Raw genomic sequence first — 54,927 nt, 5'->3', positions numbered from 1 at the left:
CCGCACCCGGACCGGCCGCCCCGGAGCAGTCGGCGAACTCCGGCGCCCGCTCCACCGCCTCCACCCGCGCCAGCAGATACAGCCGCACCGGGGCGATCGACCACCGCCGCGGATCGCGCCCCTGCACATCCGGCTCACCGAGCAGATCCCGCACCATCGCGTCCGTCCACCCGCGCCTGCGCAGCCCGGCGTGCGTCACATACGTCATACGGTCCGACACGATTCCCCCAGTCGTCGTCACGGAGAGTGATGAATTCAGTGAAGCGCACGCCACTGACAATCCGCCGATCGCCCATTCGAGCCAAGAACCCGCGCCACGCCCTTCCACCCCGCCACACCCCCATACGCTCCCGGCGTGACCCGTACCACTGCCCTGAACACCGGACGCGACGACTTCCTCAGCTGGGCGGAGACGGAACAGGGCGCCACCCTGCCGCCGCGCCCCACCGACGCCGTCCTCACCCTGCTGGCCCTGCGCGGCGCCGACCGCCGCGCGGGCGTACCCGAGCCGACGCCGCAGCTCGTGCGCCGCGTCCTGCACGAGGACCTCCCCTTGCTGCTCCACGCGACCCCGGACGAACTGGCCGCGCTGCCCGGCGTGCTCACCGCTCTGGCCGACCGGGTCCGGGCGGTGAACCGGCTGAACGCCAAACGCCACGCCCGCCTGCTCGACGCCGTCCGGGAGGCCATGCCGGAGTGCGAGCGCGCCATGCGCGACACCTGGAACCTGACGTGGCCCCGCTGGTACGCCTCGCTGCTGACCGAGGACGGCGTCGACACCGGCGATCCCGAAGCCGTACGGCACTGGCTGGCCGCCTACGCGCGCACCCCGCACGCCGACCGGCGCCCGCTGCCGCCGGGGGTGACGCGCGCCGACCTCGCCGCCCGCACCTTCGCCGCCCGGGCACTGATCACCGAAGCGCTCCTCGCGGCCTCCACCCACGACGCCGAGGCGGCCTCGCCCGCCGGCCCCCTCCTGCCCGGGCGACCTCTCGAAACCACCGGTCCCGACGAACTGGAACGCCTCGCCGCCGAGCTGACCGACCGCTGGACCGCCACCGGTCTCAGCGAGGCGCTGGCCGGTCCGTACGCCGAGCTCGCACCCGGCCCGGAGTCCCTCCCGCACGTCGCCCTCGCGGACCGCCTGCTGAGCGAGCACCTCGACTACTACGGCGACTCCTCCATCCCCCTGCCCCCACCGCCCTCGCTGCCGGCCCCGGACGAGATCCGCGACCTGCTCCACGCCGCCCCGCTCCCCGCCGAGCTCGCCGCCGGCGCCGGGGACGATCTGCGCGAACTGGCCGAGCGGTGCGGGTTCCCCGGTCCCGCCACCACCATCTGGGCCGAGGGAACCCCGCAGGAGCTCACCGAGCTGGCCGCCGACATCCTGGCCGCCACGGTGGAACGCGTCGCCGCCGACGCCGCCCCGGCCGGTGAAGGGCAAGACGGTGGCGCGGGGTCCGGCGCCGACCGGGACGAGTACGCCCTCGACGCCGCCCACGTCCTGTACACGCTCTACGAACGAGGCGGCACCCCGGAATCCGTCGCGCGCAAGGCCTCCGACGTCGCGGGCTGGCCCTTCCCCCCGGAGCTGGAGGACGCCCCGGTCCTCGTCCCCGACACGGCACCGCCCGCGTACGAGACGCCCTCGCCGGAGGAACTGTCCTCCCTGCTCCTGCGCCCGGGCCTCACCGAAGCGGACCGCGAGGAACTGGACAGCCACGCCCGCGCCCTGGCCACCGTCGTCGACCGGCTGACAAGGACGGGCTGCGTCTTCCGCACGGGCGACGCCTACGGCCTCACCCCGCTCGGCGAGGCCGCCCTGCGTCACATGCTGACCGTGGCCCATGTCGCCGCCCCCGACCGGGACACCGCCCTCGCCTGGGACGCGCACGACGTCATCGACGCGGTCGAGCACTGGCCCCCGGCCATCGCCGCCGCGACCCTCACCTCCTGGACCGCCGAACGCGGCTCCACCGACGCGGCGTGGGGCGAGCTGCTCTCCGCCGTCTCCGCGGCCTCCCGCTCCACGGCCACCCTCTTCGCGCACCTCGCCCTCGCCGAAGTCCCCACGGCCCCGGTCCGCGCCGCCCTCACCGACCCCGTCATCGGCGGGTACGCCCACCGCCTCCTCCTCGAACGCGGCGAGGAACCACCACTGGACGCGGTCCCGCCGAACGCCCGCGCACTGCTGCTCATCGACGACCTGCGCCGTCACTGGCAGGCGGACATGCGGGTGTTGATCGACGCCGCGACCGAGGACCGCGACCCCGATCCCGCGCCCACCGCGCTCCTCGACGCCTTCGACGCCGCCGCCGGCACCTGGCCGGGCGGCCCCGCCGCGCTCATCGACGCCCTCGCCGCCGACGCGTACGCCGTGGTCATCCTGGACGATCTGCACGCCCGCCACCCGGACAGCCGTGTCGCCCGCCGGGCGGGCCGGGCGGCCAAGGCGGTACGCCGGACGTCCGTCAGCGGCGGAAGTCCGTCAGCGTGACCGCGTAGTCGTCCCGGCCCGGCCGGTACGCCATGCAGTAGCGGGTCGGGTACCAGCCCGGGGTGCGCCAGGTCCGGGGCTGGGGGACGGGGGCGCAGGAGCGGTGGCCGGGTGTGTGGCGCTGCCGTTCCAGGAAGGACTTCGTGAGCATGGGTTCCATGAAGATGAGGTCGCCCGCGAAGGCGCCGTAGATGAAGGTGTGGTCCGACAGGGTGCCGACGGTCGGGGGGCGGCTGTCGAGGTGGGCGCCCATCGCGCCTTCCGCCGTCTCCGGGCTGGAGGCCGGGTAACCGGGCGGCAGGTGGGCGGCGGGCACCGGCCGGGCGGCGGTCCACAGCTGGCCGCAGTCGATCAGCAGGGCACAGCGGCCGACGCGGATGCTCTCGCGCGCCTCGGGCGGTACGAGGTAGAAGTGCACGTCGAAGTGGGGGACGTCGTACCGGCCGTGCGGGCTGTGACCCTCCGGGTTCCAGTTGAACAGCACCCACCGGAAGGGAAGCCCGGGCCCCGAGGGGGCGCCCGGGAGGGGCAGCTCCAGGCCGTGGCCGCCGACGCACTCGTGGGACGGATGGACGCGTCCGTCGCCGTCGGCGTCCACGCAGTGCTTCCCGTCCGTGGGCGCGGTGGGCAGTCCGGTGAGGGCGGACGCGGTCAGGGCGACGCCGAGGGCGCGGGGCCGGTCGCCCGCGTACTGGGTGAAGACGCGGATCCGGCCGTGCCCGAGCCGCGCCGCCGGGCCGTACCGGGTGGTCTGGCCGGCCGCCGCCCTGTCCGGGCCGTACCGGGGGTCGGTGCCCGCGCGGGACGGTGCTCCGGCCGTCGGGAGCAGCGCGAGGAGCAGCAGGGCGGCCGACGTCAGCCCGACGGAGTGGACCAGGCGCATGCGGATACCGTTCGTCCCGGGACGCTCCAGGAGGAGCGTGCGTTGAGGCCCGCCGCGTCCACGCCCGTGACCTTGCGGGTGCAGGCCCTGATGTCGGCCAGCTTGTGGTCGGGCAGGACGTCGCGAATGTCGGAGAAGCCGTCCGGGGCAAGCATCTCCACCTGATGGAGCAGCGGGTCCGGCTCCAGCCGCCGGTGCGCGGTCAGCAGTCGTGCGGTCTCCGGGCGCCGGAGCCGGTCGTACCGGGTCAGTGCCTCGTCCACGTCGTGGTGGGCGAGCTGGTGGGCCAGGACGCGCGCGTCCACGATGGCCTGCGAGGCGCCGTTGGAACCGGTCGGGTACAGGGGGTGGGCGGCGTCGCCGAGCAGGACGGCCCGCCCGGCGACCCAGGCGGGCAGGGGGTCGCGGTCGATCATCGGGTACCGCAGCACGCGCGGTGCCGCCGCGATGGTGGCGTGCAGGTCGAGGAAGGGTATGCGCCAGCCGGCCAGGTGCGGGAGGACGTTCCCGGGCCCCACGGCGCAGTCCCAGTCGGCGGGCGGAACCGTGGAACGGCCGGCGGCCGACCGGGTCTCCACCACCCAGTTCAGGGTGCACCTGCCGGACTCGTCCGGCGGGGACACCGGGTAGACCACGGCCTTCACGCGGGAGTTGCAGCCCACGATGACCATGGTCCGCCCGTCCAGGAACGGCGGCGCGTGGCTCAGCCCGCGCCACATGCAGATGCCGTTCCAGATCGGCGGCCCCTCCCGCGGGTACATGACCGCGCGCACGACGGAGTTGATGCCGTCGGCTCCGATGAGCAGGTCGCAGGTGTACGGGGCCGGGTCACCGGCCACGTACGCCCGTACGGATCGCCGCCCGCCGGCGCGGTGCTGCTCGTACCCGGTGAGGCGGCGGCCGGTGATGAGGGCGTCCGGGCCCAGACGCCGGGTCACCTCCCGCAGCAGGATTCGCTGGAGGCGCGCCCGGTGCACCGAGTACTGGGGCCAGCGGTAGCCGGCCCGCCGGCCCCGCGGCTCCGCCCAGATCAGTCCGCCGTGGCGGTGGTGGTACTCCAGCCGGGCCGTGGCCACCGCCTGTGCGGCGAGTTCCTCGCCCAGCCCCAGCTCGGTCAGCTCCCGCACGGCGGCGGGCTGGAGGTTGAGGCCCGCGCCGACGGCGCGCAGCCGTGGGCAGGCCTCGATGAGCACGACGTTGTCCAGGCCCGCGGCATGGAGGCTGAGCGCGGTTGTCAGCCCGCCGATACCGGCGCCCGCGATCAGAATCCGGAGAGAATTCTTTCCGCTGTGTGGCGTCATTTTCAGCAGCCTTCCGGAACGGGTCCCTCATCAAAAATGCAGGGAGAAGCGAAAAGCCACAAACGCTGGCGACGCAAACGCCCGATACTGCCCCGCAGGTCCGGCACGAATCACCCGAACGGCCTAAGAGGGGGTGCCGCCTAACGTGTGACGTGCTTTTAATTGGTCGTCGGCAACAGAAAGGCTGCGACATGAATCACGTGGCATTCGACGCGTGCGACATCCAGCGCCTCCAGCATGCTGTTGACTACGCGCACCATGCGTCCAAGAGCTCCTTGGAAACGCTGCTTCCGTCCTGGATGCCCGGCGCGCTGAAACGGGAAATCAAGAGCCAGTGCATGGTGTCGCACTGTGCGACCCTCCTGTTTCCAACCTCCGAGCAATCAGCCATGGAGTACTTCCGGGAAAATGGCTGGCGCGCTGCGGACGTAATTCCCAGCGTTCTGGTCAAGCGCCGGCTCGTCGAGCGCCACGGTCTGCCGGACGACGTGCGAATACTTGTCACGCGACTGCGCGTGACAAAAAATACGGGGCCGCAGGTGGAGATATTCCTCTTTCCGCGGTCCAGTCCGGGATACCGCCCGGAGGTCGTCGACGAGGAACGCGCCCATGGGTTCGAGAACCATGTGGGGCTGTTCCTGGACCGGCCCCGGCCCGCCGCCCTCGCGTCGCTGGCGGACCGGATGGAGACGCTGGGCGGGATGGTGTACGAGGGCTCCGCGCACAACCCCCACGAGAACACCACCATGCTGTACTTCGCGCCCGGGGCGCGGGTCGCTCGGGTGCGCCGGCGGTTCCCCCGGTGGGAGCTGCAGTGCGCCGGTGACCTGACCGCGGTCGCCGACGCCCGCACCGTACGGGTCGAGGAAGTCCAGCGCGCCTACGCCGCGCTGAGGATGAACTCCACCTCGGCCGTCTTCACCGCGATCACGCCGGTCGCTCCGGTCACGCCGGTCGCCGCGACCGCACCGGTCACTCCGGTTGCTTCGATCACTCGCGTCTCCCCGGTCGCACCGGCCACCCCGTCGTCCACGGGCCCCCCGTCGAAGGCCCCGACCCCGACGGCCCCGACCTCGGCCTGAAGCCCGGCCCGGGTGACGGCGGGGGAGCGGGGAGGACGGGGGTCTTGAATGCCCCGGCCCAGGTGTGCCATATAGGTCTGGACCAAAGTCCCGGACCTGGAGGCATGACCGTGCGACGTCCCCCCACCCTCGCCGCCGCCGCGGTCTGCGCGGCCGTGCTCCTGCTCGGCGGGTGCACGGCCGCCGCCGACGACAAGGACACCCACCGTCCTTCGCCGCCCACCGGCGTGACGGCGCAGGCGGGCAGCGCCACCTCCGTCCATGTGATGTGGCAGCCCGCCACCGACGACAGGGCGGTCACCGCCTACGACGTCTTCGAGAGCGGCGCGAGGGTCAAGAGCCTTCCCGGCGGCAGGACCATGGTCGACATCGACCGGCTCACCCCCTCGACGGCGTACCGCTTCACCGTCCGCGCCCGCGACGCCGCGGGGAACCTCTCCGCGCCGAGCGCCACCGCCCCCGTCACCACCCCGGCCCCGACCCCGGACGACCGCACGGCGCCCTCCCGGCCGACGGCCCTGCGCGCCCGCGCCGACGGCGGCCGGGCCGCCACGCTCACCTGGGGGCGGGCCACGGACGACCAGGGGGTCACGGCGTACGACGTCTACCAGGAGGACTCACGCGTCCACAGCGTCAGCGGCACACAGACCACCGCCCGCCTCACCGGGCTGCGCCCCGGCACCGTCTACACCTTCACGGTCCGCGCCCGCGACGCCGCAGAGAACTCCTCGCCCGACAGCAACGCCGTCGACCTCACCACCGCTCCCGCGCCCGGCGCCGGCCCCGTCACCGCCCCCACGGACCTGAAGGCCACCGCGGGCAAGGGCCGCGTCACGCTGACCTGGACCCCGCCGCGGACCGGTGGCGGGCCGGTCAGGGAGCACCAGCTGTATCTGAACGGGAAGTTCGCCACGACGATCGTCTGGGGCGCCGAGCCGCCCGCCGGCACAGCGGCGTACACCTTCACCGTCACCGACAGGCCCGGCACCCGCTACAGCGTCAAGCTCCGCGCGAAGCTCCCGGACGGCACGTGGGGCGACTTCTCCGCCCAGCGCACCGTCGTGGTCGCCGCGCGCTGAGGCCTCCGCCCGCCGACGCCTCCGCCCCCTGGCGCTGTGCGATTGCCAGGGGGCGGAGCCGTGCCGCGAAGGGCCGCGAAGGGCCGAGGGAGGGCGGAGGAGGGCGGACGTCAGCCGACGAGCTGCTCGTACGCGGGGAGCGTGAGGAAGTCCGCGTAGTCCTCGTCGAGCGAGACCTTCAGCAGCAGGTCGTGCGCCTGCTGCCAGCGGCCGGAGGTGAAGGCCTCCTCGCCGATCTCCTCACGGATCGCGGCCAGTTCCTCGGCCGCGACCTCGCGCGCCAGTTCGGGCGTCGCCGTCTCACCGTTCTCGAAGACGACACCGGCGTTGATCCACTGCCAGATCTGCGAGCGGGAGATCTCGGCGGTCGCCGCGTCCTCCATCAGGTTGAAGATGGCGACGGCGCCCAGGCCGCGCAGCCATGCCTCGATGTAACGGATGCCCACCTGGACGGCGTTGCGCAGGCCCTCGTACGTCGGCTGCGCGTCGAGCGAGTCGATGGCGATGAGGTCGCCGGGCGCCACCGAGACGTCCTCGCGCAGCCGGTCCTTCTGGTTGGGCTTGTCGCCCAGCACCGCGTCGAAGGAGGCCATGGCGATCGGGACCAGGTCGGGGTGGGCGACCCAGGAGCCGTCGAAGCCGTCGTTCGCCTCGCGGTCCTTGTCCGCCTTGACCTTCTCGAAGGCCACCTTGTTGACCTCGGGGTCCTTGCGGGACGGGATGAACGCCGCCATGCCGCCGATGGCGTGCGCGCCGCGCTTGTGGCAGGTCCGCACCAGCAGTTCGGTGTACGCGCGCATGAACGGGGCCGTCATCGTCACCGCGTTGCGGTCCGGGAGGACGAACTTCTGCCCGCCGTCACGGAAGTTCTTGACGATGGAGAAGAGGTAGTCCCAGCGGCCGGCGTTCAGGCCCGAGGCGTGGTCGCGCAGCTCGTAGAGGATCTCCTCCATCTCGTACGCCGCCGTGATCGTCTCGATCAGGACGGTCGCGCGGACGGTGCCCTGCGGGATGCCGACGTAGTCCTGGGCGAAGACGAAGATGTCGTTCCAGAGGCGGGCCTCCAGGTGCGACTCCGTCTTCGGCAGGTAGAAGTACGGTCCCTTGCCGAGGTCCAGCAGCCGCTGGGCGTTGTGGAAGAAGTACAGGCCGAAGTCGACCAGCGCGCCCGGGACCGGGCGGCCGTCGAACCGCAGGTGGCGCTCCTCCAGGTGCCAGCCGCGCGGGCGCATGACGACCGTCGCGAGCTCCTCGGCGGGCTTGAGGGCGTACGACTTGCCCGTCCCGGGGTCGGTGAAGTCGATCCTCCGCTCGTAGGCGTCGATCAGGTTGAGCTGGCCGAGGATCACGTTCTCCCAGGTGGGGGCGGACGCGTCCTCGAAGTCGGCGAGCCAGACCTTGGCGCCCGAGTTGAGGGCGTTGATGGTCATCTTGCGGTCGGTCGGGCCGGTGATCTCGACGCGTCGGTCGTTGAGCGCGGCCGGGGCCGGCGCGACCTTCCAGCTGTCGTCCTCCCGGAGCTGTGCGGTCTCCGGGAGGAAGTCCAGGGTGCTGGTGCGGGCGATCTCGGCGCGGCGCTCGGCGCGGCGGGCGAGGAGCTCGTCACGCCGGGGCGTGAAGCGCCGGTGCAACTCGGCCACGAAGGCCAGGGCCGCATCGGTCAGGACCTCGTCCTGTCGGGGCAGGGGCTCGGCTTCGACGATGGCCAGCGGAGACGGCGCTGGTGCGGACATGAGCGGTCACTTCCTTCGGCGGGGGCTTGGCGCGGCGCCGTGGAGCGGCCGCCGGGCATACGCGCGCGGCACTGAGTGCCGCGGGAGCCGAGATACGGTCACGGGCGCCTTCTGACGATCGGGTGCTTCTGATCAGTGGATACTAGTTTCCTCATAGTGGAAGTTCAATGGTCTGTTGATGTCGAGATTCTCCGAGTCGACACAACCTGGCTCGGGGTGCCACCCGGTACAGGCGCGCTCACTCCAGGTGCGCGAGATCCGCCGCCGTGTCGATGTCGTACGGCCGCGCCACGTCCTCGCACGCCACCAGAGTGATCTCCGGCTCGTGCGCCCTCAGATACGCGCGTGCCCCCCGGTCGCCCTCGGCACTCGCCGCGACGTCCGCCCACCGGTCCGCCCCCAGCAGCACCGGATGCCCCCGCTCCCCGTGGTACGCCGCCGCCACCAGCGCGTCCCGCGAGCGGTACGCCCCCACCACCCGGGCCACCGCCTCCGCGCCGATCCCCGGCTGGTCCACCAGCGCCACCAGCGCCGCGTCGGCACCCGACCCGGCCAGCGAGGCCAGTCCGGCGCGCAGTGACGAGCCCATGCCCTCCGCCCAGCCGGGGTTGTCGACCAGCACACAGCCGGGCAGCGACGCCCGCTCCCGTACGGCGTCGGCGGCGGCGCCCAGCACCACGTGCACCACCGCGCACCCGCCCTCGCGCAGCACCCGCACCGCGTGCTCCACCAGAGGCCGGCCACGGTGCTCCAGCAGCGCCTTCGGGCGGCCACCGAGCCTGCGCCCGCCACCCGCCGCGAGCAGCAGGCCGGCGATGAACGGCTCCTCGGGCGTGTTCTCCCGCGTGTCTTCCGGCGTCGTACGCGTCGTCGCATCCATGGGGAGTGCATACCTCATGGCGCGCCTTGGATAGGGTGCGGCTTTCGAGTGTTTGACGTGTGCAGTGCAAATCCTGTTCAGGAGACCTGGGTTGATGAGTGGTGGTCCGCGCGGGGGAACGGTCTTCCAGCCGCTTGAGGAGGATGATCCGCGGTCCGTGGCCGGCTACCGGCTGGCCGCCCGGCTCGGCGCCGGCGGCATGGGCAAGGTGTACCTGTCGTACACGCCGGGCGGCCGGCCCGTCGCCATCAAGGTGATCCGGCCCGACTTCGCCGAGGACGCCGAGTTCCGGCGCCGCTTCGCGCAGGAGGTGCAGTCCGCCCAGCGCGTCCAGGGCCTCTGCACCGCCCCCGTCATCGACGCCGACACCGACGCCCGCCGGCCCTGGCTCGCCACCGCGTACGTGCCCGGCCCCTCACTGGCCGACGCCGTACGGACCCACGGGCCGCTCCCCGTCGACACCGTCCTGCTGCTGGTCGCCGGGATCGCCGAGGCCCTCCAGGTCATCCACGCCGCCGGCATCGTCCACCGCGACCTCAAGCCCGCGAACGTCCTGCTCGCCGCGGACGGGCCGCGCGTCATCGACTTCGGCATCGCCCGCGCCGCCGACGCCACGTCGCTCACCGGCAGCGGGGTCACCATCGGCACCCCGTCCTTCATGTCGCCGGAACAGGCGGCCGGCCGCAAGGTCACCGCGGCCACCGACATCTTCGCGCTCGGCCAGGTCGCCGCGTACGCCGCGATGGGCAACCCCGCCTTCGGGGAGGGCACCTCCCACGGCGTGCTGTACCGCATCGTGCACGAGCAGCCCGACCTGACCGGGCTCCCCGAACGGCTGCGCGAGCTGGTGACCCGCTGCCTGACGAAGGACCCGGACGCCCGCCCCACCCTGGCCGGGATCCTCGCGCTGTGCCAGGCCGCGAGCGGGGAGACGGTGCTGCGCCGCCCCGAGGGGTGGCTGCCCGGCGCGGTCGCCGCGGACATCACCACCCGCACGGCCGCCCCCGCACCCGCCGCGGTCACCACCCCGCCGCCGCCCGCCACCCCACCGGCCACCCCGGCGCACCCGCCGACGGCACACGCGACCCCGTCCGCCCCGCCGCGGGGCTTCGGCCCGCCGCCGGCGCGCACTCCCGCCGCCCCGCCCGGCGGGCCCGTCCGGGCCCAGGCCTTCCAGCCCGGCCCCGCCCACACCCCGCCGCCCCACCCGTACGTCCACCCGGCCGCCCCGTACGGCCCGCGCCCCGTGTCCGCCCCCAAGCCGAAGTCCCCGGCCCGGACGGTCCTCACCGCCGTCGCCGCCGCGCTCGCGTTCACCGTCCTCGGCGGCGCCACCGCGTACGTCGTGCTCGCGGACGAGGGCGGCACCAAGGACGGTCAGGCCCGGCAGACCCCGGCCGGCCGGGGTGGCGCGGCGGCGGGCGACACGGCGACGGGCGGCGGCACCGGCTCCCCGGCGGACCGCGGGAGCCCCGAGGCGAGCAGACCCAAGGCGCCCGAGCCGGTCGACCACAAGGCGATCGACCTGCCGTACGGCTACGAACTCGCCCTCGCCGACGATCCGGTGAAGCCCAAGGACGACAGCACCGGCCACGACCTCGTATACGGCGCCGGCCTCTCCTCCGCCAACGGAGGCCGGCTCGTCCTGCTGCGCGACGGCCAGGAGTCGACCCTGCGGACGTGCACGACCGAGACACGGTTCACGACCTACATCTCGAAGAGCAAACTCTCCAAGGGATCCCGGCTCTGCCTGCAGACGGGCGCCGGAGACGTGGCCCTGCTCACCGTCCAGGGCTTCCCGCCCGAGTCCGACCCGAGCAACTACATCACCCTGGACCTGACGGTCTGGCACGGCGCGCTGGACGTCGAACAGATGAGCTGAGGTGCCTCCCCCCGTGTGGCGACCGCCGGTGCGCGGGCCGTTAACCTGGCCGCAGCCCCCCTGGCATGGACCAACGCCGCGGTGGGCTGCGAGACGGCACGACGGCGTGCGCACGAGGGGGGCACCGCGGTGCGAAGCGTGGGGCAGGCACGTGTGACCGGCACCGGACAGGACCCGCGAGTCACGGAGCTGAGCGCCGCGGTGGCCCGGCTCCGCCGCGAACTGGCGGCCTACCCCGCCGACTTCCTGGACCGGGGCATCGCCGAGGAGGAGCTGGCCGCGCTCGCCGCGATGGCGCGGGGCGGCATGCCCGAGGTGCGCCGGCTGCGCCGCTCGCTGCTGCTCGTCGCCGGGGCGATCGGCTCGGTGAGCGCGCTCGGCGCGGCGCTCACCGGCGTCCGCGAAGCGGTCGAGCTGTTCGGCGACCCGTCCGGGCTCAGCGACGGATGAGGCGGCGGGCCGTCGCCACCGCGACCGCCGCCGTGCGGGAGTCCACACCCAGCTTCGCGAACACGTGCACCAGGTGCGACTTCACCGTCGCCTGGCTCAGGAAGAGCCGCTTGCTGATCTGCTGGTTGGACAGGCCCTCACCGACCAGCCGCAACACCTCCAGCTCCCGCTTCGTCAGCGCCTGTGCCGGCGTCCGCATCCGGTCCATCAGGCGGTGCGCGACGGCCGGGGCGAGCGCGGACCGGCCGGCCGCCGCCGTGCGGACGGCCGCCGCCAGCTCCTCCGGCGGCGCGTCCTTGAGCAGATAGCCGCTCGCCCCCGCCTCGACGGCCGCCAGGATGTCGGCGTCCGCGTCGTACGTCGTCAGGACCAGCACCCGCGGGCCGCCGGTGCCGTGCCGGGCCGTGATCGCCGCGGTGGCCTCGGCGCCGTGCATCCCGGTGCCGAACTGCAGGTCCATCAGCACGACGTCCACACCTCCGTCCGCCGCCAGCTCGACGGCCCGCTCGGCCGTGGCGGCCTCGGCGACCACCTCGAAGTCCGGTTCGGTGGCGAGGACGGCGCGCAGCCCCGCCCGGACGACGGGATGGTCGTCGGCGAGCAGCAGACGGACGGTCATACGCGTACTCCTGCAGGCAGCGGAAGGGTGACGGCGACGGCGGTGCCCTGGCCGGGCGACGACTCCACGGTGAACGTCCCGCCGAGCGACTCCGTCCGCGACCGCATCGCCAGAAGCCCGAAACCGCCACCCTCCGACGGACTCCGGAAGAGCGGGTCGAAGCCCTGGCCGTCGTCCACGAAGTCCAGGATCACCGAGTCGTCCATGAAGGTCAGCGTGATCTCGGCGCGCTCCGCGCCCGCGTGCCGCACCGTGTTCGCCAGCGCCGACTGGGCGATCCGCAACAGCGCCACCTCGTACGGCGTCGGCAGGGCCACCGGCGTCCCGCTGACCGAACACCGCACCCGCGGGCCGGGCCCCGCCTCGCACAGCCGCTCCAGCGCCGCCACCAGCGAGCCGTGCTCCAGGCCGGGCGGCGCCAGCGCCCGTACGAACCGCCGCGCCTCCGCCAGGTTGTCCTGGGCCGCCTGCCGCGCCCGCTCGATGTGCCCGGCGGACGGGGAGCCGTCCGGCAGGAGGCGCCCGGCGGCCCGCAGCAGCAGCTGGATCGACGACAGGCCCTGCGCGAGCGTGTCGTGGATCTCGCGGGCCAGCCGCTCCCGCTCGGCCAGCGTGCCCGCGTGCCGCTCGGCGAGGGCCAGCTCGGCCCGGGTCGCGATCAACTCCTCGATCAGCCGCCGGCGCCGCTCGCTCTCCCGGTACAGCGCCTGATAGCCCAGGACGGTCGCCACGGCGACGGCCGCGCCCAGCAACGGCCCGATGAAGACCCCCGGGTTGAGCGGCGCGCCATGGCCGACGTACGACAGGATCGCCGCGCCCGCCGTGGCGGCGACCGCCGGCAGCGACCACCGCACCGGCAGCAGATGCAGCTGGAGGAAGTACAGCGGGAACGCCGCCCACAGCCCGTCCGGCGTCAGGGCCAGCAGCACCAGCCACGCCGCGCACAGCCCGCCCAGCCACAGGGCGGCGCCACGGGCGGAACCACGTACGCCCCGCAGGACTGGGCCCGCCGCGTACACCGCGCCCATCGCCACGGCCACCGCCACGACGGAAGGGTCCCGGGCCCGCAGCGCGGCGAGCGCCGGCAGGCCGCCCATCAGCAGATGCAGGAGGACGCGCGGCACGCGCGGGGCAGGGGTGAGCGAGCGAGAATCCATGGCCCGTCCAGCGTAGGCGCGCGGGACGCGCCCGCCCTCAACCGAAAGTTCGATGACGACCCCATCCACGGCGCGATGCCCCGGCAGCGGTCTCCGGGCCAGCCTGGTCGACATGTTCGTGGCATGGAGAGACCTGCGCTTCGCCAGAGGGCGGTTCGTGTTGATGGGCACGGTGATCGTCCTGATCACCCTGCTGGTGGGCCTGTTGTCCGGGCTGACGGCCGGGCTCGCACGGGAGAACGTCTCGGCGATCACCGGCCTGCCCGCCGACCGGCTCGCCTTCGCCGCCCCGCCCGCCGGCCGGTCCGCGTCGTTCACCGACTCGACCGTGGAGGAGAGCGCGTGGCGGACCTGGGCACGCCGGCCGGGGGTCACGGCCGCCGCGCCCGTCGGCATCAGCACGGTGAACGCGAGCGCCGGTAGCCGTACGGCGGCGGTCTCGGTCTTCGGTACCGAGCCGGAGGCGTCCCTCGCCCCCGACGCGGCGCGACTCGGCCCCGGCCGGGCGGTCCTGTCGGGGCAGGCCGCCCGCGAACTGGGCGCCGGCGTCGGCGACCGGATCCGGCTCGGAGGCCGGGACCTCACGGTCGCGGCCGTCGCGGGTGACGCCTCGTACAGCCATACGCCGGTGGTGTTCACGGCCCTCGACGACTGGCGCGCCCTGGGGCACCGGGGAGCCACGGTCATCGCGCTGCGCACGTCCGGCGCCGACGTGGCGGCGGGCGACAAGGCCGCCGGTACGCGGACCCTGACCGTCGACGACGCGCTCACCGCCATAGGGTCCTACCAGGCGGAGAACGGCTCCCTCCAGCTCATGCGCGGCTTCCTCTTCGCGATCTCCGCACTGGTCATCGGGGCGTTCTTCACCGTGTGGACGATTCAGCGCGGTGGTGACGTGGCCGTCCTCAAGGCACTCGGCGCCTCCACCCCGTACCTCCTGAAGGACGCCCTGGGCCAGGCGGTGGTGATGCTGGGCGCCGGGACGCTGCTCGGGACGGGGCTCGCGGTGGGCGTCGGCGGGCTCGTCGGCCGCGCCGGGGTGCCCTTCGTCCTGCGACCGTCGACCGTGCTGGCTCCGGCCGCCGTGCTGATCGCCCTCGGGGTGCTCGGCGCCGCCCTGTCCATCCGGCGGATCACCGCCGTCGACCCCCTGGCCGCGCTCGGGAGCGCCCGATGAGCCTTGTCCTCGACGATGTGACCCTGACGTACCCCGACGGCGACGGGCGGCTGACGGCGCTCGACTCCGCCTGCCTCGACGTCCCCGCGGGCACTCTCACGGCGGTCGTCGGCCCGTCCGGCTCCGGCAAGTCCAGCCTGCTCGCGGTGGCCGCGACGCTGGTGACCCCGGACCGGGGACGGGTGGTGGTGGACGGGACCGACACCGGCCGGCTGGACCGGGCGGGGAAGGCGGCGCTGCGGCGGGAGCGGATCGGGATCGTCTTCCAGCAGCCGAACCTGCTGCCGTCGCTCACGGCCGCCGAGCAGCTCCAGGTGATGGCCCACCTGTCGGGCAGCCGAGACCGGGGTGCGGCCCGCGCCATGGCCCTCCTCGACGCGGTGGGCCTCGCCGAGCAGGCGGGGCGGCGCCCGCACCAGCTGTCCGGCGGTCAGCGCCAGCGCGTGAACATCGCCCGGGCGCTGATGAACGACCCGGCCGTGCTGCTGGTCGACGAGCCGACCAGCGCCCTGGACCACGAGCGGGGCGCGGCCGTCCTCGACCTGCTCGTCGCCCTGACCCGGGAGCGGGCCACGGCCACGGTGCTGGTGACGCACGACCGTGCTCACCTGGGCCGCGTGGACCGCACGGTGACCGTCCGGGACGGCCGCCTGTCACCACCGGCGCGGGGCTGAACTCCCGTATCCGTCCCCGCTCGCCGTGGCGGGCGGGGCGTCCCGGCATGGAAGGGAGGGGGCGCTGCGCGTGCCCCGCCCGAGGCATCATGACCACGCTGCACATCGAGCACGAGATCACGGACTTCGAGACCTGGAAGGCGGCGTTCGACCGCTTCGGGGAGTTCCGCAAGCAGGGAGGGGTACGCCACTACCGCATTCAGCGCCCGCTCGGTGACGCGCGGCACGTGGTGCTCGACGTCGACGCGGCGAAGCGGTTCGAGGAGGCCCTGCGGACCAGGGCGTGGTCCTCCACCAAGAACGCTCCGGCGCTCGTCGGGACGCCCTCGACGATGATTCTCGACACCGTCGAGGACGAGATGATCACCGGCTGAGCCCGGCGACCTCCGGGCCGAGTCCGGGGCCCGGGCCCGGCGGCCGCGGTCGCGTCCGGCGCCCGAGCCGTGGCCCGCAGTCGAGTCCGGGGCGGCGGCGGGGGTTCAGCCCTGCGCCGCCGCCGTGTTGGCCAGGGCGGTCGACAGGTCCCGCGCCACTTCCTGGAGTATCGGGACGATCTTCTCCGTCCTCGTCTCCGTCAGGCGCCCGGCCGGTCCGGAGATGGAGATGGCGGCGGCGGTGGGGGAGTCGGGCACGGAGACCGCGATGCAGCGCACGCCGATCTCCTGCTCGCTGTCGTCGAGGGCGTATCCGAGCTGCCGGGTCTGCTCCAGCGCGTCGAGGAAGCCGTCCGGCGTGGTGATCGTCTTCTCGGTCGCGGCCGGCATGCCGGTGCGGGCGAGCAGCGCCCGGACCTCCTCCGGCGGGGTGTGCGCGAGCAGCGCCTTGCCCACGCCCGTGGAGTGCGGCAGCACGCGCCGGCCGACCTCGGTGAACATGCGCATCGAGTGCTTGGAGGGCACCTGGGCCACGTACACGATCTCGTCGCCGTCGAGCAGCGCCATGTTCGCGGTCTCGCCGGTCTCCTCGACGAGGCGGGCCAGGTACGGGCGGGCCCAGGTGCCGAGGAGGCGGGCGGCGGACTCGCCGAGGCGGATCAGGCGGGGGCCGAGGGCGTAGCGCCGGTTGGGCTGCTGGCGTACGTAACCGCAGGCGACGAGCGTCCGCATCAGGCGGTGGATGGTGGGCAGCGGCAGTCCGCTGCTGGAGGAGAGTTCGCTCAGCCCGACTTCGCCCCCGGCGTCGGCCATCCGCTCCAGAAGGTCGAAGGCACGCTCGAGGGACTGGACGCCGCCGGTCGCGGGGGCGGGCTTGGCGGCGTCGGTGGTGCTGGCGCTGGACGTCGGCACGTCAACGGTCCTTTCGGGGCGGATGGGCAAGTCAGCAGCCTACCGGGCCATCCGGCCGGGCACATCGCCCTCGTGCGGCGTCTTTGCCGGTCAGGGCCTCTTTTGTCCGGGTGTTCGCGGTCACCGTGGCGGTGCGGTGGACCTCCCTCTGTGGGTAGCTACGTTCACCATTGCGAAATCAGGTTTCCACTTCATGGAAACATCCAAGCCGCTCCCGCGCCAGTGGGGCGGCCGGTGGGCGGCGGGTGGAGCCAGTGGCGGAACGACCGGCGGACCGGTCTTGACGGAGCCGGATCCTGCGGGAAGACTCCCTCGCAGCTTCAACAGTTCGTTGAAGTTTTGTGGATGCCGGTCGATGTGGATGGAGAACGACGGGAACGTGGACGTGAATCTGGTACTGCGCTCGACGCGCGTCATCACCCCCGAGGGGACGCGCGCCGCCTCGGTCGCCGTCGCCGGCGGCAGGATCGCGGCGGTGCTGCCGTACGACGCCGAGGTGCCCGCCGGCGCCCGGCTGGAGGACGTCGGCGACCACGTGGTCCTGCCCGGCCTCGTCGACACCCACGTCCATGTGAACGACCCGGGCCGCACCGAGTGGGAGGGCTTCTGGACCGCCACCCGCGCGGCGGCGGCCGGCGGCATCACCACCCTCATCGACATGCCGCTCAACTCCCTGCCGCCCACCACGACGGTCGACAACCTCCGCACCAAGCAGGAGGTGGCCCGCTCCAAGGCCCACATCGACGTCGGCTTCTGGGGCGGCGCGCTGCCCGACAACGTCAAGGACCTGCGTCCGCTGCACGACGCCGGGGTCTTCGGCTTCAAGTGCTTCCTGTCGCCGTCCGGCGTGGACGAGTTCCCCCAGCTCGACCAGGACCAGCTGGCCACGTCCCTCGCCGAGATCGCCGGCTTCGGCGGCCTGATGATCGTCCACGCCGAGGACCCGCACCACCTTGACTCCGCCCCGCAGAAGGGCGGCGCCAAGTACGCCGACTTCCTCGCCTCCCGGCCGCGCGACGCCGAGAACACCGCCATCCAGAACCTCATCGAGCAGGCCCGGCGGCTCGACGCACGCGTCCACGTGCTGCACCTCTCCTCCAGCGACGCGCTGCCGCTGATCGCCGCCGCCCGCCGCGAGGGCGTCAAGGTCACCGTCGAGACCTGCCCCCACTTCCTCACCCTCACGGCAGAGGAGATCCCGGACGGCGCCACCGAGTTCAAGTGCTGCCCGCCCATTCGCGAGGCGAGCAACCAGGACGCCCTGTGGGAAGGCCTGGCCGAAGGCACGATCGACTGCATCGTCTCCGACCACTCGCCCTCCACCGCCGACCTCAAGACCCCCGACTTCGCCACCGCCTGGGGCGGCATCTCCTCCCTCCAGCTCGGCCTGCCGGCCATCTGGACCGAGGCCCGCCGCCGCGGACGCACCCTGGAGGACGTCGCCACCTGGATGTCCACCGCGCCGGCGCGGCTCGCGGGCCTCGACCGCAAGGGGGCCATCGAGGCCGGGCGCGACGCGGACTTCGCGGTCCTCGCCCCCGACGAGACCTTCACCGTCGACCCCGCCGAGCTGCACCACCGCAACCGGGTCACGGCGTACGCGGGCAAGACCCTGCACGGCGTCGTGAAGTCCACCTGGCTGCGCGGCGTACGCATCGCGGACAACGGCACGCTCACCGAGCCGAGCGGCCTGCTCCTCGAAAGGAACAAGTGACACCCGTGACCGCCATCGAGAGCTTCACCGGCGACGCGAACCCGTACGGCGGCGGCGACCCGTACGCCGACTACCGCACCGCCGACTTCCCCTTCACCGACCTGGTCGACCTCGCCGACCGGCGGCTAGGCGCGGGCGTCATCGCGGCCAACGACGAGTTCTTCGCCGAGCGCGAGAACATGCTGAAGCCGGAGCCCGCCGAGTTCGACCCCGAGCACTTCGGGCACAAGGGCAAGATCATGGACGGCTGGGAGACGCGCCGCCGCCGCGGCGTCTCCGCCGCCGAACCGCACCCCACGGCCGACGACCACGACTGGGCGCTGATACGCCTCGGCGCGCCCGGCGTCATCCGCGGCGTCGTCGTCGACACCGCCCACTTCCGCGGCAACTACCCGCAGGCCGTCTCCGTCGAGGCGACCTCCGTCGCGGGCTCCCCGTCACCCGACGACCTGCTGGCCGACGACGTCGAGTGGACGACCCTCGTCCCGCGCACCGCCATCGGCGGCCACGCGGCGAACGGCTTCGCCGTCGACGTCGAGAGGCGCTTCACACACCTGCGCGTCAACCAGCACCCCGACGGCGGCATCGCCCGCCTGCGGGTGTACGGCGACGTCGCCCCGGACCCCGCCTGGCTCGGCGTCCTGGGCACCTTCGACGTCGTCGCGCTGGAGAACGGTGGGCGCGTCGAGGACGCGTCCGACCGCTTCTACTCGCCGGCGACCAACACGATCCAGCCGGGCCGCTCCCGCAAGATGGACGACGGCTGGGAGACCCGCCGCCGCCGCGACAAGGGCAACGACTGGATCCGCTACCAGCTCGTCGAGCAGTCCGAGATCCGCGCGGTCGAGATCGACACCGCCTACCTCAAGGGCAACAGCGCCGGCTGGGCGGCCCTGTCGGTGCGCGACGGCGCCGACGGCGACGACTGGACGGAGATCCTGCCCCGCACCCGCCTCCAGCCGGACACCAACCACCGGTTCGTCCTGCCGGAGCCGGCGGTGGGCACGCACGTCCGCGTCGACATCTACCCCGACGGCGGCATCTCCCGCCTGCGGCTGTTCGGCTCGCTGACGGACGAGGGCGCCAAGCGCCTCACGGTCCGCCACCAGGAGCTGAGCCAGTAGGACCCGGGCAGTACGACACCTGCCTGGATACGAGGGCGCACCGGCACGACAGCACCGGTGCGCCCTCGCGCTCTTCCGTGGGCACGGCCTACGCGGCGTGACCCCCGCCCACCGCGAACTCCGCGCCCGTCACGTACGCCGCCTCGCGTCCGCCGCGTCCGCGCGCAGGGCGAGGCCCCGGCCGCCGGTCGCCCCGATCTGCCGTACGACCTCCCGGGCCGCTTCCTCGTCCCGCACGAACGTGAGGGCGGCATCCGCGCCTGCTGGGCCGGCCGCAGCGCGGTCGCGGCGCCGTTCCCGCGCCTGCCGCCGGTGACCAGGGCTGTCCTGCTGTTCATGGGTTCCTCGGAAGTGGGTGCGCGCTCCATCACACCGGAGGAGGGCCGATCCCGCCGGCGGCAGACGAACACCGCGTCCGGCGCCCGCCGACCGACGAGTTCCGTACGAGGGCGGGGTCCGACCAGGTGACGGACGATGAAGAAACGCACCCCCCGCACCCGACGAGAAGGGCACCGGCCATGGCTCAGCTCACCCTCACCGCGTTCATGACACTCGACGGCGTCATGCAGGCCCCGGGCGGCCCCGAGGAGGACCGCAGCGACGGCTTCACGTACGGCGGCTGGAGCGTCCCGTTCGCGGACGAGGAGTTCGGCCGGTTCGTCGACGAGATGTTCGAGCGGGTGGACGCCTTCCTGCTCGGCCGGCGGACGTACGAGATCTTCGCCGCGTACTGGCCGAAGGTCACCGACGAGAACGACCCCGTCGCCGGCCGTCTGAACACCCTGCCCAAGTACGTCGTCACCAGGACCCTCGACCGGGCCGACTGGCACAACACCACCCTGGTCACGGGCGACCTCGTCGAGGAGGTCACCCGCCTCAAGCAGCGACCCGGCCGCGAGATCCAGGTCCACGGCAGCGCCCGGCTCGCCCAGAGCCTCATCCGGCACGGACTGCTCGACGAGCTCAACCTCCTCGTCCACCCGGTCTTCCTCGGCGCGGGCCGCCGCCTCTTCCCCGACGGGGGCACGCCCACCGCGTTCGCACTCACCGGCCACCGCACCACCTCCACCGGCATCACCATCCAGACCTACCGGCCCACCGGCCCGGCGCAGTTCGGCACGTTCGCCCTCGACCGGTGAGACCGCGCGGGCACGGTGATCGCTCCGCCTGCGAGCCGCCGGGGCCTCCACACCGCACCCACTGCCGAAGGCCGGCCCGCCGTCCCGTCGCCCGCCGCGTCCGCGCCCGCACCCCTGCCCGTCCGCCGGGTGTGGTTCACCGACCTTGCCCGTGCTGCTCGTCGCGGTCGTCTCGGGCGACGGCTACCTGGGGTCTGACCGAGATGCGGGTCAAAACGCCCGCCGACGAGGTCGCGCGGCGGCTGGCGATGGTCTTCACACGTGCCTTCAGCGGCGCAGGACGCTGACGACGCGTTCTCTGCCCGGGATCGGGCGTCCGCGCACCCTTCGGGGGTGACGGGTAGGGGCCGACCCACTCGCGGGTCCTCCGATTGCGACAACTCTCGGCGCCTCACCGGTGCGGTCAACTCAGGTTGACGATCGAGAGGGGGTCAACTAAGGTTGACTCATGACCGGAGTTGATATTTCGTCGATCACCGAGAACACCGATCCCGTCGAAGCACTGCGCGAGGCAGCCGCGCTGCGCCGCCGCCTGGAAGGACAGGAAGAGGTCCTCGTGCACCGGGCGCGGGTGGCAGGGGCAACGTGGACGCAGATCGCCGAGGCGCTGGGGGTCTCAAAGCAGGCCGTACACAAGAAGTACGGCGGCCGACGCCTGTTCGGCCGGACGGAGGTCTGATGATCATGACCTCGCTCCTCGATGATCTGGTACGACGAACGGCGGAGCGGCTCGGCGCCCGACAGCGTGGCGTCCTCGTGGTGGGTGCCGTCCGGGGCGGGCAGTCCGCACTGCACGGCGCAGACCCCGGCACGCTGTTCGAGATCGGTTCCGTCACCAAGACGTTCACCGCTCTGGCCCTGGCCCGGCTCGCCGTGCGTGGCGCCGTGGGGCTGGACCAACCGCTTCGCGACCTGTTACCCCGCGACATCACGGCTCCGGAACGCGGTGGTGAGGTCATCAAGCTGGCTCACCTGGCCTGCCACACTTCCGGCCTGCCCCGGTTGCCCAAAGGCCTCCTGCCGCGAGGCCTTTTCCGGTCGGACCCCTACGCCGGCTGCACGGGTGAGCTCCTGCTGGACGGATTGCGGCGCACCCGTTTGCGGTCGGTGCCCGGTACCCGCTTCCGCTACTCCAATTTGGGCGCCGGCCTGCTCGGGCTCGCGCTGGCACGCCACACCGGCACCGACTACGACACGCTTATTCAGGCCGAGATCTGCCGGCCCCTCGGCATGACCGACACTCACGTGGTTCTCGACCCCGGACGCACCGCACGACTGGCCGCCGGCCACTCCCGCACCGGCCGCCCACGCCCACCCTGGCACCTGGCCGCCCTCGCCGGCGCCGGCGGCCTGCACTCCACCGTGCCGGACCTGCTCACGCTGGCCCGCGCCCAGATCGGCCTCGGCCCCGCACCCGAAGAACTCGCCGAAGCCATCGCTCTCACCCACACCACCGCCCACCGCAGCAATGCCAGAACCGCCATCCATCCCGGCTGGATCTCGGCCAACCTGCCCCGCAGCCGGCACCGGATCCTGTTCCACACCGGCGGCACCGGCGGCTACCGCAGCCTGCTGGCCATAGCCCCCGAACACCGAGCCGCAGTCGTCATCCTCAACGCCAACACCCGACCCGTGGACCGTCCCGGCCTCAACCTGCTCGCACAGATCATCAACTCCGCCCCCGGTCCGGACCTCGTCCCCGCCGCCACCGGCGCCTGACCGGGGGCGGCCCACACCGACAGGTTTGACGCAGCCTCCGCTGGCGAACCCGCTGTTCGGACAGGTACGCGACTGGCTTGCCCCCGCACCTGCCTAGGCACGGGCCTGCACCTGCTGGTCGGCCGACACCCGCTTGTAGACCAGGTTGACCATCCCGCTCGTTCGTTCGTGTGGCGACAGGGCGGGAGGTGGCGGGCGGATCGGCGGAGGGATGCTGACCTGCCCAGCACCTGGGGCGGGGCGGTCGTTGTACTCAAGGGTCAGTACCGCCCGCCGCTGGAGGTCGCGCTGGAGTTCGCCGGCGGCGGCGAGGGTCTGCACCATGAACTTCACCGTGGACAGCAGTTCTCCGGTGCGCGGGTGACGGGCGGTGAGGTCCATCGCGGAGAACGCGCCGTCGTGGATGCGCAGGGCGACCTGGTCGCGGTGGAGGACGTCGAGCACGTCGAGGGTGTGCCCGGTGCCGCGTACGAGGCGGAACATCTCGGAGATGTGCACGGTGTCGCCCGGCCGCGCGCAGGTGAGGAGCTCGACGAACTTCGGGCGCTCAAGCGGGTGGAGGCGGCTGGAGGTGCCGTGTCCTCCTCGAACCTCACCGGGTCCTCGATCCCGGCCCCGTCCAGGACGAGGTTCTGCCGGGCGGTCGACGAACTCACCCACGACGGACTGGGCGTCGCCGAGGCCAAGGGCAGCAAGGGCGGGCGCCGCCCAGTCGTCACGGCCGGGAAGGCCGACGACGTGCGCGCCGCGTACCTGGACGGCCAGTCCATCGCAGGCCTCGCCCGCGAGCACCACGTCAGCCGCGGCGCCATCCGGCGACCTTGCCCGGCATGTCGAGGGTGACCGGCAGCTCCGGAGCCGGGGCGTCCTGGTACGACGACGGCGGTGTGTTCGGGCAGCAGGTCGGCGACGGGCGGTACTCGTCACCGTGCCCCTGTCGGGAACACCTGGGCGCGGCGGGCCCGGTGGGCGCGGCGCCGGTGCCGGCGGGCACGGCGTGGGGGAGGGCGGGCGGCAGCCGTGGACCCGCGGTGAGACCTCCACCGCGGGTCCACGGGCCGGCGGGTCAGCCGAAGTTCACGTCACTGCACAGGTAGTACGTCTGGTCCATGTGCGAGGCCTTCCAGATCGTGTAGACGATGTGGTGGCCGGTGTACCCGGAGGTACGGACGTCGATCGCGTAGTTCTGGCTGGGGGCGTAGCGGCCGGTCTGCGCGACGAGCTGCAGATCGCTCCAGCTGAGGCTCTGTGTGGCCGGGTTGAAGCCCTGGCGGGTGACGTAGACCTGGAAGTAGTCGGCGCCGTGGCTGGCCTGGTCGTAGAGCTTGACGGTGAAGTTGCCGCCGACGTTCGTCGTCTTCCACGGTCCCACGGCGTCCAGCGCGTTGTAGCGTCCGCCTTCGGTCCGGCCGCCGCTGCACAGCTGGCCGTTGGGGATCGCGGCCTGGTGGTTGCCGCCGACGCCGTTGCGGTAGAGGCCGTTCCAGTTCCACATGGCGTTCGGGTCGGCCCGCCACGCCTGCCAGCACATCGGGTCCTGCTGCTGCATGGCCGGGTTGAGGTGGTCGCTGCCCCAGCGTAACCAGCAGCCGTAGTTGCGGGAGGCCGGGTCGACGACCGACCCGTGCGCGGAGGCGGTGCCGGTCCAGGGGATCAGACCGAGCAGCGTGGCGAAGAGCAGGGTGAGCAGATGCGGCGCCCAGCGGCGCCGGGGGGTGCGGGCATGGCTGTTCACGTGGTGTGACATGTGCGGCTCCATCGTTCCGGTTGGGTTCGCCGGTGGTGGGAGCGCTCCCAGCAAGCGCTTTACCCCCACGGTGACGCCCCCAAACCGTCCGCCCCAAACCGTCCGCCCCCAAAAGTCCGCCCCTCAAGCCCGCCGAGCCGCCCCGGCCCCTCGATCCGGTGCTTCCGCGCTCGCGCGCCTTCGCCGCGCTCACCCGCCTCGCCGCGCTCGCCGACGCGAACGGGAGGTCGCCCCGACCGTCGGCCGGGGGCACTCCAACGCGGAGATCGCCGCGACCCTCTGCATGAGCGTGCCCACCGTCAAGGCCTGCGTCTCGCGCGTCCCCGCCGAGCCGGGCCTCGACAACCGCGGCCGAATCGCCCTTCTGGTGCACGACGCGGAACTCCTCCACGGCGAGGACGCTCCCTACACTGAGCCGATGATCACCGTGGATCTGCGCGAGTACGGCGAGGACTTCAACGCCAACCCCTACCCCTACTACGCGAAGCTGCGCGAGAGCGGTCCCGTCCACCATGTGCGCACGCGGTTCGACAACGAGATGTGGCTGATCGTCGGCCACGCCGAGGCCCGGGCCGCGCTCGCCGACGCCCGGCTCTCCAAGTCACCCGCCACGGCCGGCTTCAGGATGCTCGACGAGGGGGCCGTCGGCCCGCATCTGCTCGTCCTCGACCCGCCGGACCACACCCGGCTGCGCAAACTGGTGGCCCGCGAGTTCACCGGGCGGCGCGTGGAGGCCCTGCGCCCGCGCGTCCAGCGGATCACCGACGAACTCCTCGACGCCATGGACGGACCGGAGCGCAGGGCCGACCTGGTGGACGCGCTCGCCTTCCCGCTGCCCATCACCGTCATCTGCGAACTGCTGGGCGTCCCCGCCGGCGACCGCGACCGGTTCCGTGCCTGGTCCACCGAGATCGTCGCCCCGACCGACCCCGACCCCGCGGGCGGCGCCGTCCACGCCCTGGCCCGCTACCTCGACGAGCTGATCGAGGACAAGCGCCGCTCCCGCCCCACCGACGATCTGCTCTCCGCGTTGCTGCGCACCCGCGCGGAGGACGGCGACCGGCTGTCGGCCGCCGAACTGCGCGCCATGGCGTACCTGCTGCTGATCGCGGGCCACGAGACGACGGTCAACCTCATCTCCAACGGCGTGCGCGCCCTCCTCGACCATCCGGCGCAGCTCGCCGCTCTGCGGGCCGACTTCGGACTGCTCGACGGCGCGGTGGAGGAGATGCTGCGCTACGACGGGCCGGTGGAGACGGGCACGGTCCGCTTCGCCCGCGAACCGGTGGAGGTCGGCTCCACCGTCATCCCGGCGGGCGCGGCGGTGCTCGTCGGCATCGGGGCGGGGGACCGGGACCCGGCCCGGTTCGCCGGCCCCGACCGCTTCGACATCCACCGCGACACCGCCGGCCACCTGGCCTTCGGGCACGGCATCCACTACTGCCTGGGGGCCCCGCTGGCCCGTATGGAGGCCCGCATCGCACTGCGCGCCCTCCTGGAACGCTTCCCGTCCCTCGCCCTCGACCCGTCGGCCGGGCCGCTCGACTGGCTGCCCGGACTCCTCATGCGCGGCGTCCGCCGCCTGCCCGTCAGGTGGACCTCAGAGCGCTGACGGCACCTCCTCCAGCCGCACCGGACGGCGCTCGCGGCGTGACAGCTCGCATGCCTCGGCCACACGCAGCGCGTGGAGGGCCTCCAGCCCGTCGCAGGGGTTGTCGAGTTCACCCCGCGCCACATGGACGAACGCGTCCAGTTCGGCTTCGTAGGCCGGGGCGAACCGCTCCAGGAAGCCCGTCCACGGCTTGTCGGCCGGGGGAGGGCCGAGCGGCTCGGTGGAGGTGACGGGGGTGCGGTCGTCGAGGCCGACCGCGATCTGGTCACGCTCACCGGCCAGTTCCATGCGCACGTCGTACCCGGCGCCGTTGCAGCGCGTGGCCGTCGCCGTGGCGAGCGTGCCGTCGTCCAGGGTGAGGAGCGCGGCGGCCGTGTCCACGTCGCCCGCGTCCCGGAACATCGCGTGAGCGCCGTCCGAGCCCGCCGCGTACACCTCGGTGACCTCCCGGCCGGTGACCCAGCGCAGGATGTCGAAGTCGTGCACGAGGCAGTCGCGGTACAGCCCACCGGAGAGCGGGAGGTACGCGGCCGGCGGCGGCGCCGGGTCGGAGGTGATCGCCCGGACGGTGTGCAGCCGGCCGAGCCGCCCGGCCCGTACGGCCTCACGGGCGGCCCGGTAGCCGGCGTCGAAGCGGCGCATGAAGCCGAGCTGGAGCCGGGTGCCGCGGGCCTCGACCTCCCGGAGGGCGGCGAGGGTGCCGGGCAGGTCGAGCGCGATGGGCTTCTCGCAGAAGGTCGGCAGGCCGGCGCGGGCGGCACGGGCGATCAGTTCGGCGTGGGCGGAGGTGGCCGAGGTGATCACGACGGCGTCCACCCCGAAGGCGAAGACGTCGTCGACGGTCGGGGCCGCCGTGGCGCCGGTGAGGTGGGCGACCCGGGCCGCCCGTGACGAGTCGGGATCGGCGACGACCAGGGCCCCGACCTCGGGGTGGCGGCTGAGCACCCCCGCGTGGAAGGCCCCGATACGTCCCGTTCCGATGAGTCCGATGCGCATGGCCCCCAAGGTGGTGCAGGCCCTGTCGTCATGTCAAGCATTTGTCTGGACATCCGGACTTCACCCGGCGTCCGTCCTTTCCGCCGTCGCCGGGGGAGCCCATCGCCCTCACCCCCGATGGGCGGCCCGCATCCCCCCATGACCGATACTTGGCCGGTCGGGATGGGCCGGTATGCCCCCGGCCGCTCCCCGGAGCGACGCCGCACACAGCGCCGCTCCCCGGAGCGCCCCCGTAGGACAGCGAGGAGGGCACGGCGTCGTGGCAAGGGTTGGGACAGGAGTACGCGCGCTGGGCGCGCTGCTGGCGGCGGTGCTCGGAGCCTCCCTCGCGGGATGCAGCGCCACCGGCGGCAAGCGCGCCGAGGACGCCCGCAGGGCGGCCGCCGCCGAGGGGCGCGCCGCGGTGAACACCCCGAGGTGGACCTTCGCCATGGTCACCCACTCCGGGGACGGCGACACCTTCTGGGACATCGTCCAGAACGGGGCCAAGCAGGCCGCCGTCAAGGACAACATCAACTTCCTGTACGCCCACAGCGACGAAGGACAGCAGCAGGCCCAGCTCGTCGACTCCTACATCGACAAGAAGGTCGACGGCCTGATCGTCACCCTGGCCAAGCCCGACGCCATGAAGGCCGCCGTGGCCAAGGCCGTCAAGGCCGGCATTCCCGTGATCACCGTCAACTCGGGCTCCGAACAGTCCAAGGCCTTCGGCGCCCTCACCCACATCGGGCAGGACGAGTCGATCGCCGGTGAGGCGGTCGGCGACGAACTCGACCAGCGGGGACGCAAGAAGGCCCTGTGCGTCCTGCACGAGCAGGGCAACGTCGGTCACGAGCAGCGCTGCGCCGGCGTGAAGAAGACCTTCGGCGGTGACCTGCTGAACCTGTACGTCGACGGCACCAACATGCCCGACGTCCAGGCGTCCATCGAGGCCAGACTCCAGTCCGACCCGTCCGTCGACGCGGTCGTCACCCTCGGGGCGCCCTTCGCGGACGCCGCCGTCCAGGCGAAGAAGGCGGCCGGCTCCAAGGCCGAGGTCGACACCTTCGACCTCAACGCCAAGGTCGCCGCCGGACTGGCCGGCGGGGCACTGGGCTTCGCCGTCGACCAGCAGCCCTACCTCCAGGGCTACGAGGCCGTCGACCTGCTCTGGCTGCACCGCTACAACGCGGACGTACTCGGCGGCGGCAGGCCCGTCCTCACCGGACCGCAGATCATCACCGAGCGGGACGCCGCCGAGCTCGCGCAGTACACGGAGCGGGGAACCCGATGACAGCGACCGCACCGCCCAGGAAGGACAGCGCCCCCGGCGACGAGCGGCTGCTGCGCACCTCACCGCTGCGCACGCTGCTCGGCCGCCCCGAGCTCGGCTCGGTCGTCGGCGCCGCCGCGGTCTTCCTCTTCTTCGCGCTCGTCGCCGACAGCTTCCTGCGCGCCTCCAGCTTCGGCACCGTCCTGTACGCGGCCTCCACCATCGGCATCATGGCCGTGCCCGTCGCCCTGCTCATGATCGGCGGGGAGTTCGACCTGTCGGCCGGTGTGCTGGTGACCAGCGCGGCGCTCATCTCGTCGATGTTCAGCTACCAGCTGACCGCCAACGCCTGGGTCGGCGTCGGCGTCTCGCTGCTCGTCACCCTCGCCATCGGCGCCTTCAACGGCGTCATGCTGACCCGCACGAAGCTGCCGAGCTTCATCATCACCCTCGGTACGTTCCTGATGCTGACCGGCCTCAACCTCGGCCTCACCAAGCTGATCAGCGGCACGGTGTCCACCAAGACCATCGCCGACATGGAGGGCTTCACCTCCGCCCGGGCGCTCTTCGCCTCCCAGTTCTCCCTGGGCGGCGTCGACATCAAGGTCACCATCCTGTGGTGGTTCGCCCTGGTCGCCCTCGCCACCTGGATCCTGCTCCGCACCCGCTTCGGCAACTGGATCTTCGCGGTCGGCGGCGGCGCCGACGCCGCCCGCGCGGTCGGCGTCCCCGTCCACACCACCAAGATCGGCCTCTACATGGGCGTGGCCTTCTGCGCCTGGGTGTCCGGCCAGCACCTGCTCTTCTCGTTCGACGTCGTCCAGTCCGGCGAGGGCGTCGGCAACGAGCTGATCTACATCATCGCCGCCGTGATCGGCGGCTGCCTGATCACCGGCGGATACGGCTCCGCCATCGGCTCGGCGGTCGGCGCGTTCATCTTCGGCATGACCAGCAAGGGCATCGTGTACGCCGAGTGGAACCCGGACTGGTTCAAGTTCTTCCTCGGGGCGATGCTCCTTCTCGCGACCCTGCTCAACGCCTGGGTCCGCAAGCGCGCGGAGGCGACACGATGAGCACCCCTCTCGTCGAGCTGGACGACGTCAGCAAGTACTACGGCAACATCCGCGCCCTCGAAGGCGTCCGTCTCGAAGTGCGCGCGGGGGAGATCTCCTGCGTCCTCGGCGACAACGGCGCCGGCAAGTCCACCCTCATCAAGATCATCGCCGGTCTGCACACCCACGACGGCGGCACCTTGCGCGTCGACGGCGAGGAGACCACCCTCACCTCCCCGCGCGCGGCGCTGGACCGGGGCATCGCCACCGTCTACCAGGACCTGGCCGTCGTCCCGCTCATGCCGGTCTGGCGCAACTTCTTCCTCGGCTCCGAGCCGACGAGGGGCACAGGACCCTTCAAGCGCCTAGACGTCGACCTCATGCGCGAGACGACCCGCACCGAACTGCTGCGCATGGGTATCGACCTGCGCGACGTCGACCAGCCCATCGGCACCCTGTCGGGCGGCGAACGCCAGTGCGTGGCCATCGCCCGCGCCGTGTACTTCGGCGCCAAGGTCCTCGTCCTCGACGAGCCGACGGCCGCGCTCGGCGTCAAGCAGTCCGGCGTGGTCCTGAAGTACGTGGCAGCCGCGCGCGACGCGGGGCTGGGCGTGGTCCTCATCACGCACAACCCGCACCACGCGTATCTCGTCGGTGACCGTTTCGTCCTGCTCAAGCGCGGCGTGATGGCCGGCAGCCACACCAAGGACTCCATCACCCTGGACGAACTCACCCGCCAAATGGCGGGCGGCAGCGAGCTGGAGGACCTCCGCCACGAGCTGGAACGAGCACCGGCCCCCGACCGGGTCGGCGGCCACGACGTTCCCCCCGCGCGCTGAGCGGGTGCGGGCACCCGCACCCGGCCCCCGGTGCCCCCACCACGGCGTACCACCGCCCCTGTCCCCGTACCTGGCAGAATCGGGGGCGGCGGGCGCCGTCCGCCGCCGGACCCCCCACCTCCCGGCCCCCCACGCCCAGGGACGACAGGACACGTGAGCACGTACCGCGACCTCGCCCTCCCCCGAGCTCTCGGAGCTCGGACAGGGGGGACCCCCAGCGGCTCCGCCCGCGCCACCGTCCTGCGGACCGTCTCCGCCCGCGAGCGGCGCTCCCACCTGACCGCGCCCCGCGTCCCCACCGTCGGCATCGACATTGGCGGTACGAAGGTGATGGCGGGCGTCGTCGACGCCGACGGCCGGATCCTGGAGCAGATCAAGACCGAGACACCGGACAAGTCCAAGAGCGCCAAGGTCGTCGAGGACACCATCACCGAGCTCGTCCTCGACCTGTCCGACCGGCACGATGTGCACGCCGTCGGCATCGGCGCCGCCGGCTGGGTCGACGCCGACCGCAGCCGCGTCCTGTTCGCCCCTCACCTGGCCTGGCGCAACGAGCCCCTGCGCGACGCCCTCCAGGCCCGTCTCGCCGTCCCCGTCATGGTCGACAACGACGCCAACACCGCCGCCTGGGCGGAGTGGCGCTTCGGCGCGGGGCGCGGCGAGGACCACCTGGTGATGATCACGCTCGGCACCGGCATCGGCGGCGCCATCCTGGAGGACGGCCAGGTCAAGCGCGGCAAGTACGGCGTCGCCGGCGAGTTCGGCCATATGCAGGTCGTGCCCGGCGGCCACCGCTGCCCGTGCGGCAACCGCGGCTGCTGGGAGCAGTACAGCTCCGGCAACGCCCTCGTCCGGGAGGCCCGCGAGCTCGCCGCGGCCGACTCGCCGGTCGCGTACAACATCATCGAGCGTGTCAAGGGCTCCATCCCCGACATCACCGGACCGCTGATCACCGAGCTCGCCCGCGAGGGCGACGCCATGTGCGTCGAGTTGTTCCAGGACATCGGCCAGTGGCTCGGCGTCGGCATCGCCAACCTGGCCGCCGCCCTCGACCCCTCCTGCTTCGTCATCGGCGGCGGCGTCAGCGCCGCCGACGACCTGCTCATCGGCCCCGCCCGCGACGCCTTCCGCCGCAACCTCACCGGCCGCGGCTACCGCCCCGAGGCCCGGATCGCCAAGGCCCAGCTGGGTCCCGAGGCCGGCATGGTCGGTGCCGCCGACCTCGCGCGGCTCGTCGCGCGCCGTTTCCGCCGCGCCAACCGCCGCCGGGTGGAACGCCACGAGCGGTACGAGCGGTACGCCCAGGCCATCCGCACCACCCGCACTCCGCGCAGCACCCAGGAACCCACCCCATGAGCCGGCCCCACCCGACCGTCCCCGCCCCCGAGGACCGGCGGCACATGATCCGCCGCCGCTGGCTGACCGCGATCGTCATCGTCCTGCTGATCGGCATCCCCGCCGGCTATCTGGTGATCTCCGCCGAACAGAGCCGCGACAGCGGGCGCGACAAGGAGGCGGAGTCCTCCGCCACCGGCCTCCAGGACAGCTGGCCGTCCAAGATGAAACGCCGGGTCTTCGAGGTGCCGATCCCGGCCGACTCGACCGACGTCGCCTACTTCGAGACCAGCAACTGGAAGTCCAGTCGGCTGTACGTCCGGTTCACCACCGACGCGACCGGCCTCGACGACTTCCTGAGGGACGTCGGCAGCAGCCGCTCCCACCTGGAGGCGGACGACATCACCATCAGCGAGCGCGACGCCGCAACCGTCGGCTGGGAATTCCCGGAGGACCGGCACTGGGCCGGCACCACGCACCGCCGGCCCGATCCGCGCCCCACTCGCGACATCACCGTCGACCTCACCGATCCGGCGGCTCCGCGGGTGTTCGTCGTCTCCACCGCGACCCCCTGACGCGTACGGAGTACCGGAACGGGGAGAGCCGGAGCGCACGGCCCGCGCCGCGGGTGCCCGCCGTGGTAGCCCGGCGCGCACAGCAGCGAGCGGCGTCGCGGGCGACCGCGCCGACCCCGACCTAGGAAACAGTCCGCCGGCACGTCCAGGCATCGGCACGCCGCATGCTCGCCACCGAGCCGATCGACCCGGCCCCAAGGGGGCCGGCACCGCCGAGACGCAGGTGGGAAAGCTGATGGGGAATCTGGACGACATCAAGGAACCCGCGGTGCCGCAAGTGGTGGAGAGCCCCGCTCTGCGGGTGCAGCCGACGAGCGGGCTTGCCGGGTGGTTGTTGCACCACCGGGTGCAGCCGGTCCGGCCGGCGGCCGGTGAGGGGCACGCCGAGCCGCACGCCTGGTGGAAGGTGATGTGCCTGACCGGGGTGGACTACTTCTCCAGCCTCGCCTACGTGCCCGCGATCGCCGCACTGGCGGCCGGGGCGGTGGCGCCGCTGGCGACGTTGCTGATCGTCGCGCTCACATTGCTCGGAATGCTGCCGATGTACCGGCGGGTGGCCCGCACAGACGGGCCGTCGGTGGCTCCGTGACACCACGCCGGTAACCGGGCACGGGAACTAGCCGCCCTCGGGGTCGTCCTCACGCCGCACATAGAGCGGCTGGAGCCGTTCCCAGTACCGCTCCAGATGGGCGTCGGCCTGGCGCAGAGCCTGGTCGGTGGTGGGGTCGAGCATGGAGGCGTGAAGCCTCGCCAACGGGTTGTCCCTTCCCTCACGGGACGGGGAGGTCCGGTGGGCGGTGCGCCGCCAGGGGGCCCTGAAGGCGCCGGCCCTCCCGTACCGCCGACGGTGGCGGGACACCGACCACCAGCGCGCCGCCAGAACCGTGGCGGTCAGAGCCGCCGCGGTCAGAGCGTGCACATCACGGTGTGGGGCCACTGCTTCTTCCTCGGGTCTCACGTGGTCGGTGTGCGTCAGCCGGGCCCGTGCCGGCCGGGCGGTACGGGTGGCGGCGCCGGCCCGGTCGGCGGGGCGGGCTCGACGCCGGCGAAGGTCGCTCCCTGCGCGGCCGCGGCCGGCAGGGCTTCCTGCCGAGTCCGGCCCCGATCGGTGGGCATCGGGGCCGGACTCGTCGTGGTGGCCCGTGTCCAAGCGTGCTCGAACGCGGCTCCGGCGGGTCATGCCGCCGGCGGCTCCCAGGGCAGGACCAACGGGCGGGTGAGCGATGTCGGGCGCTTCACCGGCGGCCCCTGGTGCGGCGCTTCCTGACCAGCACCAGGAGCACGAGGGCGGCCACCGTCAGCAAGGGGCCGCGCCGCCGACGCGCGACATGCGTGACCTGCCTGGCCTTGTCGCTGAGGCCCTCCGGTGTCTTTTCCTGGAGCTTGCCCGCCAGCGTGGCCGCGGCCTGGGCGACCTGGTCCCTGGCCTGGGCGGCCTTCTCCGCCACCGGGTCGGGGAGCTTGTCCCGCGTCACCCGGGCGGCCTCGGCCGCCTTGTCCTTGACCTGCGCCGCCTTCTGCCGCACCTGCACTTTCGCCTCGGCCGTGCTCTGCTGCGCCGGTGCTTTCACATCCGCCTTGCCGGCCAGAGCCTCCACGGTCCGGCCGAGCTGGTCACGGGTCGCCTCCGCCTTCGCGCGCAGCTCCTCGGGCGTAGGGACCTCTTCCTGGGACTGCGGCTTGTCACTCATCGATGCGTCTTCTCCTTGATCTCGGCCACGTCGGCCTTGACACTGTCGATCGCCCCGCTCGGGCGCGGGCGGTGTCGCCGGGGCGACCTGCTTCTTTCCCCGTCGGCGGGTCACACCAGGCGACGAAGCCACAGCCGTGGGGCTTGGCGGATCAGCCAGGCGCCGGCCAGTCCGATGGCCGCGCCGGCTGCCACGTCGCTGGGGTAGTGGGCCCCCGAGTGCACCCGCTCGACCGCGACCGCCGCCATCGGGACGGCACACACGGCGCCCCACCCCGGGCAGACGGCGGTGACGGCGGCGGTGAAGCCGACGGCGGCAGCGGTGTGCCCGGAGGGAAAGGAAGAGCTGTCCGGCCGGTCGTGCACGTCCTCGTGCGGGATCAGCTCTTTCGGGGGTCTGCGCCGTTCGTAGAGCTGCTTGCACACCGCGTTGGACACCAATTCCGCCAGGCCCATGGCGGCCAGCCCCGTCAGTGCGGCTTTCCGCTCCCGGTAGCCGCCGGCGGCGGACATGACCGCCGCCGCGGCCCACCACAGTTTGGTGTGTTCCGCCGCCGACTCCACCGCGGGCAGCAGCTGTCGCGCGAGGGGCGATTTCCAGTGGGCCATGCGGCGGGTGAGCCGACGGTCGCTCTGTCTCAGATCAGCCAAGCCGGTCATGAGCGGCAGCTTCCCGCCCTCACGCTTCTCACACACGAATCGCTCTGTGTCGCTCGACGGGCCGGGTGGCTCGGCCCAGCGAGTCTTCGTCCCCCGCACCGCGGCGACCGGCGCCGCGGTGCGGGGGCGGCCGTTGTCTCAGTCGAGGCGGCGGTGGTCCTCCTCGGTCCATTTGGCGGTGTCGCGGGGCTCCACATAGGGCTCCTCGGTTTCGGGGTGGCCGCCGTCGATGGCCCGCTGGCGTGCCATCTCCGCGTCGAATTCCAGCCCGAGCAGGACCGCGAGGTTGGTGATCCACAGCCACACCAAGAAGATGATCACACCGGCCAGGGTGCCGTAGGTCTTGTTGTACGAGGCGAAGTTCGCCACGTACAGCGCGAAGCCGGCCGAGGCGATCATCCACAGCAGCAGTGCCAGGAAACTGCCGGGTGTCACCCATTTGAAACCGCGGCCACGCGCGTTGGGCGCGGCCCAGTAAAGGATCGCGATCATGATCGTGACCAGCAGAACGAGGACCGGCCACTTCGCGATCGACCAGACCGTCATGGCGGTGTCCCCGACACCGAGGGCGGAGCCCGCCCGCTGCGCCAGGGGTCCGGTGAACACCACCATCAGCGCGCTGACGACCGCCAGCACCATCAGGACCACGGTCAGGCCCAGGCGCAGTGGCAGCACCTTCCACACCGGGCGGCCTTCGGGCATGTCGTAGACGGCGTTGGAGGTGCGGATGAACGCCGCGATGTAGCCGGAGGCCGACCACACCGCCAGCACCAGACCGACGATCGCCATGAGCGATCCGGTGCCCCCGTTGCCCTGCAACTGCTGCACGGCGTTGGAGATGATCTCCCGTGCCGGACCGGGGGCGAGTTTTTGCAGGTTGTCCATCACCTGCTGGGTGGCCGACCGGCCCGCGATCCCCAGGAGGGAGACGAGCACCAGCAGGGCGGGGAAAAGCGAGAGGACGCCGTAGTAGGTCAGGGCGGCGGCCCGGTCGGCGAGCTCGTCGTCCTTGAACTCCTTCACCGTGCGCTTCAGTACCGCCAACCACGACCGCTTCGGCATGGAAGTCGGCTGATCGGGAGCATTGCGCTCCACTTCCGGATCGGGCCCGATGCTGTCGGCCCCCTGCCGGGTGCCGGGTTCGCCGTCCCTACGCTCCCGAGAGCGGTCGCCGCCTTCTTCGTGGCGGCCGAATTCGTTTCCATGCTGACCTGGTTCCGGTGTCCGTGCCATGCCGGATGGGTAACCGCGACCGGCGGGACGAAACGAATCCGTTGGATGCGGTTACGGATGTTTCGTCCCGGAGAGATGGGTGAGCCGGACGGGGAGTCCTGTACCCGAGGAGGCAGGAGGGTTGAGGTGACCCCCGGGAGCAGGTCCCCGCCGTGCTCGACCAACCGATCCACGCGAACATGAAAAGACGGTCCGTAACCACCCGAGGAGCGGAGCGAAACGGACGCGCCCGACCGCGACACCACCGGTGACCGCGACACCGAGCGATAACCGCCACACCTCACCCGTACGACTGTCAGGCGTAACGCGTAACGACGGCCCAGGTGCCCACGGGTTCCGGGCCCCGCCCCACACCACCTGTTGAACGAGGAGGACGCATGGCCAGGGTCAAGCAGCCGCTCACCGACGACAGCATCAAGGTTCGCCAGCTCAGCCACTACCAGTTCAGCTGGGTCGCCGGCGAACCCGGCATGCCCGGCACCTTCACCCTCCAGCTCGTCCTGGACGAAGGAGCCTGGGAAGAAGTGCTGACCGTCGACGCGAGTGACGCCGACGTTCTGCAGGACCTGCTGGTGAACACCGAGACCGTGCACTACGACGTCGCCCGCCGCACCCTGATGTTCGGCGTCACCCCCACTGGCCACTGACTCCCCGAAGCCCCGCCCCGCCGCCGACCGCTCCTCAGGAGGACGGCGAGCGGGGCGGCGGCACGTGTCGACCGTGCCGGCCCCCGCGACCGTGACCCGCCTTGGGTCTCGGCGGGCCTGAGGTGCTGGTCAGGTTCGCCGCTGCGGCCTGATGACACTTCCCGGGTCGGCCAGCGGCACCAGTTCGCCGGTGCAGTGTCCGCACCGGGTGGCCTGGGAGGGAACGGGGTTGAGACATGCGGGGCAGTCCCGTTTGTCTGCCTGGACGTCGTGGTGCGGCGCGAAGCGCTCGTGGAGTTTGTTGACCGGCAGGACGACGAGGAAGTACAGCGCGCAGGCGATCAGCACGAAGCTGATCGCGGCGTTGATGAAGCCGCCGTAAGGGAAGATGGTCCGGCCGACGGTGAAGGCCTTGCGGCTGAAGTCCCCTGTCGCGCCGGCGGCCAGGCCCACGACCGGGGTCAGAAATGCCTTGACGAACCCGTTGACGACGCCCGTGAAAGCGGCTCCGATGACGATGCCGACAGCCAGATCCACCACGTTTCCACGCAGGATGAAACTGCGAAACCCTTCCAGCAGAGCCTTCACCCGTCGCTCCTCTCGTGCCCCGTCGTCAGGGGTCTCTTCGGCGCTCGGCTCTCGTGTTGCCCCCTTCGCCCTCGGCACACCGCAGGTGCTCGGGGCGGACTGTCGCGGTCACGCTGTGGGACAGCTGGCGCTCCGCGCGGCGGCACGCCACCATCGCTCGGCCGTCGCCGTTCCCGTTTCCCTGCTGAAGGGGTACGTCAGGACGGGGCCGTTCGCGTTACCAGCCCGGCGTGACGTCGGCCGGCCGACCGGACCTGTTCTCGCGATCACCAGGGAACGAAGGCGTGCACGGTTTTCCCCCCGCCCTCCGGCACGGTGATGGTCTGTTCGGCGAGGGCGTTGATCAGATGCCACCCGACCCCGCCGCAGCCGGCGAAGTCGGCCGGACGCAGGTGCGGTGCCGCGGGGTTGGTATCGCTCAGGGAGACCTGCACGGTGTCGGCCACCACCCGTAGGCGGAGACTGAAAGGACCGGGTGCGAACGCGAACGCGTTGGAGACCAGCTCGGTAACCACCACGAGCACATCGTCGTGCGCGTCCGGCGAGGCGGGCGGCTGCATACGGGCCAGGCCGTAGAGGAAGACGGCCGCACCTTCCCGAGCCTCCGTCAGGTCGCTCAGTACGCCCTCGAAGTGCCAGGCCTGCTCCAGGCTCAGGGTGTGCAACAGGCCGGTGCTGTGCAGGGGGTTCGGTTCGGCTGCCATGCCACGCTCCTTTCGTTCCCGTGGAACTGGAGGGCTTATCGACTTCCCGGCCGCAAGGTGGACATGCCCGCGTTACCGCTTTCGTGTGGTTGGCGCGGCATGTCCCGGTGTCCGAAATGGCGTCAGGGCGGCCTCAACGGTGAGCGTGACGGCCAGCGCCTGGTCCGTGCCGGTGCGTTCCGGCAGCCGCGGAACGCCTCACCGACGCCTGGCGAACACGCCGCCTGTGACGGTTCGGGAGAAGATTCCGGTCGACCGCGGGTCCGGTGCCGCGCTCTGAGTGATCATGGGATTCGTCACGGGCGGGTGGAGACATCGAAGTGGTGCGAGCCGGGGATGCTTCGGGCGGCGGCTTCGTATGGTGGTCGCCGTCAGGGCGGTACCGAAGGTGAGGGAGAGCCGGATGCCGGTGGACAGGCTGGTGATCACGCCGGCCGTGGTGGAGCGGGACGCGGTGCTGGCTCTGGCCGGCGAGCTCGACATGGACGGTGAGGCAGCGCTGGCCGGTGCGGTCGGTGAGCTGATCGAAGCCGGCTACCGGCGTATGGTGCTGGACTGCGCGGGTCTCGAGTTCTGCGACTCGCGGGGGTTCAACGCCCTGCTGCTGGCCCGCCGGGCCGTTCACGACGTCGGTGGCGAGCTGGTGCTGGCCGCCGCCCCGGAACGCCTGCTGTCCCTGCTGACGCTTGTCGGCGCCCAGGAGATCTTCATCGTGGCCACCACGGTGGAACAGGCCCGGCTGACGCTCGGCGAACGCGTCACCGACAGCGAGGTGAAGCCGGCTTAGCCGCTGCGCCTCGGTGTCCCCCGGCACGCCGGACGCCCCGTGACGCCACAGCGCCGGCACCGCTGGTCACGCTTCGCGCGCCGGGGATGTGCACCGGGGCGGCTACCGCTGGGCGGGTGAGCGCCGGGTGCCCGGCGTGTAGGAGCGAAGAGCGCGGCTAGTCATACCAGTATGACGACGCATTCGACGAGTACCGCGGAAGTCCGGGTCGGCGTGCGCACCTTCACCGACGTCGAAGAGGCGTTTCGGCGGCTGGAGGCGGAGGCGGCCGGACCGGACCAGCAGACGCAGTTCTTCCGCGGGGCACTGACCGGATACCTGTGGGCGCTCGGACGTGGCGGGCCCGCACCCATCACCGCACGATCGGTGGCCAAGGCCCCCGCTCTGGAGGACCTGACCGCGGAGGCGGACGCCGCCACGGCGCAGATGGAGGACTCCACGCAGCGCACCGTCCCCCGCGACTACATTCACGGAGTGCGTGACGCGCTCGCCTGGGTGTGCGGACACACCGACCAGCACCCCTGAGCGACGAGGTCATCAGCAGCCCTGGGCCTGCCCGCCACTCCTCTCCGCGGCGGGCACGCCCCCGGTCCGTCACTCGCCGAGCGTGTGGACGTCGGCCGACGGGGCGGCGGCGCAGCCGTGGAGGCCGAGCCGACCGGTCCGCGGACACGCCGGGGTCCTGACAACCCGGATGAGGCCATCCGTCCGGCTTCCCGGGCGGCGGCGACGAGCCGGCCGGCTCGATCCAACGGCTGACCGCCTTGTATCAGGGCTTTTGTCGGGCAGGCGTATCAGTGGCACCACGCCAGCCGTCGCCCGCCTGCCCGACAAGGGGGATCGTTGTCATGACCGTGCAGCGCCGCATTGACCTGACCCACTCCACGGATGCGCCCGCCCAGGCCCGCCGGATCGTTGCCGCCTTCCTGGCGGAGGTCGAACGCGTCCACGGGCACCCGTCAAGCGCGACCACCGTGGACGCGGTGCTGCTGGTGGCCAGCGAGCTGGTCACCAACGCCGTCCGCCACACCCCGGGGCCCTGCACGCTGAGCCTGACCCTGCAGGACCAGGGCGTACTCGTCGAGGTCAGCGACACCAGCCCCGCCCTGCCCAGGCCGCGCCTCCCGGACATCACCGGCGCGTGCGGAGGCTGGGGCTGGCCGATGATCGACCGGCTGGCCGACGAGGTGCGGGTCACACGCGGACCCGGCGGTGGGAAGACCGTGCGCACCCGTCTGTCCTGGTGAGCGCTCACGTCGATGGGCGTGGACGAGGTGGCTGAAAGGACATCAGCCGGCTCCTGCTCCGTGGGAGAGTCCGCCCAGCCCGGACGGGCGTGGAAAAGACCCCGGTCGGGTTTGCACCCGCCCCGGGGCCGGCGAGCCCGGTCACAGCCAGCCGTTGCGGCGGAAGGCGCGGTACAGCAGGCCCGCCGCGGTCACCATGAGCCCCATCGCCAGGGCGTATCCGTACTTCCAGCCCAGCTCGGGCATGTGCTCGAAGTTCATGCCGTAGACGCCTGCGACCATGGTGGGGACGGCGAAGATGGCGGCCCACGCCGAGATGCGGCGCATGTCGTCGTTCTGCCACGTGCCCACCCGGGCGAGGTGTGCGTCGAGTACCGAGTTCAGCAGCTCGTCGAGGGAACGCACCTCGGTGTCCGTGCGGTGCAGGTGGTCGGACACGTCACGGAAGTAGGGCAGGGCGCCCTCGGGCCACTCGGCGCGGGGCCCCGTGAATTCCTGCAACACGGGGACCAGCGGCTGCACCGCGTCACGGAACTCCAGCACCTCGCGTTTGAGGGCGTACACCTTCTCGGTGTGGTCGTCGTGGGAGGAGGAGAAGACGCACCTCTCCAGATCGGTGAGGTCGGCTCGCACCTTGGCGGCCGCCTCGCTGTAGCCGTCCACCACCACGTCGAGGACGGCGTGCAGGACGGCGGCGGGGCCGAAGCGGAGCGTCGCCGGTTCGGCCCGCAAACGGCGCGCGGCCTCGGCGGTCGGGTCGTGGGGACCGTGCCGGACGGTGAGGGCGAAGCGCGGACCGAGGAAGACCATCACCTCGCCCGTCTCGACGTCGCTTCCCTCCTCGATGTACCACAGGGTCTTCAGCGCGACGGCCAGCACGTCCCCGTACCGCTCCCGTTTCGGCCGCTGATGTGCCTGCGCGGCGTCCTCCACCGCCAGCGGGTGCAGTCCCAGAGGGCCGGCCAGGTCGTCAAGGACGGCCTCGGTCGGGTCGTCCAGGTGAACCCACCCGAACTCTCCCTCGGCGAGTCCGGCCAGCCGCTTCAGCGCCGGCTGACAGGCCATGTCCGCTTCCTCGCACTCCACCCGCTCGGGTTGGCCGGGAGAGCCCGGACGATAAATGACGCACTTCATTCCTCACTCATGCACCGTCCGAGTGGTTCTACGCATCCGATCTCCGGACGGATCGGGGCTCCACGCACCCCTGGGCCTTCTGGCGGCCGGCCGGGGCCGGCAGGTGCCCTCCGCACGTGGTCGAGGCGACCCGGCGGAGGTGTCATCCCGAATACCCGCGGGGGTGGACTGGCTACGCGTGCCCGCCGTGCGCGAGCACCGGCGCGGCATCGGCCTGCCGGGCCGGGGGCGCGCGGACGGGGCCCGGGCACCGCCCCGGGGCCCGTCCGTCGCGGTGGTCACATCTTCGGCATGAGGACCGTGTCGACGATGTAGACGGTGGCATTCGCCGTGGGCACATTGCCGCACACGACGTTCGCGGCGCCGTTGACCTTGTACGACTCGCCCGAGCCGGACGTGGTCAGGGTGCTCTTCTCCAGCGTGTCGAACGTGCCGCTCTCCAGCCGCTGGGGAGCGAGCTTCTCGCCGACGACGTGGTAGGTGAGGATCTTCGTCAGCGTGGCCTTGTCGCCCAGGACCTCGTCCAGGTCCGCCTTCGGGATCTTCGCGAAGGCGTCGTTGGTCGGTGCGAAGACCGTGATGTTCTGCGCGTTGTTCAGGGTGTCGACCAGGCCGGCCTTCTTCACGGCCGTGACGAGGGTCGACAGCGCCGGGTTGTTCGACGCGGCGGTGGCGACGGGGTCCTTCGCCATTCCGTCGAAGCTCCCCGCCCCCTCCTGGGGCACCGTCGCGCAGGCCGGGCCGAACGGCCCGGCCACCGTCGCCTTCTCCTCGGTTTCGCCCGGGGTGGACGCGGCGGCGGTGGCCGACGCGTCCGACGCCGCATCGTTCGAGTCGCCCATGCCACAGGCCGTGAGGGCGAGGGGCAGGGCAGCGGCTGCTGCGACAGCGGCGAGAACGCGGCGGGAGCGGATCGTGAGCATGGGTCGGTCTCCTCGTGACGAGTGCCGGCACCACCGTCGGGTGCCGAGCGGGTTAAGGAGGGCAGCGGAGAGGACTGACTCGAAGCCCCGGAACAGGTGAGGAGTCCTACCGCTGCCCTCACGCCCCCCATTCGGAGATGCCGTCGTAGCGGATTGGTCCCGGGCCGGAGAACTTTTCGTGGAGCCTCACCACGGGGAACGTCACACGGACGGGCGGTCCGCGAACCCATCCGCGCACGGCCGGGCTACGAATCAGCGGCAAGGAAGCGGAAGCAGGGGTGTACGTCGCCTCCTTCCAGGACGACACACGTGAAGGGGTCGCTCATGGACGACCAGCAGGTCGCCGCCCGTCCAACGGGCCGCGCCGGCGGGGCGGGTGCGCGGTGAGGGAGATCGCACGCATCGGTGGCTCGCCCCGGCGCGAACCGGAGCTGACGGAGGTCGTCGCCCGGGTGGCGGGCGGTGACCAGGATGCCTTCGCCGCGCTGTACGACTCGATCGCGGGACCGGTCTTCGGGCTGGTGCTCAGGGTGCTCAGGGACCCGGCCCAGTCCGAGGAGGTGGCGCAGGAGGTCATGGTGGAGGTGTGGCGCCACGCAGCCCGGTTCCGGCCCGAGCAGGGAAGCGTCATGACGTGGGTGATGACCATGGCCCACCGCCGTGCCGTGGACCGCGTCCGCTCCGAGCAGGCGGCCACGGACCGCGACCGGCGCAGCGCGCGCCGGGAGCACACACCCGCGTACGACCAGGTCAGCGAGGAAGTGACGGTCCGTCTGGAGAGCGAACAGGTACGACGGTGCCTGCAGTCCCTGACCGAGCTGCAGAAGCAGGCGGTGACCCTCGCCTACTACCAGGGGTACACCTACCGGGAGGTCGCCGCCTCGCTGTCGGCGCCCCTCGGGACGGTCAAGACGCGTCTGCGTGACGGGCTGATCCGGCTGCGGGACTGCATGGGAGTGAACGCGTGAACGAGGAACACCTGCACGCACCCTCCGGCGCTTACGCGCTGAACGCGCTGCCGGACGACGAGCGCGCCGAGTTCGAACGACACCTGCGGGACTGCCCCGCGTGCGCGCAGGAGGTGCGCGAGCTCTCCGCCACAGCGGCCCGCCTGGGATCCGCCGTGGCCTGCGCCCCACCGGCCGCGATGAAGCAACGGGTTCTGGGCGAGATCACCACCGTCCGCCAGCTTCCACCGGCCATGGTGCCCGGCGCGTCCACACCGCAGCCCGTGCCCGACCGTACGGGCCGGATGCCCCGTCTCGTCCTCGCGGCGTGTGTCGCGGTCGCCACCGCGTTCGGCGGCGTGGCCGTCTGGCAGCATCAGGAGGCCCGGCAAGCCGGGGAGCAGGCGCAACGGGCGGAACAGCGGGCGGCCGACATGGCCCGGGTGCTGGCGGCCCCCGACGCCCGCACCGTCACCGGGAGCAAGGACGGAGCCAAGGCCACCGTGGTCGTCTCCCGGGAGGAGAACAGCGCCGTGTTCCTGGCGTCCGGCCTGCCCGAACTGCCCTCCGGCAAGACGTACCAGCTGTGGTTCGACGACGGCGGCACGATGAGGCCGGCCGGGCTCGTCAGCGACGACGGCAGCCTGATGATGGAGGGCGACGTCGACGGCGCCACCGGGATGGGCATCACGGTGGAACCGGCCGGCGGGTCACCGCAGCCCACGACCGCTCCCATGATGCTCATGGCGCTTCCCGCCTGAGGTACGCGACCGCACTCCCGGGCGGCTCGCAGCTTGTCCCGGGGAGTGCGAGCCCCCTCCACCATGCCGCCGCCGAGCCGAACAGCCTTTTACGGGCACGGCGGGGCCGACAACCGTTCAGACACCGTGGCTCTTGGCCGAGCCCTACACGGAGAGCCGGCAGCAGTGCGGCGTGCGTCCACGCCGGAGGGGGCGTCACCGCGCCTGCCATCACGGCCGTCGCTGTGGCGACGACCAGGCCACGGCGCGTGGTGAGAGGTGCGCGAATGACTCCCGGTTCGGGCCACGAGCGACGTCGGCGGTCACGGCCAGGCGGAGTCGGGAGCCCGCGCGGGTGGCACGGAACGCTGCCCTGCCCCCTGCCGGTGCTTCCGAGCCGCGAGCCGGCAAGGACTGGTCAGCCGCGCGCCGTCATCCGAATGGAGGGGGTTCTCAGGGGGCGCCGAACCGTGCTCCAACTGCGGTCCCTTGCCGGGACGGCCGACCGTTCGTCCGATGCCATCAGTCCACGGTGACCACCACCGAATGCCATCCGCTCGCCCCGTCAGGGATCGTGCGGGCGCGTTTCTCAGTCTGCGTCCGTCCGGTTCGGTCGGTGGCGCGGACGGTCAGGGTGTGGCTTCCCGGGGTGGCCTTCCAGGGGAAGGACCACTGGCGCCAGGTGTCGATCGTGTCCTCGGCGGCAAGGTCGGCCTGCTGCCACGGGCCGTCGTCGACGCGTACCTCGACGCGGTCGATGCCCCGGTGCTGGGCCCAGGCGACGCCGGCGACCATGACCGTCCCGGCGGCCGGGCGGGCGAACGGCTTGGGTGTGTCGATGCGGGCCTGGGTCTTGATGGGTGCCTCGCGGGCCCACTCGCGCTTGACCCAGTACGGGTCGTAGGCGTCGAACGTGGTGAGCTCGATGTCCTCGATCCACTTGCACGCCGAGACGTAGCCGTACAGGCCGGGCACCACCATGCGGACCGGAAAGCCGTGGTCGAAGGGCAGAGGCTCGCCGTTCATCCCGACGGCGAGCAACGCGTCGCGCCCGTCCATCACGTCCTCGACCGGGGAGCCGAGCGTCATGCCGTCCACGGACCGGGCCACCAGCTGATCGGCCGGGCCGCCCTCGGACGGCGCCCGCACGCCGGCATCGGCCAGCACGTCAGCCAGGCGTACGCCGATCCAGCGGGCATTGCCCACGTACGGGCCACCGACCTCGTTGGAGACGCAGGCGAGCGTGATGTCCCGCTCGACCAGCTCCCGGTCGAGCAGGTCCTGGAAAGTGAGCTCGAGAGGCCTGCGTACCCCCCGGCCGTGGATGCGCAGCCGCCAGCGCCCGGCATCCACCGTGGGCACCACCAGGGCGGTGTCGACACGGTAGAAGTCCTTGTTGGGAGTGATGAACCGGCTGACACCGGCGACGCGCAGCTGCGCGCCCCCGGGCACCGGTGCGGCAGGCGAGTCCGGCCGGGGCAGAACGACGGCCGCCCGGGAGGACGCGGCGTCGCGCCCACGCGACGCGCCCAGCGTCCGGCCCAGAACACCGGCGCCGGTGGACGCCACGGCGGCGGCGCTCGCAGCGATCAGGAAGGCGCGCCGGTCGAAACCCTCCTCAGGCACCTTCGCGCGCGTGGGAGCGATGAGCCGGCCGGTCAGCCAGTAGAGGAGGGCGGCTCCGGCGAGCGCCCCCGCCAGGGACGGCACCCCGTCGACGAAGGAGTCGGAGTCCGGCCGACTCATGGCGGCCACGGCTCCCACCACGCCGAACAGCAGCACCCCGGCCGCGCCCGTCCGCCGGCGGCGCAGCGCCAGAAGACCCAGCACCACGGCGAGGGCCGTGAGGACGGCGACAATGCCCAGTTGCAGGACCAGCTTGTCGCTCTCGCCGAAGGTGCGGATCGCCCAGTCCTTCACCGGCGCGGGGGTACGGTCGATGGCCGCTCCACCCACTGCCGTGACCGGACCCGCCTCGGGACGAACGGCGGCGGCGGCGAGTTCGGCCACCGCGAGCGCCGCGTACCCGGCGAGCAGTCCGCTCAGCCCGGCAAGCAGCCGGCGGAACCAGAGGTTTTCGGAAGCAGTCACACGTCCTCTTCGGAGCCGGACGGCGGAGGGATTGGGCCGACTGCCGGTGGCTGCGGCCGGCCATGCGCCGCCGTGACCGGGCCGCAGCCCGCAGGCCGCCTCTCTGCTGGGTGCCTCCGGCGGGGCCTGCGGCCTGTGCTGGGCCGACGTCGACCCCGGACGAGGCCGAGAACGCGCTGCGGCGGGTCCGCTTGTACGATGCACGCGCGTCGTGCTGGGCGCACCCCGGGGCCGGTGGCGTGCCGGAGCACGTCCTGGCCCGGTGGGCGGGGCGCCCTGGTGGAAGCCCGGGGCGGTCCGGCGGCCGGCTCCCGGTCCGGCTCCGGAGTCCACGTCTCATGCCGGGCCACCGCACGCGTGCTCATCAGCGGTCCTTCCCGTGCAGCTCCGCCCACACCCGTTTCCCCCACGGCAGCGGGTCGGTGCCCCAGTCCTCGGCCAGCGCTGCCACCAGCAGCAGACCGTGCCCGTGCTCGCCTTCGGGCTCTCGGCGCATCGGCGGCACCCGCGAAAAGTCCACGACTCCGATACGCACGCACGCCGCTCCGGGGCGGTCGACGACGACCCGGATGGACTCCCGCCGAGCGGACGGCGTTGGACACCAACTCGGAAATGATCAGGGCACCGTCCTCGGCCAGGTCGTCCATACCCCGGACGGCCAGTGCGACGTGCACCAGGCGCCGGGCGCTCGCCGCGCTCTTGGGCACGCGCGGCAAGGTCTGGCTGTACCCGGGATGTCCGGTCGTGCGGGCCCGCGTTGTAGGTTGCGGCATGTCGGTCTGCTCTCTCAGATCGGGCAAGCCCCGGGGCCGGTCGCACGGCCGCCGGGGCGCTGTCCGCTCATGTAAGCGACACGCCAGGGACGCTGACAGGGGCGCAACGTCCCACTTTCACCACGCTATTCGCTGACCCCCAGGAACTCCGCCAACGGCCGAAGCCCCGGCGGATGGTTGGGGAGGGCCCAGAGGTCACGCACGATGGCCACGGCCAACGTGTGGTGCTGCATCCACGTCGGTGCTACACGGCGCAGGGACTCCAGGGTCTTCACCGCTCCGGCCGCGTCCCCGATGTCCGTGTGGGCGCGGGCCACGTCCAGCAGAAGCCACGTCCGCCAGGACGGCGGCGTGTCCTTGCTCAGCCGCATCCCCTTGGCCAGGGCCAAGGCGTCGTGTGGGTGTCCGTATTGGACTGCGAGCCGGACGCGTTCGATGCGGACCGACGACGGGCTGAAGACACTGACCATGCGGTTGTCGCCGCCGTCGGGCAGCTTTGCGACGCGGGCGGCTTCCTTCTCCGCCGTCTCCATCATCGCTGCCGCGCGCTCGTAGTCGCCGCTCCGTGCGGCCGACGTGGCGGCGCTCATGGTCAGCGCGCCCCACACCTTAAGGCCGTCGGCCGTGTCGGAATGGCCCGCGTTCGCCATGTCGTCGGCGGCACGGAGTGCGATGCTCAGTGCGTCTTCCAGGCGTCCTTGCCGCTGGTAGGTCCACGCCGTGGAGTTGACGATCATCGGCAGAAGCAGCGGATCGGAGGACTGTCCCGCAGCGTCTGTCGCGCGCTCCAGGCTGATGAGAGCGAGATCCGTCTTTCCCATCCGCACGGCGACATGTCCGGCGAGCTGAAGTGCTTTGCCCAGAGCCGCGAAACCAGCCCTGCGGTCGTCGTCGTTTTTCGAGGCCGTGGCGGCGCGCGCATCCGAGATCAGGTCCGGCAGTGCCTTCATCACCGCGTCGAACTCGGCGGAGTGGTACTGCGTCCAGCCGTCCGCGATCTGCTCTCGCAGGCGGTCCAACAAGAAGTCGGGCCCTGGCGGCTCCGGCTCCGGTCCCCAGAGCGCTGGCATGATGGCGCGGCGCACCGCCACGAAGCGCGGTCCATCGTTCTCCCCTGTGGAGGACACGGCAGGCGGGTCGCCCAGAAGCGTGGTCAGCTCCACGCCGAGACCGTTCGCCAACGCGTGCAGCGTGGGGAGACGTGCCGAATGCTTCCCTCCCTGTTCAAGGTGACGGATCACATCAACGGACACATCGGAGCGATCGGCTAGCTCTTCTTGCGTCAGGGAGGCCGGACGGCGCAAGCGGCGCAAGGTCCGTCCCAGATCTTCGTTCGCCACGTTGCCACGGTACGCCCGCCACGACTGGGAGAGAGCGCTGATGGCGCCGCCCGCAGCAGCGCTATGCAGAGCCGTCCGCGTAGAGCCCTCGGAGATGGCGGCTCAGCCGGTCCTGAAGCGCGTCGAGCGCCATCCGAGCTGCTGCCGCGTTCTGGTGCGGCTCTGGCCACTCCAGCACGCTGGTGGCCAGTTCGCGGTCTTCGAGTCGGGCGATGTGGGCACGGAGATGCAGGGACGAAGGCGGTCGTCCAGCCGTGGAACGCCACGGAGGTGGGCACCTTCATCACGGCGATGAAGGGGGACCGCCTGTACGCGCCGCTGCTGCTCTCCCTGATGGGGCTCCGCCCGGCGGAGGTCTGCGGCCTGCGTTGGGCGGACACCGACCTGGGCGCGGCCACGCTCAGCATCGCCAAAACGCGGACGCTGATGGGCAACGCCCTCCCGGCTCTCGTAGGTGAAGCGCTGAAGGCGTTCCGGGCCACGCAGGCGAAGGGTACGAGAGCGGCGGGTACGTGCTCGTGGACGAACTGGGCGCCGCACTGCACGGTCGGCAGCTCCGGGTGCGGGCCTACAAGATCATGGACGAAAACGGCCTTCGCGGGGTCCGTCTGTACGATGCTCGGGCGTCTTGCCTGGCGTACCTCGCCAACACGGTGTGCCGGATCACCCGCTCGCCATGTGGGCCGGGCACACCAGCGTGAAGACGACGAAGAAGTGGTACGCGAAGCCGGACGTGGCGGACCTGCTTCCAGCAGCGGAGGCATGGGGAGGTCTCGCAGAGGGCGTGTGACAGATCGTGATAGATGAAGGTGTGAACCCGTGAGCGAAGCCAAGATCGATACGCTGCAATACCGCTTTGACGGGCCGGAAGACGCCCCGGTCCTGATCATGGGACCCTCCCTTGGCACCACCTGGCACATGTGGGACCGGCAGATACCCGAGCTCACCCGCCAGTGGCGGGTCATCCGCTTCGACCTGCCCGGCCACGGCGGCGCCCCCGCCGACCCCGCGGCGGCCGTCTCCGAGCTGACCGACCGCCTGCTCGTCACCCTCGACCGGCTCGGCGTCCAGCGCTTCGGCTACGTGGGCTGCTCCATCGGTGGCGCCATCGGCATCGACCTGGCGCTGCGCGCCCCGCACCGCCTGGCCTCCCTCGCGCTCGTCGCCGCCTCGCCCCGCTTCGGCACCGCCGACGAGTTCCGCCGGCGCGGCGTGATCGTGCGCACCAACGGCCTCGACCCGATGGCCCGCACCGCGCCCGAGCGCTGGTTCACGCCCGGCTTCGCCGCCGCCCAGCCCGCCATCGTCGAGTGGGCCGTGCAGATGGTCCGCACGACCGACCCCGCCTGCTACGTCGCAGGCTGCGAGGCACTCGCCGCCTTCGACGTACGCGCCGATCTCGGCCGCGTCGGCGTCCCCACCCTGGTCCTGGTCGGCTCCGAGGACCGCGTCACCGGGCCCGCCGAGGCGCGCACGCTGGTCGCCGGCATCCCCGACTCCCGCCTCGCGGTGGTGCCCGGCGCCTCCCACCTGGCGCCCGTCGAGCAGCCCGGCGCCGTCACCGATCTGCTCGTCCACCACTTCTCGACCTCGTGGCAGGCCGTGTCCGACTCGATGACGGGCATGGCGGCCATCGCACCGTCGCCCGTGATGCCGGCGCTCGCCGCCCAGGCCGCACCCGCCCAGGCCCCGCACGCCGTGCCCACCCCCACCGCGCCCACCCCCACCGCGCCCACCCCCACCGCGCCCGCTCCGGCCCCGCCCGCCCCGGCCCCCCACGCCGCGCCGCTCGTGGCGCCCGCCCCCGCCGCACCCGCGCCCCCGGTCGCTCCCGCGCAGGTCCCGCACCCCGTCGTGCCCGAACCGGCCCCGGCCGGGCGCCCCGACCCGTACGACGCGGGAATGAAGGTGCGCCGAGCGGTCCTCGGCGACGCGCACGTGGACCGCGCCACGGCCTCCGCCGACGACTTCACCCGCGACTTCCAGGAACTCATCACCCGCTACGCCTGGGGCGAGGTGTGGACCCGCGACGGCCTCGACCGCCGCACACGCAGCGTCGTCACCCTCACCGCCCTCGTCGCCGGCGGCCACCTGGACGAGCTCGCCTTCCACACCCGCGCCGCCCTGCGCAACGGCCTCTCACCCGCGGAGATCATGGAAGTGCTCCTCCAGACCGCCATCTACTGCGGCGTCCCGGCGGCCAACTCGGCCTTCAAGGTCGCGCAGCAGGTGATCCGCGAGGAGACCACCCCCCAGGCATAGCGCCGTCTCCGGTAGGAGGATGCCCTTATGACGCCCAAGCTGAAGCTGACCAAGAAGACCCACGCCTGCGTCCGGCTGGAGAAGGACGGGCGGACCCTCGTCATCGACCCCGGCGGGTTCAGCGAACACGACGCGGTGCTCGGCGCCGACGCGGTCCTCGTCACCCACGAGCACCCCGACCACTTCGACGAGGGACGCCTCCGCGGCGCCCTGGAGGCCGATCCGGCCGTCGAGATCTGGACGCTGCGCAGCGTGGCGGAGCAGCTCTCGGCGGCCTTCCCCGGGCGGGTCCACACCGTCGGAGACGGCGACACCTTCACCGCGGCCGGCTTCGACGTCCAGGTGCACGGCGAGCTGCACGCCGTGATCCACCCGGACATCCCCCGGATCACCAACATCGGCTTCCTGGTCGACGGGTCCGTCTTCCACCCCGGCGACGCGCTCACGGTGCCCGGTCGGCCGGTGGAGACCCTGCTGCTCCCCGTCATGGCCCCCTGGAACAAGATCTCCGAGGTCATCGACTACGTACGCGAGGTCGCCCCCGAGCGCGCCATCGACATCCACGACGCCCTGCTCACCGACCTCGCCCGGCCGATCTACGACCGCCAGATCGGCGGCCTGGGCGGCACGGCCCACGGCCGGCTGACCCCGGGGGACTCCACCGACCTCTGATTGTCGGTGGCCCCCATTAGGCTTGCCGGCATGCGCATCGCCACCTGGAACGTCAATTCGATCACCGCCCGCCTGCCGCGGCTGCTGGCCTGGCTGGAGAGCAGCGGCACCGACGTGCTGTGCATCCAGGAGACCAAGTGCGCCGCGGAGCAGTTCCCCACCGACGAGCTGCGCGAGCTGGGCTACGAGTCGTCGGTGCACGCCACCGGCCGGTGGAACGGCGTGGCACTGATCTCCCGGGCCGGCCTCCAGGACGTCGTCCACGGCCTGCCCGGCGGCCCGGAGTACGAGGGCGTGGCCGAGCCGCGCGCCATCTCCGGCACCTGCGGCCCGGTCCGCGTCTGGTCGGTGTACGTGCCGAACGGCCGCGAGGTCGCCCACGACCACTACGCCTACAAGCTGCGCTGGCTGGAGGCGCTCCGGGCGGCGGTCGCCGAGGACGCGGCGGGCCCGCGCCCGTTCGCCGTCCTGGGCGACTTCAACATCGCGCCCACCGACGACGACGTCTTCGACGCCGCGGCGTTCGAGGGCTCCACGCACGTCACCGCCCCCGAGCGGGCCGCCCTCGCCGGGTTGCGCGAGACCGGGCTGACCGATGTGGTGCCGCGCCCGCTGAAGTACGACCACCCGTTCACGTACTGGGACTACCGCCAGCTGTCCTTCCCCAAGAACCGCGGCATGCGCATCGACCTGGTGTACGGCAACAAGCCGTTCGCCGAAGCGGTCAAGGACTCCTACGTCGACCGCGAGGAGCGCAAGGGCAAGGGCGCCTCGGACCACGCGCCGGTCGTCGTCGACCTCGACGTGTAGGGCCCCGGTCAGGAACACCCGCCTGGTGCGCCCTGTGGTGCGGTGAGCCCCGGCAGTGCGACGCTGGGCGGTATGAACATCCCTTTCCTGGAGGCCTGGCGCAAGCGGCACGGCGGCGGGCACGCCGGCTCCGCCGCCCGGAGCGAGGTCGAGAGCGACCGCGAGGGTGTGGCCGACATGCTCGCCGAGTGCGAGCTGCTGCGCGCCAGGGTTCAGGAGTTGGGGGTGCGGCTGGACGACACCCCGCGCTCCCTGGAGCTCATCGACCAGCTTCCGCCGCGCTGGCGCGACGACCCCGAGGAGCTGCCCTGGCTGGGCAACGACGCCGGGCTGTACCTCGGCACGGTGATCGTGCGGACCGTCCCCGGCGCGTCCTGGCAGCTGATGCCGGGCGGTCACCCCGTGGTCCGGCTCGCCTCGGGCCGTGAACTCCATGTCGTGGAGGCGGGCCTGGACTGGGCGATGAGCGGCTCGCCCGAACTCTCCCAGGTGTACGCGGAGGCCGCCGAGGCGTAGGCCGCGCCGTACGGATCGGGCCCGGGCCGCGCCCGGGAGGTCCCCCGCCCGGCTACCGCCGGAAGGTACCCCCATCCGCCGCCGGGCCGACCGGCGGGCGGGTGGCGCCACGGTGAAGACACCCCTAGGCGGTAAATACGGCTTATGCCGCCTTTATGCGTGTCGGGGGTATGAAGTCCCTTTTGGCGCTGGATAGTTTGCGCTGACCTCGTCACAGCGAGCAAGGGGCAGGGCAGCGCATGGCCGTCGATCCGTTGATCGAGCTGCGGGACGTCAACAAGTACTTCGGGCAGTTGCACGTCCTGCAGGACATCAGTCTCACCGTCGGCCGCGGAGAGGTGGTGGTCGTCATCGGCCCGTCCGGATCGGGCAAGTCGACCCTGTGCCGGACCATCAACCGGCTGGAGACCATCGAGTCGGGCACGATCACCCTCGACGGGAAGACGCTCCCCGACGAGGGCAAGGCGCTGGCCGGGCTGCGCGCCGACGTCGGCATGGTCTTCCAGTCGTTCAACCTCTTCGCCCACAAGACCGTGCTGGAGAACATCTCCCTCGCCCCGATAAAGGTCCGCAAGCACGGGCGGGACGACGCCGACCGGCGCTCCCGGGAGCTGCTGGACCGGGTCGGTCTCGCCGGCCAGGCCGAGAAGTACCCAGCGCAGCTGTCCGGAGGCCAGCAGCAGCGCGTGGCCATCGCCCGCGCCCTCGCCATGGACCCCAAGGTCATGCTGTTCGACGAGCCGACCTCCGCCCTCGACCCCGAGATGATCAACGAGGTCCTGGAAGTCATGCGGCAGCTCGCCCGCGACGGCATGACCATGGTCGTCGTCACCCACGAGATGGGCTTCGCCCGCTCGGCCGCCAACCGCGTCGTCTTCATGGCCGACGGCCGGATCGTCGAGGACCGCGCCCCCGAGGAGTTCTTCACCGCCCCGCGCAGCGAGCGCGCCAAGGACTTCCTCTCCAAGATCCTCAAGCACTGACGGGGGCGTCCGGACCGATGACGCGTACGCACACCACACGATCCCTGGCCGCCCTCGCCCTCGCGCTGGCCCTGGCCGCCGCCTGCGGCAAGGACGGCAGCCCGCCCGTCAAGGGCCCGCAACCCGACGACCTGCCCGTCTACCGGGTGGCGACCGCCTTCCGGCTGCCCGACTCCCCGACCTGGAACCGCGCCGAGCGCCGCGGCCGCCTGATCGTCGGCGTCAAGGAGGACCAGCCGTACATGGGGGAGAAGGACCCTGCCACCGGCCGGTACTCCGGCTTCGACATCGAGATCGCCAGGATGACGGCGGCCTCCCTGGGCTTCGACCCCGCCACGACCGAGTTCAGGACCATCGCCTCCGCCAACCGCGAGACCGCCCTGCAGAACGGCCAGATCGACTACTACGTCGGCACCTACACCATCAACGACAACCGCAAGAGGCTCGTCGGCTTCGCCGGCCCCTACTACCGGGCCGGCCAGTCCCTCCTCGTCCGCACCGACGAGAACGACATCAAGGGCCCCCGGGACCTGGCCGGCAAGCGCGTCTGCTCGGCCGCCGGCTCCACCCCGTACCAGCGCATCGCCGAGGAGTACCCCGAGGCCGACCTCGTCGCCTACGACACGTACTCCGTCTGCGTGGACAACCTGCTCACCTACCAGGTCGACGCCGTCACCACCGACGACACGATCCTGATGGGATACGCGGCCAAGGTCCCCGACGAGCTGAAGGTGGCCGGCAAGCCCTTCTCCGAGGAGCCGTACGGCATCGGCGTCCCGCGCCCCGACAACGCCCTGCGCCTCGCCGTCGACGACGCCATCGAGGCCAACGAGAAGAACGGCAACTGGAAGAAGGCGTACGACGCGACCCTCGGCCTGTCCGGCGTACCCGCTCCGAGGCCGCCCGCCGTCGACCGCTATCCGGCGAGCTGAGGAGGCAGCCATGGACGTACTGACAGACAACTGGTCGCTCTACGGCGAGGGCTTCCTCGGCACCGTCGAGCTCACCGTCTACTCCTCGCTCCTCGCCCTCGCGCTGGGCTTCGTCATGGCGGCGTTCCGCGTAGCGCCCGTCGGGTCGCTGCGGGCCTTCGGCACGGCCTGGGTGACGGTCCTGCGCAACACCCCGCTCACCCTGCTGTTCTTCGCCGTTCTGCTGGGCCTGCCGCGCTTCGGGTTCGTCCTGCCCTTCACGGTCTTCGCCGTCATCGCGCTCGGCTGCTACACCTCCGCCTTCATCTGCGAGGCGCTGCGCTCCGGCATCAACACCGTGCCGACGGGCCAGGGCGAGGCCGCCCGCAGCCTGGGCATGACCTTCACCCAGACGCTGGGCACCATCTTGCTGCCGCAGGCGTTCCGCGCGGTCATCCCGCCCGTGGGCTCCACCCTCATCGCCCTCGCCAAGAACTCCGCCATCGCCGGCGCGTTCAGCGTCACCGAGCTCCTCGGCACCTACCGCACCCTCAACGAGCTCGGCCACAGCATCATCTGGTCCTTCATCTGGATCGCCGTGGGATACCTGATCATCACCCTCACCATCAGCGCGCTCTTCCACGTGCTGGAGCAGCGCTGGGGAGTCGCCCGATGACGACCACCGTCCTCTACGACGTCCCCGGACCGAAGGCCCGGCAGCGACAGCTGGCCTACGGCATCCTGGCGGCCCTCGCGATCCTGGCCGCGCTCGGCTGGGTGCTGTACCTCCTCTTCGACACCGAGCAGTTCACCGCGGCCAAGTGGAACCCCTTCGCGTACGAGGGGATCCAGGAGCTGCTGCTGCGCGGCCTGGGCAACACCCTCAAGGCGTTCGCGTACGCCTCGGTGCTCTCGCTCGCGCTCGGCGCCGTCCTCGCCACCGGCCGCCTCTCGGAGCACCGCGTCCTGCGCTGGGCCGCCACCCTGGTCGTGGAGTTCTTCCGCGCCATGCCCGTCCTGGTGATGATCTTCTTCATCTTCGTGGCCCTCCGGGTGCACCCGCTGCCCGCGCTGGTCGCGGGGCTGACGCTGTACAACGGCTCGGTGCTCGCCGAGGTGTTCCGTACGGGCGTCAACTCCGTCGAGCGCGGGCAGCGGGAGGCCGCGTACTCGCTGGGCATGCGCAAGACGCAGGTGATGCTGCACGTCCTGGTGCCGCAGGGCGTGCGCGCGATGCTGCCCGCGATCATCAGCCAGTTGGTGGTCGCCCTGAAGGACACCTCGCTCGGTTTCCTCATCGCCTACGAGGAGTTCCTCCACGCGGGCAAGCTCATCGCGTCCAACCTCGACTACGATCTGCCCTTCATCCCCGTGGTGATGGTGATCTCGCCGATCTACATCGGGATGTGCATGCTGCTCTCCTGGTTCGCCACGTGGGTGGCCAGGAGGCAGCGCCGCAGTCCCA

General features: G+C 72.1%; 56 protein-coding genes and 4 pseudogenes (2 of these 60 running past the window's edge). 35 read left to right on the top strand and 25 right to left on the bottom strand.

Translation table 11 applies throughout. The features are described 5' to 3' along the window. Positions 1–208 carry the 5' portion of a hypothetical protein gene (locus ABZZ38_RS10335; protein WP_356737792.1) on the bottom strand. 410 nt of this gene lie to the left of the window's left edge, so only the first 208 of its 618 coding nucleotides appear in the window; its start codon is at positions 206–208; its stop codon lies off the left edge, out of view. Positions 209–355: 147 nt separating this feature from the next. Here ABZZ38_RS10335 and ABZZ38_RS10330 point away from each other — a divergent pair, with 147 nt between their 5' ends. Next, complete coding sequence (locus tag ABZZ38_RS10330) at positions 356–2,497, top strand: hypothetical protein (RefSeq protein WP_356737790.1); 2,142 nt, start codon at positions 356–358, stop codon at positions 2,495–2,497. On the opposite strand, the gene ABZZ38_RS10325 is transcribed toward ABZZ38_RS10330, so the two are convergent. Further along, positions 2,472–3,380 (bottom strand): hypothetical protein, encoded by a 909-nt coding sequence (locus ABZZ38_RS10325; protein WP_356737788.1) that lies wholly within the window; start codon positions 3,378–3,380, stop codon positions 2,472–2,474. The genes ABZZ38_RS10330 and ABZZ38_RS10325 overlap by 26 nt on opposite strands. After that, positions 3,353–4,681 (bottom strand): flavin-dependent oxidoreductase, encoded by a 1,329-nt coding sequence (locus ABZZ38_RS10320; RefSeq protein WP_356737786.1) that lies wholly within the window; start codon positions 4,679–4,681, stop codon positions 3,353–3,355. The genes ABZZ38_RS10325 and ABZZ38_RS10320 overlap by 28 nt, the downstream gene beginning before the upstream one ends. A 191-nt stretch (positions 4,682–4,872) precedes the next feature. Here ABZZ38_RS10320 and ABZZ38_RS10315 point away from each other — a divergent pair, with 191 nt between their 5' ends. Together ABZZ38_RS10315 and ABZZ38_RS10310 are read left to right on the top strand one after the other, a co-directional pair. Next, positions 4,873–5,763, top strand: coding sequence for a hypothetical protein (locus ABZZ38_RS10315; protein ID WP_356737784.1), 891 nt, complete (start codon positions 4,873–4,875; stop codon positions 5,761–5,763). A 104-nt stretch (positions 5,764–5,867) separates the two neighbouring features. Further along, entirely contained in the window at positions 5,868–6,842 is a 975-nt protein-coding gene (locus ABZZ38_RS10310) for a fibronectin type III domain-containing protein (protein WP_356737782.1), read from the top strand. 110 nt (positions 6,843–6,952) lie between these two features. Here ABZZ38_RS10310 and aceB read toward each other — a convergent pair whose 3' ends face one another. Then, positions 6,953–8,575, bottom strand: a complete 1,623-nt coding sequence (gene aceB, locus ABZZ38_RS10305; protein ID WP_356737780.1) for a malate synthase A — start codon at positions 8,573–8,575, stop codon at positions 6,953–6,955. Positions 8,576–8,813: 238 nt separating this feature from the next. After that, positions 8,814–9,383, bottom strand: coding sequence for a nucleotidyltransferase family protein (locus ABZZ38_RS10300; RefSeq protein ID WP_356737923.1), 570 nt, complete (start codon positions 9,381–9,383; stop codon positions 8,814–8,816). A gap of 166 nt (positions 9,384–9,549) precedes the next feature. Between ABZZ38_RS10300 and ABZZ38_RS10295 the strand changes: the two genes are divergently transcribed. Beyond that, positions 9,550–11,337 (top strand): serine/threonine-protein kinase, encoded by a 1,788-nt coding sequence (locus ABZZ38_RS10295; RefSeq protein WP_356737778.1) that lies wholly within the window; start codon positions 9,550–9,552, stop codon positions 11,335–11,337. Between the two features lie 129 nt (positions 11,338–11,466). After that, positions 11,467–11,787 carry a DUF5955 family protein gene (locus tag ABZZ38_RS10290; RefSeq protein WP_356737776.1) on the top strand — a complete coding sequence of 107 codons (321 nt, stop codon included), beginning with the start codon at positions 11,467–11,469 and terminating at the stop codon, positions 11,785–11,787. Here ABZZ38_RS10290 and ABZZ38_RS10285 read toward each other — a convergent pair. Together ABZZ38_RS10285 and ABZZ38_RS10280 are read right to left on the bottom strand one after the other, a co-directional pair. Further along, positions 11,774–12,406 carry a response regulator transcription factor gene (locus ABZZ38_RS10285; protein ID WP_356737774.1) on the bottom strand — a complete coding sequence of 211 codons (633 nt, stop codon included), beginning with the start codon at positions 12,404–12,406 and terminating at the stop codon, positions 11,774–11,776. The genes ABZZ38_RS10290 and ABZZ38_RS10285 overlap by 14 nt on opposite strands. After that, positions 12,403–13,563, bottom strand: coding sequence for a sensor histidine kinase (locus tag ABZZ38_RS10280; RefSeq protein ID WP_356737772.1), 1,161 nt, complete (start codon positions 13,561–13,563; stop codon positions 12,403–12,405). Before ABZZ38_RS10280 ends, ABZZ38_RS10285 begins: the two co-directional genes overlap by 4 nt. A gap of 112 nt (positions 13,564–13,675) precedes the next feature. On the opposite strand from ABZZ38_RS10280, the gene ABZZ38_RS10275 reads away from it, so the two are divergent. From ABZZ38_RS10275 to ABZZ38_RS10265, 3 genes are all read left to right on the top strand, one after another. Continuing rightward, on the top strand, positions 13,676–14,740 hold the full coding sequence (locus tag ABZZ38_RS10275) for an ABC transporter permease (RefSeq protein ID WP_356737770.1): 1,065 nt from the start codon (positions 13,676–13,678) through the stop codon (positions 14,738–14,740). After that, positions 14,737–15,414 (top strand): ABC transporter ATP-binding protein, encoded by a 678-nt coding sequence (locus ABZZ38_RS10270; RefSeq protein ID WP_356737768.1) that lies wholly within the window; start codon positions 14,737–14,739, stop codon positions 15,412–15,414. The genes ABZZ38_RS10275 and ABZZ38_RS10270 overlap by 4 nt, the downstream gene beginning before the upstream one ends. A gap of 89 nt (positions 15,415–15,503) precedes the next feature. Beyond that, on the top strand, positions 15,504–15,788 hold the full coding sequence (locus tag ABZZ38_RS10265) for a hypothetical protein (protein ID WP_356737766.1): 285 nt from the start codon (positions 15,504–15,506) through the stop codon (positions 15,786–15,788). Between the two features lie 105 nt (positions 15,789–15,893). Here the strand turns inward: ABZZ38_RS10265 and ABZZ38_RS10260 are convergent, their stop codons facing one another. Continuing rightward, a complete protein-coding gene (locus ABZZ38_RS10260) occupies positions 15,894–16,700 on the bottom strand; it encodes an IclR family transcriptional regulator (RefSeq protein ID WP_356737764.1) in 807 nt (268 codons plus the stop codon). Between the two features lie 361 nt (positions 16,701–17,061). On the opposite strand from ABZZ38_RS10260, the gene allB reads away from it, so the two are divergent. Continuing rightward, a complete protein-coding gene (allB, locus tag ABZZ38_RS10255) occupies positions 17,062–18,414 on the top strand; it encodes an allantoinase AllB (RefSeq protein ID WP_356737762.1) in 1,353 nt (450 codons plus the stop codon). A 5-nt stretch (positions 18,415–18,419) separates the two neighbouring features. Continuing rightward, positions 18,420–19,538 (top strand): allantoicase, encoded by a 1,119-nt coding sequence (gene alc / locus ABZZ38_RS10250; protein ID WP_356737760.1) that lies wholly within the window; start codon positions 18,420–18,422, stop codon positions 19,536–19,538. Positions 19,539–19,682: 144 nt separating this feature from the next. Here the strand turns inward: alc and ABZZ38_RS10245 are convergent. After that, positions 19,683–19,876, bottom strand: a pseudogene (locus ABZZ38_RS10245) (SDR family NAD(P)-dependent oxidoreductase); the annotation flags it as partial. Positions 19,877–20,056: 180 nt separating this feature from the next. Between ABZZ38_RS10245 and ABZZ38_RS10240 the strand changes: the two are divergent. The 3 genes from ABZZ38_RS10240 to ABZZ38_RS10230 all read left to right on the top strand — a co-directional run bounded on the left by ABZZ38_RS10240 (position 20,057) and on the right by ABZZ38_RS10230 (position 22,396). Next, complete coding sequence (locus ABZZ38_RS10240) at positions 20,057–20,677, top strand: dihydrofolate reductase family protein (protein WP_356737758.1); 621 nt, start codon at positions 20,057–20,059, stop codon at positions 20,675–20,677. Between the two features lie 448 nt (positions 20,678–21,125). Further along, entirely contained in the window at positions 21,126–21,356 is a 231-nt protein-coding gene (locus ABZZ38_RS10235) for a hypothetical protein (RefSeq protein WP_356737757.1), read from the top strand. Then, entirely contained in the window at positions 21,356–22,396 is a 1,041-nt protein-coding gene (locus ABZZ38_RS10230) for a serine hydrolase domain-containing protein (RefSeq protein ID WP_356737755.1), read from the top strand. The genes ABZZ38_RS10235 and ABZZ38_RS10230 overlap by 1 nt, the downstream gene beginning before the upstream one ends. Before the next feature lie 93 nt (positions 22,397–22,489). Here ABZZ38_RS10230 and ABZZ38_RS10225 read toward each other — a convergent pair whose 3' ends face one another. Beyond that, positions 22,490–22,894, bottom strand: a complete 405-nt coding sequence (locus ABZZ38_RS10225) for a hypothetical protein (RefSeq protein ID WP_356737753.1) — start codon at positions 22,892–22,894, stop codon at positions 22,490–22,492. A 78-nt stretch (positions 22,895–22,972) separates the two neighbouring features. On the opposite strand from ABZZ38_RS10225, the gene ABZZ38_RS10220 reads away from it, so the two are divergent. After that, on the top strand, positions 22,973–23,239 hold the full coding sequence (locus ABZZ38_RS10220; RefSeq protein ID WP_356737751.1) for a hypothetical protein: 267 nt from the start codon (positions 22,973–22,975) through the stop codon (positions 23,237–23,239). 223 nt (positions 23,240–23,462) lie between these two features. Here ABZZ38_RS10220 and ABZZ38_RS10215 read toward each other — a convergent pair whose 3' ends face one another. Then, a complete protein-coding gene (locus tag ABZZ38_RS10215) occupies positions 23,463–24,143 on the bottom strand; it encodes a lytic polysaccharide monooxygenase auxiliary activity family 9 protein (RefSeq protein WP_356737749.1) in 681 nt (226 codons plus the stop codon). A gap of 418 nt (positions 24,144–24,561) precedes the next feature. Here ABZZ38_RS10215 and ABZZ38_RS10210 point away from each other — a divergent pair, with 418 nt between their 5' ends. Beyond that, positions 24,562–25,755, top strand: a complete 1,194-nt coding sequence (locus ABZZ38_RS10210; protein ID WP_356737921.1) for a cytochrome P450 — start codon at positions 24,562–24,564, stop codon at positions 25,753–25,755. Here the strand turns inward: ABZZ38_RS10210 and ABZZ38_RS10205 are convergent. Beyond that, entirely contained in the window at positions 25,744–26,751 is a 1,008-nt protein-coding gene (locus tag ABZZ38_RS10205) for a Gfo/Idh/MocA family oxidoreductase (protein WP_356737747.1), read from the bottom strand. The two genes, ABZZ38_RS10210 and ABZZ38_RS10205, sit on opposite strands and share 12 nt — an antisense overlap. Before the next feature lie 259 nt (positions 26,752–27,010). Between ABZZ38_RS10205 and ABZZ38_RS10200 the strand changes: the two genes are divergently transcribed. From ABZZ38_RS10200 to ABZZ38_RS10175, 6 genes and pseudogenes are all read left to right on the top strand, one after another. Continuing rightward, positions 27,011–28,024: a substrate-binding domain-containing protein gene (locus ABZZ38_RS10200; protein WP_356737745.1), complete on the top strand. Its 1,014-nt coding sequence runs from the start codon at positions 27,011–27,013 to the stop codon at positions 28,022–28,024. Next, positions 28,021–29,076, top strand: a complete 1,056-nt coding sequence (locus ABZZ38_RS10195) for an ABC transporter permease (protein ID WP_356737743.1) — start codon at positions 28,021–28,023, stop codon at positions 29,074–29,076. Before ABZZ38_RS10200 ends, ABZZ38_RS10195 begins: the two co-directional genes overlap by 4 nt. Further along, on the top strand, positions 29,073–29,894 hold the full coding sequence (locus ABZZ38_RS10190; protein WP_356737741.1) for an ATP-binding cassette domain-containing protein: 822 nt from the start codon (positions 29,073–29,075) through the stop codon (positions 29,892–29,894). Before ABZZ38_RS10195 ends, ABZZ38_RS10190 begins: the two co-directional genes overlap by 4 nt. A gap of 240 nt (positions 29,895–30,134) precedes the next feature. Continuing rightward, the gene (locus ABZZ38_RS10185) at positions 30,135–31,250 is read left to right on the top strand and encodes an ROK family glucokinase (RefSeq protein ID WP_356737919.1); all 1,116 of its coding nucleotides are present in this window, start codon (positions 30,135–30,137) and stop codon (positions 31,248–31,250) included. After that, a complete protein-coding gene (locus ABZZ38_RS10180) occupies positions 31,247–31,804 on the top strand; it encodes a hypothetical protein (protein ID WP_356737739.1) in 558 nt (185 codons plus the stop codon). Before ABZZ38_RS10185 ends, ABZZ38_RS10180 begins: the two co-directional genes overlap by 4 nt. A 235-nt stretch (positions 31,805–32,039) precedes the next feature. Continuing rightward, a pseudogene (locus ABZZ38_RS10175) lies at positions 32,040–32,366 on the top strand (amino acid transporter); the annotation flags it as partial. Between the two features lie 54 nt (positions 32,367–32,420). On the opposite strand, the gene ABZZ38_RS10170 reads toward ABZZ38_RS10175, so the two are convergent. The 6 genes and pseudogenes from ABZZ38_RS10170 to ABZZ38_RS10145 form a co-directional block, all read right to left on the bottom strand. Further along, positions 32,421–32,558, bottom strand: a complete 138-nt coding sequence (locus ABZZ38_RS10170; protein ID WP_356737737.1) for a hypothetical protein — start codon at positions 32,556–32,558, stop codon at positions 32,421–32,423. Between the two features lie 218 nt (positions 32,559–32,776). Beyond that, a complete protein-coding gene (locus ABZZ38_RS10165; RefSeq protein ID WP_356737735.1) occupies positions 32,777–32,920 on the bottom strand; it encodes a hypothetical protein in 144 nt (47 codons plus the stop codon). A gap of 119 nt (positions 32,921–33,039) precedes the next feature. After that, positions 33,040–33,495, bottom strand: a complete 456-nt coding sequence (locus ABZZ38_RS10160) for a DUF3618 domain-containing protein (protein ID WP_356737733.1) — start codon at positions 33,493–33,495, stop codon at positions 33,040–33,042. Then, positions 33,492–33,594: pseudogene (locus ABZZ38_RS10155) on the bottom strand (phage holin family protein); the annotation flags it as partial. The gene ABZZ38_RS10160 and the pseudogene ABZZ38_RS10155, both read right to left, overlap by 4 nt. Before the next feature lie 11 nt (positions 33,595–33,605). Continuing rightward, the gene (locus ABZZ38_RS10150; RefSeq protein ID WP_356737731.1) at positions 33,606–34,154 is read right to left on the bottom strand and encodes a phosphatase PAP2 family protein; all 549 of its coding nucleotides are present in this window, start codon (positions 34,152–34,154) and stop codon (positions 33,606–33,608) included. Positions 34,155–34,292: 138 nt separating this feature from the next. Then, positions 34,293–35,387 carry a YihY/virulence factor BrkB family protein gene (locus tag ABZZ38_RS10145; RefSeq protein WP_356737730.1) on the bottom strand — a complete coding sequence of 365 codons (1,095 nt, stop codon included), beginning with the start codon at positions 35,385–35,387 and terminating at the stop codon, positions 34,293–34,295. 377 nt (positions 35,388–35,764) lie between these two features. On the opposite strand from ABZZ38_RS10145, the gene ABZZ38_RS10140 reads away from it, so the two are divergent. Further along, positions 35,765–36,034, top strand: a complete 270-nt coding sequence (locus ABZZ38_RS10140; protein WP_356737728.1) for a hypothetical protein — start codon at positions 35,765–35,767, stop codon at positions 36,032–36,034. 129 nt (positions 36,035–36,163) lie between these two features. Here the strand turns inward: ABZZ38_RS10140 and mscL are convergent, their stop codons facing one another. Continuing rightward, on the bottom strand, positions 36,164–36,613 hold the full coding sequence (gene mscL, locus ABZZ38_RS10135; RefSeq protein ID WP_356737917.1) for a large conductance mechanosensitive channel protein MscL: 450 nt from the start codon (positions 36,611–36,613) through the stop codon (positions 36,164–36,166). A gap of 275 nt (positions 36,614–36,888) precedes the next feature. Then, positions 36,889–37,326, bottom strand: coding sequence for an ATP-binding protein (locus tag ABZZ38_RS10130; RefSeq protein ID WP_356737726.1), 438 nt, complete (start codon positions 37,324–37,326; stop codon positions 36,889–36,891). Between the two features lie 403 nt (positions 37,327–37,729). Here ABZZ38_RS10130 and ABZZ38_RS10125 point away from each other — a divergent pair, with 403 nt between their 5' ends. The 3 genes from ABZZ38_RS10125 to ABZZ38_RS10115 all read left to right on the top strand — a co-directional run bounded on the left by ABZZ38_RS10125 (position 37,730) and on the right by ABZZ38_RS10115 (position 39,360). Then, positions 37,730–38,113 (top strand): STAS domain-containing protein, encoded by a 384-nt coding sequence (locus ABZZ38_RS10125; RefSeq protein WP_356737724.1) that lies wholly within the window; start codon positions 37,730–37,732, stop codon positions 38,111–38,113. 171 nt (positions 38,114–38,284) lie between these two features. Continuing rightward, positions 38,285–38,638: a hypothetical protein gene (locus ABZZ38_RS10120; protein ID WP_356737722.1), complete on the top strand. Its 354-nt coding sequence runs from the start codon at positions 38,285–38,287 to the stop codon at positions 38,636–38,638. Positions 38,639–38,961: 323 nt separating this feature from the next. Beyond that, positions 38,962–39,360, top strand: coding sequence for an ATP-binding protein (locus ABZZ38_RS10115; protein WP_356737720.1), 399 nt, complete (start codon positions 38,962–38,964; stop codon positions 39,358–39,360). Positions 39,361–39,501: 141 nt separating this feature from the next. On the opposite strand, the gene ABZZ38_RS10110 is transcribed toward ABZZ38_RS10115, so the two are convergent. After that, positions 39,502–40,425: a magnesium and cobalt transport protein CorA gene (locus ABZZ38_RS10110; protein WP_356737718.1), complete on the bottom strand. Its 924-nt coding sequence runs from the start codon at positions 40,423–40,425 to the stop codon at positions 39,502–39,504. Positions 40,426–40,772: 347 nt separating this feature from the next. Beyond that, positions 40,773–41,417, bottom strand: coding sequence for a fasciclin domain-containing protein (locus tag ABZZ38_RS10105; RefSeq protein ID WP_356737716.1), 645 nt, complete (start codon positions 41,415–41,417; stop codon positions 40,773–40,775). Positions 41,418–41,800: 383 nt separating this feature from the next. On the opposite strand from ABZZ38_RS10105, the gene ABZZ38_RS10100 reads away from it, so the two are divergent. Continuing rightward, entirely contained in the window at positions 41,801–42,385 is a 585-nt protein-coding gene (locus ABZZ38_RS10100) for a sigma-70 family RNA polymerase sigma factor (RefSeq protein WP_356737714.1), read from the top strand. Beyond that, entirely contained in the window at positions 42,382–43,125 is a 744-nt protein-coding gene (locus tag ABZZ38_RS10095; protein ID WP_356737712.1) for an anti-sigma factor, read from the top strand. The genes ABZZ38_RS10100 and ABZZ38_RS10095 overlap by 4 nt, the downstream gene beginning before the upstream one ends. Positions 43,126–43,626: 501 nt before the next feature. Here ABZZ38_RS10095 and ABZZ38_RS10090 read toward each other — a convergent pair. From ABZZ38_RS10090 to ABZZ38_RS10080, 3 genes and pseudogenes are all read right to left on the bottom strand, one after another. Continuing rightward, on the bottom strand, positions 43,627–45,195 hold the full coding sequence (locus ABZZ38_RS10090; RefSeq protein WP_356737710.1) for a molybdopterin-dependent oxidoreductase: 1,569 nt from the start codon (positions 45,193–45,195) through the stop codon (positions 43,627–43,629). A gap of 364 nt (positions 45,196–45,559) precedes the next feature. Beyond that, positions 45,560–45,968, bottom strand: a pseudogene (locus ABZZ38_RS10085) (ATP-binding protein). Between the two features lie 125 nt (positions 45,969–46,093). Next, on the bottom strand, positions 46,094–47,308 hold the full coding sequence (locus ABZZ38_RS10080) for a helix-turn-helix transcriptional regulator (RefSeq protein WP_356737708.1): 1,215 nt from the start codon (positions 47,306–47,308) through the stop codon (positions 46,094–46,096). Between the two features lie 819 nt (positions 47,309–48,127). Here ABZZ38_RS10080 and pcaC point away from each other — a divergent pair. The 8 genes from pcaC to ABZZ38_RS10040 form a co-directional block, all read left to right on the top strand. After that, on the top strand, positions 48,128–49,570 hold the full coding sequence (gene pcaC, locus ABZZ38_RS10075) for a 4-carboxymuconolactone decarboxylase (RefSeq protein WP_356737706.1): 1,443 nt from the start codon (positions 48,128–48,130) through the stop codon (positions 49,568–49,570). 27 nt (positions 49,571–49,597) lie between these two features. Next, the gene (locus ABZZ38_RS10070; protein WP_356737704.1) at positions 49,598–50,242 is read left to right on the top strand and encodes an MBL fold metallo-hydrolase; all 645 of its coding nucleotides are present in this window, start codon (positions 49,598–49,600) and stop codon (positions 50,240–50,242) included. A 30-nt stretch (positions 50,243–50,272) separates the two neighbouring features. Next, entirely contained in the window at positions 50,273–51,052 is a 780-nt protein-coding gene (locus ABZZ38_RS10065) for an exodeoxyribonuclease III (protein WP_356737702.1), read from the top strand. A gap of 72 nt (positions 51,053–51,124) precedes the next feature. Then, positions 51,125–51,568, top strand: coding sequence for a DUF6278 family protein (locus tag ABZZ38_RS10060; protein ID WP_356737700.1), 444 nt, complete (start codon positions 51,125–51,127; stop codon positions 51,566–51,568). 239 nt (positions 51,569–51,807) lie between these two features. Next, positions 51,808–52,551, top strand: coding sequence for an amino acid ABC transporter ATP-binding protein (locus tag ABZZ38_RS10055; RefSeq protein WP_356737698.1), 744 nt, complete (start codon positions 51,808–51,810; stop codon positions 52,549–52,551). Positions 52,552–52,568: 17 nt separating this feature from the next. Continuing rightward, a complete protein-coding gene (locus ABZZ38_RS10050; RefSeq protein ID WP_356737696.1) occupies positions 52,569–53,483 on the top strand; it encodes a glutamate ABC transporter substrate-binding protein in 915 nt (304 codons plus the stop codon). A gap of 10 nt (positions 53,484–53,493) precedes the next feature. After that, the gene (locus tag ABZZ38_RS10045; RefSeq protein ID WP_356737694.1) at positions 53,494–54,138 is read left to right on the top strand and encodes an amino acid ABC transporter permease; all 645 of its coding nucleotides are present in this window, start codon (positions 53,494–53,496) and stop codon (positions 54,136–54,138) included. After that, a protein-coding gene (locus tag ABZZ38_RS10040) for an amino acid ABC transporter permease (RefSeq protein ID WP_356737692.1) crosses the window boundary here: on the top strand, positions 54,135–54,927 show its 5' portion. It continues 62 nt past the right edge of the window; the window shows 793 of its 855 coding nt (coding positions 1–793); the start codon lies at positions 54,135–54,137; its stop codon lies off the right edge, out of view. The genes ABZZ38_RS10045 and ABZZ38_RS10040 overlap by 4 nt, the downstream gene beginning before the upstream one ends.

It is taken from the genome of Streptomyces sp. NPDC006368 (genome assembly GCF_040612535.1).
In the GTDB taxonomy this organism is placed as follows: Bacteria; Actinomycetota; Actinomycetes; order Streptomycetales; family Streptomycetaceae; genus Streptomyces.
Note: the sequence above shows the minus strand (reverse complement) of the source record. Positions and strands in the feature narration are given on the sequence as shown.

Coding starts and splice junctions, on each gene's coding strand:
- ABZZ38_RS10275 (WP_356737770.1), top strand. CDS start 13,676: ATGTTCGTGGCATGGAGAGACCTGCGCTTCGCCAGAGGGCGGTTCGTG.
- ABZZ38_RS10325 (WP_356737788.1), bottom strand. CDS start 3,380: ATGCGCCTGGTCCACTCCGTCGGGCTGACGTCGGCCGCCCTGCTGCTC.
- ABZZ38_RS10205 (WP_356737747.1), bottom strand. CDS start 26,751: ATGCGCATCGGACTCATCGGAACGGGACGTATCGGGGCCTTCCACGCG.
- ABZZ38_RS10310 (WP_356737782.1), top strand. CDS start 5,868: ATGACCGTGCGACGTCCCCCCACCCTCGCCGCCGCCGCGGTCTGCGCG.
- ABZZ38_RS10235 (WP_356737757.1), top strand. CDS start 21,126: ATGACCGGAGTTGATATTTCGTCGATCACCGAGAACACCGATCCCGTC.
- ABZZ38_RS10315 (WP_356737784.1), top strand. CDS start 4,873: ATGAATCACGTGGCATTCGACGCGTGCGACATCCAGCGCCTCCAGCAT.
- ABZZ38_RS10215 (WP_356737749.1), bottom strand. CDS start 24,143: ATGTCACACCACGTGAACAGCCATGCCCGCACCCCCCGGCGCCGCTGG.
- ABZZ38_RS10295 (WP_356737778.1), top strand. CDS start 9,550: ATGAGTGGTGGTCCGCGCGGGGGAACGGTCTTCCAGCCGCTTGAGGAG.
- aceB (WP_356737780.1), bottom strand. CDS start 8,575: ATGTCCGCACCAGCGCCGTCTCCGCTGGCCATCGTCGAAGCCGAGCCC.
- ABZZ38_RS10105 (WP_356737716.1), bottom strand. CDS start 41,417: ATGCTCACGATCCGCTCCCGCCGCGTTCTCGCCGCTGTCGCAGCAGCC.
- ABZZ38_RS10230 (WP_356737755.1), top strand. CDS start 21,356: ATGATCATGACCTCGCTCCTCGATGATCTGGTACGACGAACGGCGGAG.
- ABZZ38_RS10070 (WP_356737704.1), top strand. CDS start 49,598: ATGACGCCCAAGCTGAAGCTGACCAAGAAGACCCACGCCTGCGTCCGG.
- ABZZ38_RS10140 (WP_356737728.1), top strand. CDS start 35,765: ATGGCCAGGGTCAAGCAGCCGCTCACCGACGACAGCATCAAGGTTCGC.
- ABZZ38_RS10145 (WP_356737730.1), bottom strand. CDS start 35,387: ATGGCACGGACACCGGAACCAGGTCAGCATGGAAACGAATTCGGCCGC.
- ABZZ38_RS10160 (WP_356737733.1), bottom strand. CDS start 33,495: ATGAGTGACAAGCCGCAGTCCCAGGAAGAGGTCCCTACGCCCGAGGAG.
- ABZZ38_RS10210 (WP_356737921.1), top strand. CDS start 24,562: ATGATCACCGTGGATCTGCGCGAGTACGGCGAGGACTTCAACGCCAAC.
- ABZZ38_RS10115 (WP_356737720.1), top strand. CDS start 38,962: ATGACCGTGCAGCGCCGCATTGACCTGACCCACTCCACGGATGCGCCC.
- ABZZ38_RS10050 (WP_356737696.1), top strand. CDS start 52,569: ATGACGCGTACGCACACCACACGATCCCTGGCCGCCCTCGCCCTCGCG.
- ABZZ38_RS10065 (WP_356737702.1), top strand. CDS start 50,273: ATGCGCATCGCCACCTGGAACGTCAATTCGATCACCGCCCGCCTGCCG.
- ABZZ38_RS10280 (WP_356737772.1), bottom strand. CDS start 13,563: ATGGATTCTCGCTCGCTCACCCCTGCCCCGCGCGTGCCGCGCGTCCTC.
- ABZZ38_RS10055 (WP_356737698.1), top strand. CDS start 51,808: ATGGCCGTCGATCCGTTGATCGAGCTGCGGGACGTCAACAAGTACTTC.
- ABZZ38_RS10190 (WP_356737741.1), top strand. CDS start 29,073: ATGAGCACCCCTCTCGTCGAGCTGGACGACGTCAGCAAGTACTACGGC.
- ABZZ38_RS10165 (WP_356737735.1), bottom strand. CDS start 32,920: ATGCCCACCGATCGGGGCCGGACTCGGCAGGAAGCCCTGCCGGCCGCG.
- ABZZ38_RS10110 (WP_356737718.1), bottom strand. CDS start 40,425: ATGGCCTGTCAGCCGGCGCTGAAGCGGCTGGCCGGACTCGCCGAGGGA.
- allB (WP_356737762.1), top strand. CDS start 17,062: ATGGAGAACGACGGGAACGTGGACGTGAATCTGGTACTGCGCTCGACG.
- ABZZ38_RS10060 (WP_356737700.1), top strand. CDS start 51,125: ATGAACATCCCTTTCCTGGAGGCCTGGCGCAAGCGGCACGGCGGCGGG.
- ABZZ38_RS10320 (WP_356737786.1), bottom strand. CDS start 4,681: ATGACGCCACACAGCGGAAAGAATTCTCTCCGGATTCTGATCGCGGGC.
- ABZZ38_RS10130 (WP_356737726.1), bottom strand. CDS start 37,326: ATGGCAGCCGAACCGAACCCCCTGCACAGCACCGGCCTGTTGCACACC.
- ABZZ38_RS10265 (WP_356737766.1), top strand. CDS start 15,504: ATGACCACGCTGCACATCGAGCACGAGATCACGGACTTCGAGACCTGG.
- ABZZ38_RS10150 (WP_356737731.1), bottom strand. CDS start 34,154: ATGACCGGCTTGGCTGATCTGAGACAGAGCGACCGTCGGCTCACCCGC.
- ABZZ38_RS10240 (WP_356737758.1), top strand. CDS start 20,057: ATGGCTCAGCTCACCCTCACCGCGTTCATGACACTCGACGGCGTCATG.
- ABZZ38_RS10195 (WP_356737743.1), top strand. CDS start 28,021: ATGACAGCGACCGCACCGCCCAGGAAGGACAGCGCCCCCGGCGACGAG.
- ABZZ38_RS10120 (WP_356737722.1), top strand. CDS start 38,285: ATGACGACGCATTCGACGAGTACCGCGGAAGTCCGGGTCGGCGTGCGC.
- ABZZ38_RS10045 (WP_356737694.1), top strand. CDS start 53,494: ATGGACGTACTGACAGACAACTGGTCGCTCTACGGCGAGGGCTTCCTC.
- ABZZ38_RS10270 (WP_356737768.1), top strand. CDS start 14,737: ATGAGCCTTGTCCTCGACGATGTGACCCTGACGTACCCCGACGGCGAC.
- ABZZ38_RS10285 (WP_356737774.1), bottom strand. CDS start 12,406: ATGACCGTCCGTCTGCTGCTCGCCGACGACCATCCCGTCGTCCGGGCG.
- ABZZ38_RS10180 (WP_356737739.1), top strand. CDS start 31,247: ATGAGCCGGCCCCACCCGACCGTCCCCGCCCCCGAGGACCGGCGGCAC.
- ABZZ38_RS10125 (WP_356737724.1), top strand. CDS start 37,730: ATGCCGGTGGACAGGCTGGTGATCACGCCGGCCGTGGTGGAGCGGGAC.